The organism is Pseudophaeobacter sp. C1-32P7 (assembly GCF_041008775.1).
GTDB lineage: Bacteria > Pseudomonadota > Alphaproteobacteria > Rhodobacterales > Rhodobacteraceae > Phycobacter > Phycobacter gallaeciensis_A.
Window position 1 is genome coordinate 167,455 of record NZ_JAXGFR010000008.1, and the last position, 55,998, is coordinate 223,452.

The window sequence follows — 55,998 nt, forward strand, 5'->3', positions numbered from 1 at the left end:
GTCGTCAATGAGACCGCTCAGATCAATCTGGCCGCTGCCGCTGCTGCGGATCAGCTTACCCCTGAACAGCGCACCGCCTATGTGGCGGGGTTGGACTGGATCATGCAGATGCGCGCCGCATGGCCTGCTTTGGCGGCGTCCGGCGCGGATCTCACTGATGATGCAAACTGGCCTGTCGTTCCTGCAGGCGCTGCCGCGCTGGCGGGGGACTTCTGATGGATGAAACCGGCCTGGTGGACTGGCTGTCCAATCTGATCGGCGGCGCGGCAACAACGCTGGTGGGCGCTTCCTTGGGGCGCCTGATGTGGCATTCCGGCGAGGTGCGCAAAGGGCAGCGGCGCTTCTTCGGCCCGGAGCTTCTCTGGGAAATCCCGGTGGCCTTCGGCATGGCCATCATCGGGGAAGCGATCGCCAGCTACCTTGGCGCCAGCGCTACGGTCAGCACCGGCATCGTCGCCCTTGCGGCTTACATCGGCCCGCGTGGCGCTGAGGTACTGCTGGCAAAATGGCTGACCCGCGCCAAACCCTGAGCTGATCCCCCGAACCCTGAAACCGCCCCGCCAAGGAAGCCCTTGCGCGGGGCTTTTGCATTGGAGGCTTTCCATGCCTGACATTCTCACCTTTGAAACCCTGCAGAAGATCACCGGCCCGATCGTGCCGGGCAGCAACCAGGCGCGCAATGCGCAGTCCTTCCTGTTGGCGCTGAACCGCTATGGATACGATCTGGGCCTGAACCAACCGCACCGGCTGGCCTACCTGCTGGGGCAGGTGCTGCTGGAATGTGGCGCCTTCCGCTATGACCGGGAAATCTGGGGCCCGACCCCGGCGCAGGCGGGCTATGACACCCGCACAGATCTCGGCAACACGCAGGAACGGGATGGTGATGGCTACAGGTTCCGGGGCCGCACCGGCATGCAGATTACCGGGCGGGCCAATTACCGCGCCTTCACTGCCTGGGTGCGCCGCCTCGATCCCACCGCGCCGGATTTTGAGGCGGATCCGGATGCCGTGAACCTGGATCCATGGGAAGGGCTAGGGCCGCTCTGGTACTGGTCCGAGCGTGGTCTGAACCGGCTGGCCGACCGGGGCGATATCCGGGCCGTAACGCGGCGCATCAATGGCGGCTACAATCACCTGTCCGAGCGCAAGCGCTGGACCCTGCGCGCGCAGCTGGTGCTGCTGGGTTATGGCGCAGAGGATCTGCGCACCTTCCAGCGCGCCGCCGGTCTTGTGGTGGATGGTCTGCCCGGCCCGAAGTCCCATGCGGCGCTGCACGCGGCCCTGCTGGCCCTACCGCCCATCGCGCCTCCGAAACCCAAACCCAAAATCGAAACCACCGGGATCCGCGCCTTCCTTGCGCAGTTCTTGCCCTGGCTGGCGGACTAATCCGCCAGCCGCTTCCTTCCCACTCCAAAACAGAGGACACACCCATGAACTGGAATGACATTCTGCAACAGCTTCAGCCCGCGCTGATCAGTGGCCTGAGCTTGCTCCTGACCGTTCTGATCGGCGGTGCTGCCCAGGTGGCCAAGCAACGCTTCGGAATTGAAATTGAGGCTCGCCACCGCGAGGCACTGCACAGCGCCCTTATGAGCGGCGCCCGCGCCGCGATCGAGGACGGCCCCGGCGCCGGAAAGGATGTGCTAGTTGAGCAGGCCGTCACCTATGCCCGCGAGTCGGTGCCCGATGCAATCGCGCGGCTGCGGCCCAGTGAGGCCGTCTTGCGCCGCCTCGTGGTTGGTAAGCTGAAGGAACTCGGCGTAAAGTAGCCTGGTCATGAAAAAGGGCCCCGCGAAATAGCGGGGTTTCCACCGCCCTTTCGCGGCGTCATCGGGTCTTGATGGCGCCTCGTGAGCGCGGCCCCCTATGTTGGTTTGGTCCATTGGCGTGTATTTTTCCAATCGGGCCGTAGCTCAACTCTCCCAAATCCATCAAGTATTGATGCCCAGACCCGCCAGCACCCGCTGGGGGCATGCCCGGAGTAGGTGGCTACTGCATCGGCGCTCTGCGCTCTACGCCTATAAAACGAAACAACCGCCCGAAAGGGGCGGGGCATGGAGGAGCTGGCATTCGTGCGGGTAAAGGGCCAAGATGACAATTGGGCGGAATTGAAGCCAGACGGTGTGACATCACCCGTTGAAATTTCTTAGGAGGCTGCGCATTGACCGATCAGGAATTGACCGAAAGGGCAAATAAGAACTTCAATTTGCAACTGACTATAGCGCGGAAGAACTTCGAGTTGCTACAAGAGCTTGTTTCAGAAGAGGTTGTTGCAGTCCGGGAATGAAGCGTCGACAGGATTTCCCAACTGCATCTTTCTAGTTCGTTGGCATTCTCGTTTATATTCTCTGCTAACCGGGCCTACCGGATACTAGATAAAGCTGGTGGCTCCAGAATTATGATGCCCCGGGAGCATCGCAAGAGCTTTCAAAAAGCGATTAAGCCATTGGTTGATAGCCGGGATGCCGCTGAGCATGGGTTTGACTATAAGCCCAAAGAAAAGAGCCGACTATCCGGTTCCGAGCACGAGAGCGGGGCTATTTCTGTGGACCAGTCCAACGTGATTATCCGAGGTAAGGATAGAATTCTTGTTGGTCCTCACAACTTGGCTGACTTGTACGTTGCCGTCTGCGAAGCTCTTGTCGCTCACACTTGGGTGCCCGAGGAAATGTCCAGATGAGGAGACGAAAATGTTGAAAATCAAGCTGCTGGCTATCGGGGGGCAGTGGTATTTGGATCTTCAGTGACTGCCGAAATGGAACTTGATTGTGATGCTTTTCGATCTGAAAGTGAGTTGGTCGTTGAGATCTGTGCGTGTGGCAAGATCACTGACGATGCTGTGGAGAGGCTGCAGTGTTTCGACACTGCAGCCAAGAGGCAGACCCTGATGCTTCTCCAGGCAAGGGCAAGGGCGGAAATGCTAAGGCGCTCGCCGGGTGGTATTGAGGCAATGCGGCAGGCGATCGAACGCGGCCCATATTCAGAAACCAAATAAGAGAGAGATTTGAAACGATACCTTTGGGCCTTAGCCTATTTGGCGACTGGAGGCGTTGCATTCGCCCAAGACACGGGTGTGTACACTCTTTATCGATCCTCCGTGGTGAACCCAACTTTTCGAATTCATGTAGCCACTTTTGACGCAAGTGACGGCCAGGAATACAACGCGGAAAACTGTCGGATCGCGGCTAAATTGTTCTCACAGCAGCCGGGAACCAAGACGCTGTTTTGGTGTGAGCCTGGTCGATACCGAAAATCTAGATAGAGAGCGCCTGCGCATGGCAGACTGGCCGCACACAATTCCGCATGATCTGAAGGCTAAGCTGGAAACCTTAGATGGCTTCCGCAATCCTCCAGGCAATCAAGATCGCTGGGGAGCGATCCGGGAATGGCTGGTCGGTCATGGTGTCGATGCCCCGGAACAGCTGCCTGCTGCTCCGGAGCGGTCCGCGCGTGATCTCGGCCACAGTACACGGCCGCGCCGGTAGGTTTCCTGAAGCGCTAGGCGGGACGATTCATTTTCAGTCCAGCCTTTTGAGCCATTCCCATCCCAGATATTTATCCCCGGTCTGTTTGATGTGGGTGTACCGCTGCAGCGAAGCCCATGATCGATGACCGGATACGGCTGCGGCCTGTGGAATCGAAAGCCCGGTTTCGAAAAGCCGCGTGACACCTTCATGCCGCAGATCGTGAAAGCGCAGGTCTTCTATCTCCAGAACTTTGCAGGCGCGCGTAAAGGCGGCGCTGATGGTGTCAGGGTGGAAAGGGAATATCCTGGCCTCTTTGCGCGGCATAGAACGCGCGATTCTGAGAGCTGGTTCCGGCAGGTCGCACCAAACATCGTTGCCGATCTTGTCGCCAGGGTGCTTCATGTCCGTGATGAAAACCCGGCTGTGTTCCGCGTCCAGGCCCTTCCATGTGATCCGAGTGATCTCTTCCTGGCGGCGTGTAGAGAATAGGGCAAAGGCCACGATCTTGTGCATGGGGAGGGTGCTAGGCCGGTGAGTGTGCTTTTTCTCAAATAGAGATAAGAGCGCATCCAACTCGGCCAGCGTGGGGCGCCGGTCGCGCTTGCGCGCTTTTCCAGTGATGCCTAGCCTATTGCAGACAACAAAGGCGTCTTTCATGGCCTGCTGATCCAGGGGGATGCCCCATGCGGGTCTTGCCAGGGCAAAGACTGCGCTAAGGTGTGACATGTAGTTCCCTACGGTCGCGGGGGTGCGGGTGGCGCCGAGGTCTTTTGCAAACTGAACTATGTCGTGACTTCGGATCTCGTTGCAGGGCATGTCCGCAATATCATACTCGCGGATCGATCGCAGAACTTGCGCCTTGGTTCGTCCAATCTCTTTGACGCTTTCGGTGATGTAGCGATCGATGGCGGCGCTTAATGTTCTGTCCTTGCTCTTGATCAATGATAGATCCTCGCCTGCGGCGTCGATCTCTTTCATCCGTTTTTTACACCAGGCCGCTGCGGATGCCCGCTTGTCAAATGTTCGGGATTCGCGGTGTGCCCATTTGCCATTTCGTCTTATGTTGATCTGTGCGACATAGGCGACAGATCCGTCTTTGCGTTTTCGTTCTCGTATCTGGGCCATATCTGAACAACATTTTTGGTCAATCTGAACAACATGTGTTGTTCAAACAGCAAAAAACGGGCCAAAACAAGCAAAAAACGGCAAGAAACGCCGCGCCAAAATAGGTGATGATTTGATCGATAGTGTAGAAAAATCAAATATTTGCAGGGCTTCTCGCCTATCCGTTGCACCTATGATGGATTGGACCTACAGGCACTGTCGTTACCTGCATCGCCTGTTGAGCCGTGAGACACTCCTATACACAGAAATGGTCACCGCACCTGCGCTGGTGCGGGGTGGGGCCTTGCATCTGCTGGCCTTCAATCCCGAGGAGCACCCGGTGGCGCTGCAGCTGGGCGGGTCCGAGCCGCAGGAACTGGCCGAGGCCGCGCGGCTTGGCGAAGAGGCGGGCTATGATGAGGTGAACCTCAATTGCGGTTGTCCCAGCGATAGGGTGCAATCCGGTGCCTTCGGGGCGGTTCTGATGCAGACGCCGGATCTGGTGGCGGAGTGCGTGGCGGCCATGCGCGGTAAGGTGCAGGTCGATGTCACCGTGAAATGCCGCATCGGCGTTGATGAGCAGGAACCGCAGGACATCCTGCCGGTGTTTCTGGAGAAAATTCGCGCTGCGGGTTGCCGACGCGTGACGATCCACGCGCGCAAGGCCTGGCTGCAAGGGCTGTCACCCAAGGAAAACAGGGATATCCCGCCGCTGGATTACGATCTGGTGCATCAGATGAAGGCGGCGTTTCCCGATCTGCATATATCACTGAACGGTGGCATTGCCTCCCTGGACGCGGCGCGGGAACATCTGGTCCGGGGTCTTGATGGCGTCATGGTCGGACGCGCGGCCTATCACCAGCCCGCCGATATTCTGTCGGCTGCCGACCCGGTGATCTATGGCACCGGCGAGCCGCGCGACGCATCCGCCGTGGTGCATGAGATGCTGCCCTATATCGAGCGGCAGTTGAGCGATGGCGCGCGGCTGCATCAGATTACCCGACATATGCTGGGTCTTTTTGCCGGTAAACCCGGCGCGCGTGCATGGCGGCGGATCCTCTCCGAGGGCGCGAACCGTCCGGGGGCCGGTCCTGATTTGGTGTTGGAAGCGCTGTCACAGGTGGCAGAGCGCTCTGCCGCCTGAGGTATCCGTCAGCCGGAGGCCGGTGAACCATCAATCCTGTGCTGACTGTCCGCTGTACGCGGGCGGCGTTATTTGCGCTCCAGCCGGGCAGCGCGCCCGCCACGGCGTTTGGTCAGCCCGGCGGCACGCCCCGGCAGTTCTTCCATCACCGCAGCGCGTTCATCATTGCTCATCCGAGACCACTGGGTAATTTCGTCAATCGAGCGGTAGCAGCCGGTACAGATCCGCTCTGCGGGGTGAACCACACAGATCTTGATGCAAGGCGACTGAATTTCGTCGCGTTTCCAGACCTTGTCGCTCATGCCGTCATCCATTGCCCAAATGCCTCATCCGATCCAGCGCTCCCTGCAGGATATAGGAGGCGGCGACATGGTCGATCACCTCGGAGCGGCGTTTGCGGGACGTATCCGCCTCCAGCAGGGCTTTTTCGGCGGCAACTGTGCTCAGCCTTTCGTCCCAGAAGCCGATCGGCAGTTCCGTCAGTCGCGTCAGGTTGCGGGCAAAGGCGCGGGTGGATTGGCAGCGTGGTCCTTCGCTGCCATCCATATTGCGCGGCAGGCCGAGCAGGATGCCGCCTACCTCGCGTTCCTTGATGATCTCTAGCAGGCGCGCGCTGTCGAGGGTGAACTTCTTGCGCCGGATGGTCTCCAGCGGCGTGGCCACCGCGCCGATCCGGTCCGAGACGGCAACCCCGATGGTTTTCTCGCCCAGATCCAGCCCGACCAGAGCGGTATAGGAGGGCAGGGCGGCGGCGAACTCTTCGAAGGTATCAAGGATCATTCTGCCACCCCTGCCTGACGGGCGGCGTCGTTGATCATGTCAAGCGCGGCGGCGTCCCCGGCAAAGGTCTGGCGGGCTTCGTCATAGATGACGCGGGCCTGATCCAGATCGCCAAGCACTCCCAGCGCCCCGATCAGACGGGACCATTCCTGGACCGTGCCACCTTCGGTCGCGAGCCTGTCCGACAGGCGAGCCACCATGCCGCGGATCATCTCGGCCCGGTCGGCTTCGCTCATCTCGGCGGCGTTCTCCACGTCCGCCGCATCGGGGCCGGGCATGGCGCCAGCAAAGGGCGGGGTCGGCGCGCCTTTGGGCTGGATCGGCTGATAATCGACCCCGGCACGCACGGCCATCTCTTCGATCTGGCTTTGAATGCCGCGGACCCAGGGATCATCGGCATTGCCCTTGCGCAGGGTTTCCGCCCAGATCTGGTAGGAGAGGTCAGGCCGTCCCACCTGTCCCAGCATCAACCCGTAGTAATAGCGTGCCGGTCCGTTTTCCGGGTCCAGCCGCAGCGTCTGGCTCAGCGCCTTTTCCGCTTCGGGAGAGACATAGCCACCGGCTGCCATGATCATCAGCTCGGCCAGCTCGCCGAAATCGGCGGCTTCCACATCGCCGGACATGATGTCGATATACTTTTCCTTGGCCTGATAGGCCGCGATGAAATTGCCGAGGTTCGCCTCGTGCTGTACCAGCAGGGCCTGACCCTGAGCGTCGTCTTCACGCTTGGCCACGGTCTGGCGCAGTTGATCGACGAGCTGACGGTAGCTGTCTTCGACTTCGGGCGCCGGGAAAGGCGGCACCTGGGCTTCAGCTTCGCCCTGGCTGGGGCGGCTGTCGGCGCGCTCCTGCGCCATGGCGATGCGGCTCTTGAGGCTGAGGTCACCATAGCCTGGTGCGCCCAGGGTCGCGTATATCCCCAGTGTTCCGCCACAGATCCCCAGAACGATGACCGCCGCCACCGCGCGGGTCGCCATCCGGGGTTGCCGCGCGCCTTCGGTCTGTTCCTGCAGCTGCGCATCGGCGGCCAGAATGCGGCGGGAGACCTCGGTGCGGATACGGCCGGCGTCGGCTTCGTTGATCACGCCACGCGCCAGATCCTTGTCCACGTCGCGCAATTGCTGGCGATAGACGCGCAGGTCATAGGCCGCAGGCGGCTCTCCCGTTGCGCGGCTGCGCAACAGAACCAATGCCATCAATCCGGCGATGGCCAGGGCCATGAATGCGATGAGGATCCAGAAAACCATGCTTACTCCGATGTTTGATCCCCATCTATATCTCCGCAGGCGCGGAAAAAAGACCTAACTGCTGCGTCACCCTGTCGTGCCCGGTAAGTGGGGCGGCCCGCGGGCTGGGCAGACCCCGTGCGGCAAGGTCGCAGACGTGGTAGAAAGGTGATGTCGCAACTATGCACAAATGCGACGATAAACGGCACGGCCCGGAACCGCCCCTCGGGCATACCCAAGAACAGACACGCATCATCGGATTCGCTCATGAAACGCTATTCAGCCTTTGCAGTCGCGCGGGAGGCCCTGCGCTACCACACCGGATGGGAACGCGCCTGGCGCGCCCCCGAGCCCAAACGCCACTATGATGTGATCATCGTCGGCGCGGGCGGGCACGGCCTTGCCACGGCCTATTACCTTGGCAAGAATTTCGGCATCACCAATGTGGCGGTGCTGGAAAAGGGCTGGCTGGGCGGCGGCAACACCGGGCGCAATACCACCATCATCCGCTCGAACTACCTGCAGGATCCGTCGGCGGCGATCTATGAAAAGGCGCGTTCCGTATACGAGGATATGAGCCAGGATCTGAACTATAACGTGATGTTCTCTCCGCGCGGCGTCATCATGCTGGCCCAGACCGAGCATGAGGTGCGCGGCTACAAGCGCACGGCCCATGCCAACGCGCTGCAGGGCGTGTCGACCGAGTGGATCGAACCCGCGCGCGTCAAGGAACTGGTGCCGATCATCAACCTTGAAGGGCCGCGTTACCCTGTGCTGGGTGGCCTGTGGCAGGAGCGCGGCGGCACCGCGCGCCACGATGCGGTGGCCTGGGGCTATGCCCGGGCGTGTTCGGCCATGGGCATGGACATCATCCAGCAATGTGAAGTCACCGGCGTGCGCACTGAAGGTGGTCGGGTCATCGGTGTCGACACCAGCAAGGGCGCGATCGATTGCGATAAGCTGGCCATGGTAGTTGCAGGCAACTGTTCGCACCTGTCCCAGATGGCGGGCTTCCGCCTGCCGGTCGAAAGCGTGGCGCTGCAGGCGCTTGTGTCTGAGCCAATCAAACCCTGCATGGATGTGGTCGTCATGGCCAACACCGTACACGGTTACATGAGCCAGTCCGACAAGGGCGAGATGGTGATTGGTGGCGGTACGGATGGCTACAACAACTACACCCAGCGCGGGTCCTTCCACCATATCGAGGAAACCGTGCGTGCGCTGAACGAAACCTTCCCGATGGTGTCGCGCCTGAAGATGCTGCGCCAGTGGGGCGGTATCGTGGATGTCACCGGCGACCGCTCGCCCATCATCTCGAAAACGCCGGTACAGAACTGTTTCGTCAACGCAGGCTGGGGCACCGGCGGCTTCAAGGCCATCCCGGGATCTGGCTGGGCCATGGCCGAGCTGATGGCAACCGGCCATTCGCCGCTGGCCGAGGAATTTTCCATGATGCGCTTCAAGGAAGGCAAATTCATCGACGAGAGCGTCGCGGCAGGGGTGGCGCACTGATGGTTGCTTCCCTTCGTTCATCCAATGTGACGCCCTGCGTCGCATCGTGCCCGATCCCCGCCCTCGGTTCGGGGGCAGTAGACCAGACCAAACCGGAGCATGGCCCATGCTGATCCTTGAATGCCCCTATTGCGGCGTCAAAGCCGAAGAAACCGAACTGCACGGTGGCGGTGAGGCGCATCTGACGCGCTTTGGTCCCGGCTCCTCGGATGATGAGTTCCATGACTATCTGTTCATGCGGGAAAATCCCAAAGGCGTGCATTTCGAACGCTGGCGGCACGTCAATGGCTGCGGCAAGTGGTTCCACGCGGCCCGCTGCACCATGACGCTTGAGGTTTTTGGCACCTATTCGGCGCAAACCACCGAGCCGCCGCAGGAAATCCGCGACGCGATCACCGCCAAACGCCCCGGCTGGAGCTGGCGCGAGTTTTCGGATGCCAAGTCATGACAGACGCACTTCGTCGCACAGACCGACCGCAGCCGGGCATGGCCCGTTTCGTGGAACACACACCGAATACCACCGCCTTTTATCGTGAAAGGTTCGCAGCATGAGCACGCGTCTTGCCAATCAGGGCCGGTTGATCGACCGCTCCAAACCCATCGAGTTCACCTTTAACGGCACGCGGATGACAGGCTATGCCGGGGATACGCTGGCCTCGGCGCTGCTGGCCAATGATCAGCTGCTGGTGGGCCGGTCCTTCAAATACCACCGCCCGCGCGGGCTGGTTGCCTCGGGCGCGGAAGAGCCCAACGCGCTGGTTGGCCTCGGCTCCGGTGCGCGGTTCGAACCGAACCAGCGCGCCACCACGACCGAGCTGTTCTCGGGCCTCAGCGCCCAGTCGCAGAACCACTGGCCTGGCCTTGAGTTCGACGTGGGCGTGGTGAACAACAAGCTGGCGCGTTTCCTGCCTGCTGGTTTCTATTACAAGACGTTCATCCACCCCAAACCCTTCTGGAAACACGTCTATGAGCCGATCATCCGCAAATCCGCAGGTCTGGGCCAGGCGCCGGACCGCGAACTGAAGGATGCGGACACCTACGAACACTTCTATTTCTTTGCCGATGTTCTGGTGGTTGGCGGCGGTGTTGCCGGCCTTCAGGCGGCGCTGACGGCGGCTCGTTCGGGCGCCAAGGTGCTGGCGATGGAACAGAACGCCCATTGGGGCGGTCGGGCGCCGGTCGATGGTGGGACCATCGATGGCGACGATCCCGAAGCCTGGGTGGAACAGGCGCTGGCGGAACTCACCGCGATGGAGAACGTCACCCTGCGCAACCGCTGCATGGGATCGGGCGTCTATGATCACGGCTATGCTCTGGGATACGAGCGGCTGACCGATCACACACCGGGGCAGGGTGGTCCGCGCCACCGCCTGTGGCGGATCCGAGCAAAACAGATCGTCACCGCAACCGGCGCCATTGAACGGCCGCTGTCCTTTGCTGGCAACGATGTGCCCGGCGTGATGCTGGCCGCAGCGATGCGCGACTATGTGGTGAACTGGGGCGCGACCCCGGGGCAGCGCGTGGTGGTAGCGACCAACAACGACGATGCCTATCGTACCGCGCTGGCGCTCCATGGTGCAGGCGTCGAGGTGGTACGGGTGCTCGACACCCGCGAAGCCGGTGGCGGCGCCCTGATGGATGAGGTCCGCGCGCTTGGTATCCGTGTCGAATGCGGCCGCGGCATCGCCAAGGTCAAGGACGGCAAGCATGTGACCAAGGTCGCGATCTGCGCCCAGAACGGTCAGGGCGGCGCCCAGGAAGAGGTCGAAGCCGATGCGGTCGCCATGTCCGGCGGCTGGTCTCCGGTGGTGCACCTGTGGTCCCACTGCGGCGGCAAGCTGCTCTGGAATGATGCGCAGGCGCATTTCCGTCCCGATCCCTCCCGTCCGCCGCTCGGCGCAGATGGTGCAGGTTTCGTGGTGACCGCTGGTGCCGCCAGCGGCCCGCTGACACTGGATGCGGTTCTGGCCGATGGTGCCGAGGCCGGGGCCAAGGCCGCCGCTGCGGCCGGGTTCAAAGCCGATGCCACTGCCGCCAAGGGCGCAGCGCAGGAAGAGGCGCCGATGCAGCCGGTCTGGCTGATGCCCGCCCGCGCGGAAATCAACCTGCGCATGAAGGCCTGGCTCGACTTCCAGAACGACGTCAAGGTTTCCGACGTGCAACTGGCGGCGCGCGAAGGCTACGAAAGCGTCGAGCACACCAAGCGTTACACCACGCTCGGCATGGCGACGGATCAGGGGAAACTCAGCAACATCAACGGTCTGGCGGTCCTTGCTGATAGCCTCGGGTCGGAAATCCCGCAGGTGGGCACCACCACCTTCCGCCCGCCCTATCACCCCATTTCCATGGGCGCGATCGGCGGTGAGGCGCGCGGCGAGATCTTCCAGCCCCTGCGCAAGACGCCGATGTACGACTGGCACGATGGCAATGGCGCCGACTGGGAACCGGTGGGCTACTGGCGCCGCCCCTACGCCTATGTGCGCAGCGGCGAAAGCGTGAAGGAGGCGGTCAACCGCGAGATCACCAACACCCGTGAGAACGTCGGGATGTTGGATGCCTCGACCCTGGGTAAGCTGATCGTCAAAGGCCCCGACGCCGGACGGTTCCTCGACATGATGTACACCAACATGATGTCGACCCTGAAAGTCGGCAAATGTCGCTATGGTCTGATGTGCTCCGAGAACGGCTTCCTGTCGGATGACGGCGTGGTTGCCCGCATCGACGAGGACACTTGGCTGTGCCACACCACCACCGGCGGCGCCGACCGCATCCATGCCCATATGGAAGAATGGCTGCAGACTGAATGGTGGGACTGGAAAGTCTATGTTGCCAATGTGACCGAGCAATACGCTCAGATCGCGGTGGTCGGTCCCAAGGCGCGCAAGGTGTTGGAAAAGCTGAACGGCGAGGCCGGTGGCGGACTGGATGTCTCCAAGGAAGCGCTGCCCTTCATGGAATGGCAGGACGGAGAGATCGGCGGCTTCAAATGCCGGGTCTACCGGATCTCCTTCTCGGGCGAATTGTCCTACGAGATCGCTGTTGCTGCCTCTGACGGTCAGGCCTTCTGGGACGCGCTGATGGCGGCGGGACAGGAATTCGGGGTGATGCCCTATGGCACCGAATGCCTGCACGTGCTGCGCGCGGAGAAGGGCTTTATCATGATCGGGGATGAAACCGACGGTACGGTCATTCCGCAGGATCTGGGTCTCAACTGGGCGATTTCCAAGAAGAAGGAAGACTTCATTGGCAAGCGCGCGCAGCTGCGCAGCCATATGGCGGATCCGGAACGCTGGAAACTGGTGGGGCTTGAGACAACCGACGGGTCGGTGCTGCCGGACGGCGCCTATGCGGTCGGCAATGGCGTCAATGCCAACGGCCAGAAAAACACCATCGGCCGGGTCACCTCGACCTACTACTCTCCGACACTTGGCAAGGGGATCGCGATGGGACTGGTGAAACACGGCCCCGACCGCATGGGAGAGGTTCTCGACTTCCCCGGCACCGATGGCACCATCTTCAAGGCGCGGATCGTCGATCCGGTCTTCTACGACAAGGAAGGGGAAAAGCAGAATGTCTAATCCTGTGAGCGCCCTGGGCGGCGCCAGCTACGCCGGAATAGCCACGCTGGAAGAGGCCGGTCTGCAGGGGATGATCACCCTGCGCGGCGATTTGTCCTCCAAGACCCTGCAACAGGCGGTGAAGGTGGCCACCGGCGCAGATGTGCCGGAACCCCGCCGGATCACCACCACCGAGAGCGGCGCCGTGGCCTGGATGTCCCCGGATGAGTTGCTGTTGCTGCTGCCATATGCCGACGCCGAAGCCAAGACCGTGGCGCTGGCAGAAGCTCTGTCGGGCGAGCACGCTCTGGCGGTGAATGTCTCTGATGCGCGGGCCTTTTTCCACCTCTCGGGCGCAGGTGCGCGCGAGGTTCTGGGCAAGGTCTGTCCGGTTGATTTCGATGCGGCAGCCTTCGCCCCCGGCGATTTCCGCCGCACCCGCATGGCGCAGGTGGCTGCGGCCTTCTGGCTGGATGAAGAGGAGACCTTCCACATCGTCTGTTTCCGCTCGGTCGCGGGGTATGTCTTCAACCTGCTGAAGGCGGCAGCGCACCCGCAATCGAAGGTTGGCGTCTACTGACATCGGCCCTTCTGGGTTGTGCGAGATCGATCCATTCAATAACGTGCCCCGAACCCTCGGGGCGCGTTTTTTGTTTTTGATCAGGTGTTTGTTCTACTGTCTTGAGGTGCTGAATTTTAAAGCAAGGATTGGACATGTTTAAAGTGACTATAGCAGCGGCTCTGTCGCTTTGCGCGCTGCCATTGGCCGCCGCAGGCGCGCCCGTTGTATATGAATGCGATTATACCGCGCATACAAGTTATGGCTGGATCCCGGATAAGGCCGCCTATGTTGTGGATGACGCCGCCGGAACCGCGATGGCCTATGATGCTTATATTCACCACGTCAATAAGGCCCCGTTGCCTGTGACATTCAGCGTGGTGAAGGAGCGGAAATACCTCATGAAATGGACCCTGACGGGCTTGCCTGTTCGGGGGAATAGAACGGCCACTGCGACCTACACCGTGCGGCTTGATGCAGCGCGGTCCAGGGCAACGATCAGCGCGCGCGTTCATGGCGGAGACGGAAGCCACCGCGGCACCGGCGCGTGTAAACGGGTCAAATAATCTGCCCCGCAGGACGCTTCACTTGAACAGAAACGTGGGGAACTGCGTCAGGGCGCGGGTGGTGGTGAGAGCCTCAAACCCGGCCTGCGCCCCATTGTCAGGGTGGCATTCGCCGTAAAAGGACAGAAGATCGGCCAGCTCTGCCATCCGCGCCTTGCGGGTCTCTTCCGGCAGGAAAGGCGCGTGGGTCGAAAGGTAGAGGGCCGGGCGCTGCTCTTTCAGCCAGGGGATCATCTGCGGTAGAACGTCGAATTCGGCGCCTTCAATATCGAGCTTGACCAGCGACACGCGCGACAGATCCGCCTTTGCTGCGAAATCCTGCCAGCCGATCGTCATCACGTCGGATCCGTGATCGCCATCGTTCAGAAGGCTGCTCATGCTGTCTCCGGCCTCACCACCAAAAGATGCCATACGGGCAAGACCAAAACCGCTGCTGATGGCGACTGAGAAGGCCGAGACATTGTCGACGCGGTTCAGTTCCAGGTTCCAGGCCAGATGGCGGAAGGCAACCGGGTCAGGTTCAAAACACATCACGCGCCGCGCCCTATGCGCTCCGTATAGGACGGTGGGACCGATCCAGGCACCAATGTCGAGATAGTCGTGATCCTTGTCGAGATGGGCATCCAGCACCTGAAAGGTCTCCGGCTCCCACTTGCCTGCCGCGGCCTTGCGCCAGAACTTGGAATGGTAGGGATCCAGCCGAAAGGGAACACCGTTCAGCTGACCCGTATAGTGGCCCCGCATGCGGTAGAGCGCTTTGCGGGCGCGGATCCAGGCCTCGGCGATCATGGTGGTCTCTCCCATTTGCGCACATAGACGTCGCAGTCAGATGGCGCGGATTTCTTGTCTAGGCCCTTGACCTGCCGAATGCTGCGCCGCATGTATCTGCATAGGAACGCAACAAAATTGACAGGGGTCCGATATGGCTTTTGAACTTCCCGATCTTCCTTATGCACATGATGCGCTGGCTTCCAAGGGCATGTCCGCCGAAACCCTGGAATACCACCACGATCTGCACCACAAGGCCTATGTCGACAACGGCAACAAGCTGATCGCCGGAACCGAGTGGGACGGCAAGACGCTGGAAGAGATCATTGTCGGCACCTACGACAAATCCGCCGTCGCCCAGAACGGCATCTTCAACAACATCTCTCAGCTGTGGAACCACAACCAGTTCTGGGAAATGATGGGTCCGGGCGCTTCCGCGATGCCGGGTGAGCTGGAAAAGGCACTGGTCGAAAGCTTCGGCTCCGTCGACAAGTTCAAGGAAGAATTCTCCGCCGCAGGCGCGGGTCAGTTCGGCTCCGGCTGGGCTTGGCTGGTGAAAGACACCGATGGCGCCCTGAAAGTCACCAAGACCGAGAATGGCGTGAACCCGCTGTGCTTTGGCCAGACCGCGCTGCTGGGTTGTGACGTGTGGGAACACTCCTACTACATCGATTTCCGCAACAAGCGTCCCGCCTACCTGACCAACTTCCTGGACAACCTGGTCAACTGGGAAAACGTCGCTTCGCGCATGTAATCCGCGACAGGATACGAGATACGAAAACCCGCGCCGGACCGGCGCGGGTTTTTTCGTGGCAGTTTGATACGCGTCAAGGTTCCCTGCCATGTTTTCCGGTTGGCTGGCGGCACAGAGGAAGCGGAACGGAGGAAAGGGAACACGTATGATTAAATTGCCCAAAGGACTATGGATCATCGTTGCCGACGGCCAGAAGGCGCTGTTTCTGGAGAACGTCAGCGATACGGTGGATGCGGATCTGCGCGTGATGCGGGCCGATGAGATCGCCAACCCGTCGAACGAAGCGCAAGGATCAGAGGCGCCCGGTCGGCTTAGCGGGGCGGCAGGAGCTGCGCTCGGCGCGGTTGAACCTGCGGACTGGCATCAGATGGCCGAAGATGACTTCGCTGCCGGGGTAGCATCGCTGGTCAACAAATGGGTGGCCGCCGGGGCCTGCTCCGGGCTGGTTTTGATTGCACCGCCGCGCAGCCTTGGCGCGCTGCGCCCCGAGTTGAGCGGGGATGCCGCCAAACTGCTGGTTGCAGAGCTGCCCAAGGATCTGACCAATCACCCAGTGCCCGAGATTGCCGAGGCCGTGAAATCCGCGCTGGCGAGCGTCTGATCGCCTGCTGTCCGGGGGCGGCGGGCTAGCAGCGGGAGGGAGGCTGAACTGGAGGCCTGAACCGGAGTATCTCCGGGTCAGGGGTTCAGTCTGGCTAGCGCTTCTTCGGCGCTGTCGACCCAGGTCAGGTAATCCTGCATCTCGGCTCCTGCAAATTCCTGCGCCACCACGTGCTCCAGAAGGTCGCGCAGCTTGTCCCAGTAGCCATCGGTGTTGACCACGATGATCGGTTTGTCGTGCAGGCCCAGCTGGCGCCAGGTCAGCACTTCGAACAACTCGTCCAGCGATCCCGGGCCGCCGGGCAGCACCACCACCGCGTCGGCGTTATAGAGCATGACCTTCTTACGCTCATGCATGGTTTCGGTCACCACATAGGTTGTGAGATCCGATTTGCCGACCTCGCGCCGCTCCAGATGCACCGGGATCACCCCAAAGGTTTCCCCGCCTGCAGCCTGCGCCGCCCGAGCAACGGTGCCCATCAGGCCGACGTCTCCGGCTCCGTACACGAGCCGCTGACCTTGTGCGGCGAGCCCTTTTCCAAGGGTCTCGGCGGCTGCGGCATAGCTGGCCATTGCTCCAAAACGTGATCCGCAATACACACAGACGGATTTTATGCCCATGAGATAGCCTTTCGACAGGGTTTGGCAGCGAAACAGGTATGCTGTTTTGACCCCAGATACCCCCATTGGTAGGCTGGCTCAACCAAGCGAGGGAAAACATCTCGCACAAGGAAGGAACAAGATGGCGCAAACATCTGGAAGTGGGGGGCTCAGCCCCCTGGCGATGGGAGGTATTGCTTCTGTCGTCGTGATCGTGGGCGGCGTCGTGCTGATGCAGCTGGGGGTGTTTGACCGGGGCGAGGGGCCTGAAGAGGCCGCATCGCGCACGGTGGCGCAGCCCGAGGTGACGGTGTCTCCGGCGGCCAAAGAGCCGGTTGGCGTGACCACCACGGTTGAGACCGCCAACTCCGCGGCTGAACCTGAAACTGCGACCGCTCCGGAAAGCGCGCCTGAACCTGCGACCGATGCGCCGCAGAAGACAGCCGCAGAGGATGCGGCCCCTGCGGCAGTTGAGGAGACGGCAGAGGCCGAAGTCGAGACGGTCGCGCCGACTGAGGCGCCCGAGGCATCGGCAGAGACCGCGGCCGTTGTCGAAACCGCCGAGCCAACAGAGACAGTTGAGAGCGAAACGGCGGTAGCCCAGGCACCTGAGGCAGAGGTTCCCGCGGCGGATGACAGCGACACCGTTGCAGATACGCCAAAGGCGGATGTTGCTGATACCGCGACCGAGGAGACAGCGGTTTCTGAAGATCCCGCCACCACCGCAGAGGCGCCTGTGGAAGAGGCGGCGCCGCTGTTGGAAGCGCCAATGCTGGATCTGGTGCGGGTCGACCCCGACGGTGCCCTTGTGATTGCAGGTCGTGCTCAGGCCGGAGCCGCGGTCGAGGTGCTGCTGGATGGTACGGTTCTGGAACAGACCGAGGTTCAGGGCAGCGGCGATTTCGTGATTTTCTCCAGCATCCTGCCCAGCGACCAGCCGCGGGTGATTTCGCTTCTGGCGCGGTTCGAGGATCAGAAACAACCCTCTGAGGATCAGTTCATTTTGGCACCGATCTCAGCGGCGCCAGAGCCGAAGGTGGCGGATGCCGAGGATGCCGCGAAGCCCGAGGCCGAGCCTGCGGCTGTATCCAAGGACACCGCAGCCCCGCAGAGCGAAGAGGCAGTGGAGGTTGCGCAGGCTGAAACATCTGAGGCCACTTCACAGGAACAACCAACTGAGCAGGGCGGAGCGCCCGCTCCGGTCGCAGCCGAGGGAGAAGTACAGCCCGTCGTAGCCGAAACCACCACGCCGCAGGTCGAGGCGGAAACGGCGGCACCGGAGCAACCGGTGGAGGCTGAGGCCGCACAGGTCGAGGTGGCAACCGCGGAGGGCGAGACCGGCACTGCTGGCCCCGACAATACCACACCGCCCCAAGGCGAGCCGGTGGCCGAGGAAACACTCGCCAGCGCGGAAACCGTTCCTGCGCCGAAGCCGGAGCCAACGGCGGTTGCCGTGCTGAGGGCCGGTGCAGATGGTGTAGAGCTGGTGCAGCCAGCCACGCCGGTTCTGAATGGTAAGGTCGCGCTTGATACCATCAGCTATTCCGACAGCGGCGAGGTGCTCCTGGCCGGGCGTGGCCGCGCGGGTGCCTTGGTGCGGGTCTACGTGGACAATGCGCTCAAGACCGAATTCCTCGTGGCCGAGGATGGCCGCTGGGGCGGCGCGCTGGCTGCCGTGGAACCGGGCATCTACACTCTGCGTCTGGATGAAATTTCCGCTAGCGGCGAAGAAGTCCTGAGTCGTCTTGAAACCCCCTTCAAACGCGAGGCGCCCGAGGTGCTGCAACCGCAGACGCAGCAGCCGGGACAGGCGCCGGATCAGCCGGTTCCGCTGGTACGAGCCATCACGGTGCAAAAGGGCGATACCCTTTGGGCGATCTCGCAGGAACGCTATGGCAGCGGGTTCCTTTATGTCCGGGTGTTCCAGGCCAACCAGGATGCGATCCGCGATCCCGACCTGATCTATCCCGGGCAGGTGTTCAACCTGCCGGACTGATCTGTTCGGTGTACCAGAAACGCGCCGTGTCCCCAGCCACAGGGGGCGCGGCGTATCCTTTCCCAGCTTCGTGCTAGGGATATGTAGTCGGCGATACGCATCAGACATCGCCAACCCGCCGGAAGGCCCAGCCGTAGGAACGCCATGAGACGATCCCCCACTACCATCGATTCCATCTCGGCCGAGGAACGCCGCTCAAGCCTGCGCACCCTGCGCAAGGTGGTTCCTTACCTTTGGCCCGCAGACCAGAAGAGCGTGAAATACCGGGTCGTTCTGGCCATGGTGGTGTTGATCCTGGCCAAGCTAATCGCCGTTTATACGCCGGTTCTGTACAAGGGCGCAGTGGATGCGTTGGCGGGTGAAGGCGTGCCGCCGCTGGCGCTCGGCGCGGTGGGGCTGACCGTCGCCTATGGTGTGGCGCGGGTGCTGACGAACGGATTCCAACAGCTGCGGGATGCGGTGTTTGCGCCTGTCACCCAGCGGGCGCTACGCGGTCTGGCGCTGGAGACATTTCAGCACATTCACCGACTGTCGATGCGCTATCATATCACGCGCAAGACCGGCGGATTGTCCCGGATCATCGAACGCGGGGTCAAGGGCGTCGAATTCCTGCTGCGGTTCCTCTTGTTCTCCATAGGTCCGCTGGTGCTGGAACTGGTGCTGGTGGCCATCATTCTGACGGTGCTGTTCGACGCGCGCTATCTGCTGGCAGTTGGGGTCACCATTGCGCTTTATGTCTGGTTCACGCTGGCGATCACCGAATGGCGGGTGAAACTGCGCCGCGAGATGAACAAGCAGGACACTGACGCCAACCAAAAGGCGGTCGACAGCCTGCTGAATTTCGAAACGGTCAAATATTTTGGCGCTGAAGAGCGCGAGGCGGCCCGCTATGACGGGGCCATGCGTGCCTATGCGCAGGCGGCGCTGAAGACTGCCTATTCGCTGGCCTTCCTGAACTTTGGCCAGAGCGTGATCATCACCGGCGGTTTGATAACGGTAATGGTGATGGCGGCCATCGGCGTGCAGGACGGCAGCCTCAGCGTTGGTGATTTCGTGATGGTGAACGCCTATATGGTCCAGATCACAGTGCCCCTGAACTTCCTCGGCTCGGTCTATCGGGAAATCCGCCAGAGCCTCGTCGATATGGGCGAAATGTTCGACCTGCTGGAACAGCCGCCAGATGTCACGGACCGTCCGAATGCCGCGGAACTGAAGGTCAGCAGGGGGCATATCCGGTTGGAGGACCTGCATTTCGGTTATGACCCGGAGCGCGAGATCCTGAAGGGCATCACCATGGAGGCCAAACCGGGTGAGACGGTGGCCATCGTCGGCTCCACCGGGTCCGGCAAATCCACCATCGGGCGGCTGTTGTTCCGGTTTTACGATGTCACCGGCGGCGCCCTAACGATCGACGGGCAGGATGTGCGCAACGTCAGCCAGAAAAGCCTGCATGCCGCAATTGGCGTTGTGCCGCAGGACACGGTGCTGTTCAACGACACCATCCGCTACAACATCGCCTATGGCCGCGATGGCGCCACCCAGCAAGAGATCGAAGACGCCGCTCGGGCGGCGCAGATCCATGATTTCATCGCCGGTCTTCCGCAGGGCTATGACACTCAGGTGGGCGAACGCGGGCTCAAGCTGTCGGGCGGTGAAAAACAGCGCGTCGGCATTGCCCGTACCCTACTGAAGGACCCGCCGATCCTGCTGCTGGACGAGGCAACTTCGGCGCTGGATACCGATACCGAGCGCGAGATCAAGGAAGCGCTGGCGCGGGCCGGGCAGGGGCGCACGGTGATCACCATCGCGCACCGCCTGTCCACCGTCGCCGAGGCGGATCAGATCGTGGTGCTGGAGCAGGGAGAGATCGCGGAAGCAGGCTCTCACGAGGATCTACTTGCGCGCGGTGGCCGTTATGCCCATCTGTGGCAGCGCCAGCAAGCGGATCAGGATGTCGCCTGAGCCTGTCAGCGCGGGTGGCGTTCCAAAGGCGCGCGGTAGGGTAAGCGGGATAAAGAGTGTAAGATGAACGTGATACTGGACTGGGCTCTTTTTCTGTTCATCTGCGCAGTGCCGCTTTTGACCCTGCTGCCGCTGCTGCGGCACGAAGGCTGGTGGGTGCGGGGCTTTGAATTCCCGGCCTTGCAGATCACCACGGTCACCGTTGCTGCCTTGCTGGCCTATGTCTGGGTCTACGGCTGGCAGGGGCAGGGCGATAAAGCGCTGATCGTTCTGTTGTTGCTTTGCTCGGCGCTGCAGTGCGTGCGGATCATCCGCTATACGCGGCTTTTTCCCTATCAGATCCAGTCGGCGCGGCAGATGCGCCCTGACGATCAGTTGAACCTTCTGGTGGCCAACGTCCTGATGACCAACCGCAACGCGCAGCCGCTGCTGGACCTGATCCGTGAGACCAAGCCGGATCTGGTCCTGACAGTGGAGACGGACGCGTGGTGGGAAGAACAACTGGAGCAGATCGAGGCGGGTTATCCTTACCGGGTCAAGCAGCCGCTCGATAACCTTTACGGGATGCATCTTTATTCCCGGCTCGAGTTGATCGACCCGCAGGTCCACTTTTTGGTGGAGGAGGGCGTGCCCTCGATGCATGGCTCCGTGGTTCTTGCCTCGGGACAGCGGGTTGCCTTGCATTGCCTGCACCCGGCGCCGCCCAGCCCGACGGAGAACCCGACCTCTGCCGAGCGGGATGGAGAGCTGTTGCTGGTGGCCAAGACCATTGACGCCAGCGCGGGCCCGGTGGTGGTCATGGGGGATCTCAACGATGTTGCCTGGTCGGCATCGACCCGGCTGTTCCAAAAGTTGAGTGGTCTTTTGGATCCGCGCATTGGGCGGGGGATCTTCAGCACTTTTCACGCAGGCTACCCGCTGCTGCGCTGGCCGCTGGATCACGTCTTCTGCTCGGGCGATTTCACGCTGGTTTCGATGAAACGGCACCGCAATATCGGCTCGGATCACTTTCCCATTCAGGTGGTTCTGCAGCACACGCCGCGGGCGCGTCAGCTGCACCCGGAACCCGCGCCCGGCCCAGGCGATGAAGAGCTGGCGCAGAAGAAGATTGAAAACGTATCCGCGGATGAAACCGCCTTGCTGTAAGCCGTGCGGGCGCCAGAGGCGCAATGCTGCGCAGAGAAAAGAAAGGCCCCGCATCTGCGAGGCCTTTTTTCATCTGGTTGTCTGCGCAGACGCTACGTTTACTCTGCCGCGCGCAGAGCGGGGCCTGTGCCCGGTCCTGCGTCGGGCTCGCTGTCGTCTGCCGGGCTCCTGTCGATCTCTTCCCAGAGCAGCTCGGTCGTGGGCAGTTTGCGCGCCTTTTTGGCCAGACGCATGTCCTGCGCGATCCGGCTGGACCGGCCACCGGTGATGCGCGCCATCAGGCGACCCATCCACGACAGGTAGGTCGACAGCCACACCCGGATCGACAACAGCGATGGCGTCACCACCAGCGTCAGCACGGTCGCAATGCCAAGGCCAAAGACCACGGCGGTCGCCAGCTGCTTCCACCACAGCGCGGTGGGGCTGTTGATGGAGTAGCCACCGTCGATGAAGTCCAGGCTGATGCCGAACATCATCGGTGCCAGACCGGCCATGGTAGTGACGGTGGTCAGCAGCACGGGACGGATGCGTGCCTCGGCGGTGCGGATGATCGCCTCGATCCGGGGCATGTGCCGGCTGAACTCCTGATAAGTGTCGATCAGAACAATGTTGTTGTTCACCACGATCCCCGCCAGCGCCACGATACCCGTGCCCGTCATGATGATCGAGAACGGCTGCTGCATGACCATCATGCCGATCAGTACCCCGGTGGTGGAGAGCACCACCGCCAGCAGCACCAGCGCCGAATTGTAGAAGCTGTTGAACTGGGCCAGAAGGATCACGAACATCAGCCCCAGCGCCCCGGCAAAGGCCTTAGACAAGAAGGCGCCGCTTTCCTCTTGCTCCTCCTGATCGCCGGTCCATTCCCATGTGATTGATTTGGGGAACGGATCGGTGTCCAGCCATGTGGTGATGGCGGCCAGCCGTTCATTGGCGTTGACCGGCAGGATTCGGGCGTCCTCTGCGACGGCGGTGCCGAGCTCTTCAGCCGTATCGGCCTGATCAAGGGCGAAAATCGTATAGCGGTTGCCATTGGCAGCGGTGATTTGCCCCTCGGCCGCCGTCACGGTGTCGGGGACCGCTTTTAGCAGGCCCAGGACCCTGTCCGCGCCAGTCTCGGGATCGGCTGTGACGACTTTGCTGAGACCCGGCTCCACATCCGCCTTCACATCATAATACCGCTGCTGCTGCACGCGGCTGATCTGGGCCAGTTTCGGAACCGGCTGGCGGGTGATGAAGTTGCTGAGTGGAACCAGGCCATCGGTGGTGCGGACCTTGAGGTTGTCCAGCGTCGACAGCACCCGGTCTTCATCGGGCAGGCGCACGCGGATCTCGATTTCCTCATCCGAGCTGTCCACCCGCATGGTGTCGAGCAGGATACCACGTGTCACCAGCTGCACCATGGCGCCCACCGTGGCCACATCGGCGCCATAGCGGCCCGCCTTTTCCACATCCACGTCGATCTGCCAGTCGATACCGGGCAGGGGCAGGGTGTCCTCAACCAGCGTCAGCCCCGGCATTTCGTCGAAATAGGCGCGCGCGGTTTCGGTGGCGGATGTCAGATCCTCCCAGCCGTCGCCCTTGATCCGCAGATGGATGGGTTTGCCCGACCCGGGGCCCTGTTCCAGCGCCTTCAGCTCGGCGACAAAGCCCGGCAGTTTTTCCAGCTCGGCGTTCAGTTCGTCGATCACTGTATGTCCGTCATAGGCCGAAGCGGTCACCTCGCGGGTCAGCAGATCGAAGAACCATGTTTCCGTTTGCGTCGGGCGATCTTCCCAGGGGATGATTTCGAACTGGACCTGACCAACGGTATCCTGCGGCGATTGCCCGCCGCCGGGGCCACCGGTATCAAGACCACCTTCACCCGCAAAAGAGAAGACGTTGATCACCGCCGGATGCGCTTTGATCACCTCTTCGGCCTGGCGCACCATTTCGTCCTTTTCATGCAGCGAGATATTGCCACGTGCCCTCACAAATGCCGTGGCTTGCTCCGGTTCGGATTCCACGAAGAACTCGACGCCATAGTTGTTCTCGCTGAACATCTGGAACACCGTCATGATGCTGAAGGCAACCGCTGCAATCGTGACCAGAGGCATGATTGGATTGCCCGCGATGAACTTGATGAAATAGCCAAACGGCGTATGGCGGTAGCCTGCAGAGACCACCTTTGGTTTGCGCTCGATCCGGGCTGCACCCAGCGCGGTGGAGGCGGCAAATGCCGACAGCACAAAGACCAGCGCGCCAAAGAGCGGCGGGATGGCACCGGGCATGGCGGCAGCAGCGGCGTCGGGCAGTAGGTAGCCCGGATTCAGCATCTGCATCAGACCGGCGAACATGCCCCAGATCGGCGGCGGCACCAGCAGCGCCCGTGCCCACCATGGCAGCACAGCGCGCAGGCCTTGCGAGGTGCCTTCGAACACCCGGCTAATACGACCGGAGACGCCGCCCATGACCGGCAGGTAGACCAGCGCCACCACCAGCGATGCGGAGAGCACGAAGATCAGCGTCACCGGCAGCATGCCCATGAACTCACCCGGCACACCGGGCCAGAACAGCATTGGCAAGAAGGCACAGAGCGTTGTCGCGGTCGAGGAGACAACTGGCCAGAACATGCGCTGCGCCGCCTCCACATAGGCGTGCATCGGGCCCGTGCCTTCGCTGATGCGTTTGTCGGCGTATTCCACCACCACGATGGCGCCATCGACCAGCATGCCCACGGCAAGGATCAGACCGAACATCACGATGTTGGAGACAGAGATCCCCATCAGCGCCAGCAGGGCAAAGCACAGAAGGAAAGAGGTCGGAATGGCAAAGCCCACCAGCAGCGCCGCTCGGCTACCCAGCGAGGACAGAACCACGATCATCACCAGCGCAATCGCGGTCAGAACCGAGCCTTCGAGCTGGCTGACCATGGAACCGACCACGCGGCTCTGATCGTTGGAGGTGCCAAGAGAGATCGCCGCGCGCAGCTCTGCGGGCCACTTCTCCTCGGATTTGGCAATGGTTTCCTTCACCAGATCCACGGTGTCGATCAGGTTGAACCCCTTGCGTTTGACCACTTGCAGGGCAACGGTGTCTTCACCATCAAACCGTGCGGTGCCTTCGCGATCTTCGAATGTATAGTTGATCTGCGCCAGTTCCCCCAGCTTCACCACCCGGTCGCCGTTGGTCTTGATCGGCAGGGCATAGATGTCGCGCACATCGTCAAAGGACGACGGGATCTTGATCGAGAAGGTGCCTTGCGCGGTTTCAACTTCACCCGCCGCGATCAACTGGTTGTTGTTCTGCACCACGTTGATCAGTTCAAGCGCGGTCACGTTGTAGGATTCCAGCCGCAGCGGGTCGATCACCACCTCGACCATCTCATCGCGGTTGCCCGCGATGGGGGCCTCCAGCACCGCATCCAGCGATTCCAGATCGTCCTGCAGATCCTTGGCGATGCGCGCCATGGTCCGTTCCGGCACATCGCCGGTCAGGTTGACGATGACGATGGGGAATTCGGAAAAGTTGATTTCCTTGATGACGTATTGCTCAGCCGCCGACGGGAAATCCGCCTGCGCTGTGTTCATCGCATCGCGCACATCGGCGATTGTGGCGCTCTTGTCCCAGCCAAAGTCGAACTCCAGCAGGACACCGGCGTAATTCTCCGCCGCGGTGGAGGTCATTTCCTTCAGGCCGTCCAGATCGACAAGCTCCGATTCCATCGGCTTGACCAGCAGGCTTTCGCTGTCTTCGGCGGAAATGCCGGGAAACTGCACCGAGACGTGCAGCATCGGAATGTCGATGTCCGGCTCGCCTTCTTTTGGAAGGCTGACATAGGCAAACCCGCCCACCAGGAGCGAGATCACGATGAAGGCCAGAACCATACGGGCCCGGTCTGCGGCCCAGGAGACTATGCCGGTCATTGCATCGCCTCCTGATAGGTGGGCGCAACGGGCACCCCTTCGGTGACGAAGTCCTGACCGACGACGATCACGTCAGCCTTTTCCGGCAGGCCGCTGACCCAGACGCCATCGGCCGTGTCGCGCAGAAGGGATACCAGAACGAAACCGGCAGTTTGATCCTCGCGCACGATCCGCACGCCGAGCCGCCCATCGTTGTTAAGGGTCAGCGCCGATTGCGGCAGAAGATGCGCCTTGGTGCCCTCTGCGGAGATCACGATATCGGCGGTCTGCCCGTCGCGGATCTTCAGGTCGGGATTGTCGACGGTGATTTCGACCTCAAAGGTACGTGTGGTCGGATCAGCCGAACGGCTGACGAATGTAACCTCGCCCTGAACCTGCGCGCCATTGGCCAGTTCGGCCCCGGCCAGTGCGCCAAGATGCACCCGGTTGACTTCGGTTTCCGGCACAAAGCCCACCACCTTGATGGTGTCCAGCTGGATGACGGTTGCACAAAGGCTGCCCGGCTGCATCAGGCTGCCGATTTCTGCGGTGTCGCTTTCCAGGAGGCCGTCAAAAGGCGCTGTAATACGCAACCTGTCGATTTCCTTGCTGGTGGAGGCGACCAGCGCCAGCGCGGATTCGATGCCTGCGCGCGAGGTTTCCAGACCACCCTGCGCCGCCGCGATCCCGGCAACCGCCGTGCGTTCGGCCGCCCGCGCCGCCGCCAGCCGTGTTTCCGAGGCATAGCCTTCCTGCGACAGTTTTTCAGCCGCCGTCAGGTTGATGGTCGCTTCTTTCAGGCGGGCGTTGGCTTCTTCCAGCTTGGCTTCGGCTTCGGGGGTACGGGCGCGCGCTTCGAGCAGACGGGCCTGCGCCTCCTGGTGCGCGGCCAGCCGGGTGCCCGGATCCAGCTCGCACAACAGATCGCCCGCCTTGACCTGCGTGCCCTTGCGCAGCGGCTCTGACAGCACGGTGGATGTTGTTTCGGCCTTGACCTCGACCTGACGTGCGGCCTGTGTCTGGCCGCGCAGGATCACAGCGCTGTCGAGCGGCCGCGCTTCGCTGCGTTTGACGACGACGCCGACGCGTTTTTCTGCAGTGACCGTGACACTGGCCGCGCCTTCGGCAGAGGGTTCGCTTTCAACGGTCTCTGTTGCTTCGGCAGCAGTCTCGCCCCGGGCGAAGGCAAACAGAGCCTCCCGCTGCAGGACCAGGAAATACAGTCCGGCGGTGACGGCAATCGCGGTCAGAAGGGGTATCAAACGCATTCCGGGCCTTTCTCAAATAACACTGAGCAAGCCACAACCATTGGCTGGGCTCTCCAAGAGGGTTCCGCCAGACACCCGGGAAAAAGTCATAGTAAGCATGTAGGCATTGTCCATACTAAACAAAGCAGTTCACTTCATATTTTTACCCATTGTTTCAGGCTTGCGCCCGGATTGCCGGATATTGCGGCTCTTGGCTTGTACCCGAAGGCGCGTTAAGAGAGGCGTCACGTGAGACAATTTTCCGGCACAGACCGGGCATATCGGGGACATTTTCATGAGCGATACCGACAGCTTTATCGAAGAGGTGACCGAAGAGGTGCGCCGGGACCGCCTGTTCCTGATGCTGAAACGCTATGGCTGGATCGGTGGTCTGGCCGTGGTGGTCATCGTGGGCGGTGCCGCCTATCGCGAGTATTCCAAGGCGCAGGAACTCGCCGCAGCGCAGGCGCTTGGCGATGGCATAATTGCCGCGCTGGCAGCTGATGAACCCGCAGACCGCGCCGAGGCACTGGCGCAGGTGGCCGCTGGCTCTGAAACCGGCGCTGCCGTGGCCAAGATGATGCGCGCAGGCGCCCTGGCCGAAGCCGACGATACCGAGACCGCCGTTGCGGTCCTCAGTGAAGTCGCCACCGATGGCGAATTGCCGCTGGTTTACCGTCACATCGCCAGCTTCAAGGCGCTGGCCCTGCAGGCAGAGACGCTGAGCCTTGAAGAGCGCCGCCTGCAATACGAGGCCTTGGCACAGCCCGGTGCACCTTTGTCGCTGCTGGCGTCCGAGCAACTTGCACTGCTGGACATCGAAGCCGGTGAGGCCGAGGCCGCAATTGCGCGTCTGCAGGCGATTACGGCGGATGCGACTGTCAGCCGGGACTTGCAAGACCGCGCAACTCAAGTGATTGTAGCACTTGGTGGAAAACCGGACGCGGCAGACGCGCCGGAAGGTTAAAAGGCGCCGCGCGGAATGTGCGCGGAGAGGGAAACGAATTGCGGGGCAGGGCAATGACGGCAGCTAAATCCATTTCTCGCGCGCGGGCGCTTTTTTGCGGTAGCGCGATGGCTCTGGTTCTGGCCGCCTGCGCCGAACCAGAGGTGATCCTGCAAGGGCAGCGCGAAGACATCCGTCCCGATGCCAATATCGAGGTGGTCAACCAGTCGCGGCCAATTTCCCTGCCCAGCCAGACCGTCAACGCTTCCTGGGCGCAGACGCACGGGCTTCCGGCGCAGCGCACCGCGCACCCGGCGCTGTCGACGGCGCCGCAATTGCGGTGGGCCGTTTCCATTGGCGAGGGCGACAGCCGCCGCCAGCGCATCACGGCCCGCCCCGTTGTGGCTGATGGGCGTATCTACACGCTGGACAGCGCAGCCCGCGTCAGCGCGGTTTCTCCCTCCGGTCAGCTTCTGTGGCAAAGCGATCTGATTCCCGCCCGCGAAAGCGAAGGTCAGGCAACCGGTGGCGGCATGGCCTATGACAAGGGTGTTCTTTACATCTCCTCTGGCTATGGCGTTCTGACCGCGCTGGAGGCCAGCACCGGCAAACAGATCTGGCGTCAAAAACTGGAAGCCACCGGTTCGGGCGAACCGATGGTGCGCGACGGGCTGGTTTATCTGGTGGCCGGGGATGATACCGGCTGGGCCGTCAACACCTCTGATGGCCGCATCGCATGGCAGGTCGAAGGCGTTCCGAGCCCCTCGAACGTGCTAGGCGCCCCGTCGCCAGTGATTGCCGGGGATTACGTCATCTTTGCCTTTGGTTCCGGCGATTTGGTCGCCAGCTTCCGCCGTGGCGGTGTGCGCCGCTGGAACGCCTCGGTGGCGGGGCAGCGCGTCGGCACCACGCTGGCGCGGATCAGCGATGTCACCGGTGCGCCGGTGGTGGTCGGAAACCGTGCCTTCGTGGGGAACCATTCGGGCCGCACCGTGGCGATCGACACCAACAATGGCGATCGCATCTGGACGGCACAGGAAGGGGCCGTCGGTCCGGTCTGGCCTGCGGGAGGCAGCCTGTTCCAGATTAGCGATCGTAACCAGCTCCTGCGTCTGGATGCCTCCAGCGGCGAGGTGATCTGGGCTGTGGACCTGCCGGGGTATCTGAAGGACAAGCCTTCTAAACGCGGCGCAGTGGTGGCCCATTATGGTCCGGTTCTGGCAGGTGGTCAGGTGATCATCACCTCCAACGATGGTCAGATTCGCATGTTCGATCCCCGTGACGGCAGCCTGACGCGCAGCATCGAGGCCCCCGGCGGCGCAACGACCGCGCCGGTTGTTGCGGGCAAGACCCTTTATGTGGTTTCCTCGAAAGGGGAGCTTCTCGCCTTCCGTTAAAGCGTCGATCGGCTCTGGCCGTAAGACAGCAGATGCGCTATGGGGCGCGTCTGAATCGCAAAAAGTTGGGTCCGATGTCTTTTACCCTCGCTATCGTGGGCCGTCCGAATGTGGGCAAGTCCACCCTGTTCAACCGCCTTGTCGGCAAAAAACTGGCCTTGGTCGATGACCAGCCGGGGGTCACCCGTGACCTGCGCGAGGGAGAGGCCCGCCTTGGCGATCTGCGGTTTACCGTCATCGACACCGCCGGCCTTGAGGATGCCACCGACAACTCGCTCGAAGGGCGCATGCGCCGCCTGACCGAACGGGCGGTGGATATGGCGGATGTCTGCTTGTTCATGATTGATGCGCGCACGGGTGTGACCCCGGTGGACGAGATGTTTGCCGATATCCTGCGCAAGAAATCCGCGCATGTCATTCTGGCGGCAAACAAATCCGAAGGCTCCGCAGCCGATGCCGGGGTTTTGGAAGCCTATGGCCTAGGCCTCGGTGAGCCGATCCGCCTGTCCGGCGAACATGGCGAGGGTCTGAATGATCTCTATTCCCAGCTGCTGCCGATTTCGGAACGTTTTGAAAAAACCGCGCAGGACAATGCTCCGCTGACGGACGTGTCTGTGGACGAGGATCTGGACGACGAGGACGCCGAATACACGGTGCCGCAGCCAACGATGGACAAGCCGCTGCAGGTGGCTGTCGTCGGCCGTCCCAACGCGGGCAAATCGACCCTGATCAACAAGATCCTTGGTGAGGATCGCCTGCTGACCGGCCCCGAGGCGGGGATTACCCGCGATGCGATCTCGCTGAAGATCGACTGGGCAGGCACGCCGATGCGGGTCTTTGACACCGCTGGTATGCGCAAAAAAGCCAAGGTTCAGGAAAAGCTGGAAAAACTGTCCGTATCGGACGGGCTGCGCGCGGTGAAATTCGCCGAGGTCGTGGTGGTGCTTCTCGATGCGGACATTCCCTTTGAGCAGCAGGACTTGCGGATCGCCGATCTGGCCGAGCGGGAAGGGCGTGCGGTTGTCGTCGCGGTCAACAAATGGGACATTGAGGACAACAAGCAGGAAAAGCTGAAAAACCTGAAAGAGGCCTTTGCTCGGTTGCTGCCGCAGCTGCGCGGTGCGCCGCTCGTCACGGTATCGGCCAAGACCGGCAAGGGGCTGGACCGGCTGCACGCTGCCATTATGCGCGCTTATGACGTCTGGAACCGCCGGGTGCCCACCGCAGCGCTGAACCGCTGGCTGACTGGCATGCTGGAGCAGCACCCGCCGCCTGCGCCGCAGGGTAAGCGGATCAAGCTGCGCTATATGACCCAAGCTAAGACGCGCCCGCCGGGGTTCGTGGTGATGTGTTCCCATCCGGACAAGATCCCGGCCAGCTATACCCGTTATCTGGTGAATGGTCTGCGCGAGGATTTCGACATGCCCGGCACGCCGATCCGGCTTTATATGCGCGGGCAGGCGGACAAGAACCCCTACAAGGGCCGCAAGAAAGCCGCGCCGTCAAAGCTGCGCAAACACCTGGAAGGGCGCAGGGACTGATTCCAGGCGCTGCCTTCCAGGGGCTTGCGCGCCCTAGGCCAAAGACCAAAATTTTTGCTGGACCGGTTCGCATCTGCGGGCCGGTCCTTTTCACACGTTGAAATCCGTTGCCAAGCCATTAACATTAAATGGCATTGGCAGGGCGTCAGCCGATTTTCTGATCTTCCCAGCCAATGGAGTTTTTAAACGTCAAGCGCCCGGAGATTTTACACCGGCGTCACAGAGCGTATTTAAGGGAAGTCTCATGGACCTGAGAACTTACACGCGTGAATATACTAAGAAAGATAACCGCCTGGCGGCATTGAGTTATTTCGGCACCTTCGCGGTCTACTTTCTATCCCTCTACTTGGCCATCGCCTATGTCGAGCGGTGGTATATCCTGATTCCAGCAGGGGTGATCTTTGCCTTTGCGGCGGTGCGGCTTTATGTGCTGCAGCATGATACCGGGCACCATTCGCTGTTCGAAACCCGCAGGCAAAACGAAATCGCGGGCCACGTCCTGTCGCCTTTCACCTTTGCGCCGTTCGAGGTGATGAAGCAGAACCACAACCTGCACCATGCCAATATCGGCAATCTGGAACACCGGGAAACCGGCGAAATACACACGATGACTCTTCGCGAATGGAAAGAGGCGGGGTTCTGGGAGCGGCTGACCTATCGGCTTTACCGCAACCCCTTGGTGCTGGTGCCGGTGGGATCGGCCTTTACCTATTTCATTCGCTACCGCTGGCCCAAGAACACCACCAAGTTCGGCATTCTGGGGGTGCTGCTGCATAATATGGTGATCATTGCGCTGATTTCCCTGCTTTATTACGTGGCAGGCCCGACGGGTCTGTGGGTGTGGCTGGCGTTTTCCTTCCTTGGCGGCATGATCGGGGTATTTCTGGTCTATCTGCAGCATAACTTTGAAGACACCTACTGGGATCGTCGCCCGGATCTGAACCCGCAGGAGGCAGCGTTGCAGGGGTCCTCCTGCCTGGATTTTGGCTGGTTCTTCGATTTTGCCGTCGCCAATATCACACTTCACGACATCCATCACTTCAACGCCCGCATCCCCAGCTATCGCCTGCGCAAGTGCCATTATAATCTGCCGCCTGAATTTGCGCTGCGGCGGATCTCATTTGGTGAAGCTTTGCGCGCTTTGTCTCTGAAACTATGGGATGAAGAGCAAAAACGCCTGGTGCCCTTTCCGGCCTGAAACGCGCATTGCATACTAAGGGCACGCCAGGTACGGCAGCCCATTCCGGCAGCCCGTGTAGCTGCCGGGAAAAGAAAAGGAAGATTGAAATGACGGCTCTCAAGGATCTCAAAGGGGTTGGTCCCGCGCTGGAAAAGGCGCTGAAGGATCAGGGGATCACGTCGGTCGAGGCGCTGGCAGCGATCAGCGAAAAAGATCTGAGCAAGGTGCCCGGCATTGGGGCCGCGCGCGCCGCGCGCCTGAAGCAGGCCGCCGTTGCACCGCAGGCCGGGGCTGCGCCCGCACAGCAGCGTCCAGCGGCGCCGGTGCGCACGGGGCGTCCCTCCGCAAGACCGGCGAAGGTGACCCGTGAGGTCCCGCCTGAGGATGCAACCCAGCTGAACGCTGCGCTCGCCGCCGCCGAGGCGGCCCGGCTCGCGGCCGAGGAAAAAGCTGCCAAGGCCAAGATCAAGGCGCGCAAGGCCGCCAAGAAGGCCGAGGCGCTGGCGCTGGAAATGGCCGAAGCGCGCGTGAAGGCCAAGGAAAAGGCCAAACGCGTGAAGGCCAAGGCGCGTAAGGCGATCGAGCGGGAAAAGGCCAAGGCTGAAGCCATCCTGGCCCGCAAGAAGAGCGGCGGAAAACTGGATGCCAGCGATAAGGCCACCAAGGAGAAACCCAGCAAGGAAAAACCGGGCAAGGCAAAAGCCGAAAAGGCCAAACCAGCCAAGGACAAAACGGCAAAGGCGTAGAAATCCAAGAAGACAAAGGGTTGAAGCCAACGCCTGCGACGCGCCTGTAGCACGACAAAGAAAAACCGGCCCGCATTCTCGGGGCCGGTTTTCTTGTTTTCAGGTCTGGGGAGCTGGGCTCAGGCCAGTGCGCCCTCTGCCGTCAGGGTCAGCTTACCGCCCAGATAGGGCGCCAGCGCCTCGGGCAGTTTGACCGATCCATCCGCCTGCTGGCCATTTTCCAGAACCGCGATCAGGCAGCGGCCCACGGCCAGCCCCGATCCGTTCAGGGTGTGCACGAACTCGGGCTTGCCACCGCCTTCGGGGCGGAAACGCGCGTTCATGCGGCGGGCCTGGAAATCGCCGGTGGTCGAGACCGAGGAAATCTCGCGATAGGCATTCTGGCCGGGCAGCCAGGCTTCGATGTCATAGGTGCGGCGCGCGCCAAAGCCCATGTCGCCGGTGCACAGAATCACAGTGCGATAGGGCACGCCCAGCTTCTCCAGCAACCCTTCGGCGCAGCGCAGCATGCGTTTCTGCTCGGCGTCGGACTCGTCAGGGTGGGTGACCGAAACCATTTCGACCTTTTCGAATTGGTGCTGGCGCAGCATGCCCGAGGTGTCGCGGCCCGCGGAGCCCGCTTCGGAGCGGAAGCACAGGGTATGCGAGGTCATGCGGATCGGCAGCGCGCTGGCATCGAGCACATCCTCTGCGACGGAATAGGTCAGCGGCACCTCGGAGGTCGGCACCAGCCACCAGCCATTGGTGGTCTGATAGCTGTCCTCGCCGAATTTCGGTAGCTTGTCGGTGCCATACATTGCCTCGTCGCGCACCAGAACAGGGGAGTTCACCTCGGTCAGGCCATTCTCATCGACGTGGGTGTCGATCATGAACTGTGCCAGCGCCCGGTGAATGCGTGCCACTGCGCCTTTCAGGAAGACAAAGCGCGAGCCAGAGACCTTGGCGGCGGTCTCAAAGTCCATGGCTGTTGCGACGCCGGTGATCTCAAAATGTTCCTTGGCGGTGAAATCGAACTCCGCGGGCGTGCCCCAGCGGTTGACCTCGACGTTGTCGTCCTCGTCAGCCCCATCCGGCACATCCTCGGCGGGGTTGTTGGGCAGGCGGGCCAGCATGTCGGTCAGCTTGGCGTCGAGCTCCTTGGCTTCGGTCTGCAGTGCGGCAACCTCGGCCTTCTTGCCGGCAACTTCGCTGCGCAGGCGTTCGAACTCTTCCTCGTCGCCCTTGGCCTTGGCCGCGCCGATGGCCTTGGCGGCCTTGTTCTGGGCGGCCTGTGCTTCTTCGGCTGCCTGGATCTTGGCCCGGCGCGCCTCGTCCAGGGCCAGCACCTCAGAGGACACAGCCGCATCCCCACGCCGCGCCAGAGCGGCGTCAAAAGCGGCAGGATTTTCGCGGATCGCGCGGATGTCGTGCATGGGGTGGCTCCTGTATAAGAGACGACGTTGAATCAGTGCCAAACCTATGCCCGAGCCGCAGCCAAAGAGGAAGAGGGCACAACGGGGTTTGTATAAGGGTGTTGCAAGGCGGAATCTGCACATCGTCGCACCGCCTTTGCCTTGCAACTGTCCAGACCAGCGCATAGGTTCGCCTGCAAAATAAGGCAGCCCCGCATGGGCTCTCCAGACAGAAGGAATATCCCCTTGGACGCAAATACGATTGGCCAGTTTCTCCCGCTCATTCTGATCTTTGCGATCATGTACTTCCTGCTGATCCGCCCGCAGCAGAAGAAGATGAAGGAACACCAGAAAATGGTCGAGAACCTGCGCCGCGGCGATCAGGTGGTGACCCAGGGTGGTCTGATCGGCAAGGTTGCCAAGATCAAGGAAGAGAACGAGGTCGAAGTCGAAGTCGCCGAGGGCGTCAAGGTCCGCGTTGTGCGCTCGACCATCGCTCAGGTGCTGTCCAAGACCGAGCCGGCAGCGTAAGATTCTGATCTTAAATATCTGAAAAGGCAGGGCAATGCTGCAAATCGATCTCTGGAAGAGGGTGCTGATCTGGCTGGTCTGTGTGGCCGGCCTTTTGCTAGCCCTGCCAAATGCGTTCTACACCCGTGTCGAACAGGCCAATGATGCCGTCGCCGCGATCGAGATGAAGGGGGAGACTCCAGAGCGGCTCGAACAGGCGGGGCAATGGCCCGAATGGATGCCTTCGGGGCTGGTCAACCTGGGCCTTGATCTGCGCGGCGGTGCGCATCTGCTGGCCGAGGTCAAGGTCGCCGATGTCTATGCTGCGCGCATGGATGCGCTCTGGCCCGAGGTGCGCGATGCACTGCGCCCCGAGCGGGCCACCATCGGCACCTTCCGGCTGCAACCGGCACCGGACGGGCAGATTCGCGTCAAGATCTCCCAGCCTGAGGGCATGGCCCGGGCGCTGGAAGTGGTGCGTGGGCTGGCAAGTCCGGTCACCAGCCTCACCGGCGGCGGGGCAACGGATATTGTCGTTTCTGCCGAGGGTGATGTGATCATCATCGAACTGAGCGAGGCCGAGCGCCTTGCCTCGGATGACCGCACGGTGCGCCAGTCGCTGGAAATCGTGCGCCGCCGGATCGATGAGGTCGGCACCCGTGAGCCCACCATTCAGCGTCAGGGCGCCGACCGGATCCTGATCCAGGTGCCGGGTATCGGCAGTGCCTCTGAGCTGAAAGAGATCATCGGCACCACCGCGCAGCTAACGTTCAACCCAGTTGTGGGACGCGGCAATGACGCCGACGCCCGCGCTGGTGTCGGCAACAAGGTGATCCCGTCGCTGGATGAAGAGGGAGTGTTCTATACCGTCGAAGCCGCGCCGGTGGTGACCGGCGAGGAGCTGGTGGATGCGCAGCCGTCCTTTGACCAGAACGGCCGCCCGGCGGTGACCTTCCGCTTCAATACATCGGGCGCGCGCAAGTTCGGCGACTATACGGCGGAAAACATCGGCTCGCCCTTTGCGATCGTATTGGATGACGAGGTTGTCTCGGCTCCGGTCATTCAGGCGCATATTCCCGGTGGCTCTGGTATCATCACCGGTAACTTCACCATCGAGGAAAGCACCAACCTTGCCATCCTGCTGCGGGCAGGTGCCCTACCGGCCGGGTTGGAGTTCCTCGAAGAACGCACCATCGGCCCGGAACTGGGGCAGGACAGTATCGACGCGGGCAAGATCGCGACCATTGTTGCCTTTGTCGCGGTGCTCGTCTTCATGACGCTGTCCTACGGTCTCTTCGGGATCTTCGCCAATCTGGCGCTGATGCTGAACGTGGCGCTGATCTTTGGCGCACTCAGCCTGATTGGCGGTACGCTGACGTTGCCGGGCATTGCCGGGATCGTGCTGACCGTCGGTATGGCGGTGGATGCCAACGTGCTGGTGTTCGAACGGATCCGCGAAGAGTTGAAAGCGGGCCGGGGTCCGGCGCGCGCCATCGACGAAGGCTACTCCAAGGCGCTGAGCGCCATTCTTGACGCCAATGTCACCACCTTCATCACCGCTGTGATCCTGTTCGCCATGGGATCCGGACCGGTACGCGGATTTGCGATCACGCTGGGCCTTGGCATCATGACCTCGGTGTTCACGGCGATCTTCGTGACGCGGGTGATGATCGTGATGTGGTTTGAACGGCGTCGTCCGAAAACGATTGAGGTATAAGATGCGGCTGAAACTTGTTCCCGAAGGAACCTCTTTCGATTTCTTCAAACGCTGGAAGATCTGGCTGGGCGTCTCGGCGCTGATGATGGTGGTGGGCTTTGCCTCCTTCATGCTTCAGGGGTTGAACTTTGGCATCGACTTCCGCGGCGGTACCACGATCCGCACCGAAAGCACCGAAGCCATCGACGTTGGTGTCTACCGCGATGCTATGTCGCCGCTGGAGCTGGGCGATATTTCGATCACCGAAGTGTTCGACCCCACCTTTGACGAAGACCAGCACGTTGCGATGATCCGCATCCAGTCCCAGGCGGATGGCGAGGCGATTTCGGGCGATGTGATCGAGGCGCTGAACACAGCGTTGGATGCGGTGGCGCCGGGTATCAAGTTCGTTTCGGTCGAATCCGTGGGTCCCAAGGTGTCCGGAGAGCTGGTGCAGACAGCCGTCATCGCCGTGGTTCTGGCGATTGGTGCGGTGCTGGTCTACATCTGGCTGCGGTTCGAATGGCAGTTCGCGCTGGGGGCCGTTGCGGCGCTGGTGCACGACGTGGTGCTGACCATCGGCATCTTCTCGGAATTGCAGATCAAGTTCGACCTGGCGATCATCGCGGCGCTGCTGACCATCGTCGGCTATTCGCTGAACGATACCGTCGTTGTCTTCGACCGGGTTCGGGAGAATCTGCGCCGATACAAGAAGAAGTCGCTGGCCGAGGTGCTGAACCTGTCGATCAACGAAACGCTGAGCCGCACCATGATGACCTCGGTCACCACGCTGATCGCTCTGATCTCGCTTTATGTGCTGGGCGGCGATGTGATCCGCGGCTTTGTCTTTGCGATGATCTGGGGCGTCATTGTCGGCACCTATTCGTCGGTCTTCGTGGCCTCGACCATCCTGCTCTGGCTGGGGGTCAAACGCGACTGGTCGAAACCCTCGACACCGACCGGCAATCAGTTCGCCAATATCGACGCCTGATCCGGGGCAGCAAATGACTACCAAAGGCCGCAGGCATCGCTTGCGGCCTTTTGCTTTTGCCCCATCCTGCCCCGTGGTAGGAGAGTGGCAAATCAGTTTTCCGGGAGATGCCTCATGCGCCTGAATGAAGTGACCTATTCCGATGCCGTGCCAGTGGATGGCTATGGCGAGGGGTTCTTTCGCATCGGCGGAGAGGTGCATCACGGCGCCGTATTGACCGGCACCCGTGGCACGGTGGCCTGGGGGGGCTATGATGATCAGGAGGCGCTTCTGGCGCTGGCGGACGAGGTTGACGTTCTGTTCATCGGCACCGGCGCCGAAGTGGCGCATATCCCGGCAGATCTGCGCCGCGCGCTGGAAGGCGCCGGGATCGGGGTGGAGACGATGAATTCCCCCGCCGCCTGCCGCACCTATAACGTTCTGCTGTCCGAAGGGCGCCGCATCGCCCTGGCCGTATTGCCGGTGTGAACCGGACCGGGCGGAATACGGCTTTTGCGCCGGGCCGCAATGGGATAGTTAGTTATTCATGACATTGAATGTAACCGATCTCAGCATTGCCCGTGGCGGGTTGCCGGTTCTGGAAGGGCTGAGTTTTCAGCTTATGCCCGGCCGTGCCCTGATCCTGCGGGGGCCGAATGGGATCGGCAAGACAACGCTGTTGCGCACCATCGCCGGGCTGCAACCGCCGCTCTCAGGGCAGATCGATGGCGCCGAGGATCAGATCGCCTATGCGGCCCATTCAGACGGGTTGAAACCGGCGCTGACGGTCACGGAGAACCTGACATTCTGGGCGCGGGTCTTTGGCTCTGCCTCCATCACGCCCGCGCTTGAGGCCTTTGACCTCACCGCCTTGCAGGACCGGCCCGCCGGGGCGCTGTCTGCCGGGCAGAAACGCCGTCTGGGCCTGTCGCGGATGCTGGTGACAGGGCGCCCGATCTGGGTGATGGACGAGCCGACCGTCAGCCTCGATACCCGCTCGGTCACCATGTTCGCGGATGCGGTTCGGGCGCATCTGGAGCGGGGCGGTTCGGCATTGATCGCCACCCATATCGACCTAGGCCTAGCCGAGGCTGAGGTGCTGGATGTCGGCCCCTTCAAGGCGCGCCTGCCTGCGCTTGATGATTTTGACGAGGGCTTTTTATGATCGCTCTTCTGATGCGGGATCTGCGGCTGGCGGTGCGGGCCGGGGGCGGCTTTGGCCTTGGGCTGGCGTTTTTCTTGATCGTGACGGTCATGGTGCCCTTTTCGGTGGGGCCGAATTCCGAGCTGTTGACCCGGATCGCGCCAGGCGTGTTGTGGCTGGGGGCGCTGCTCTCGTGCCTGTTGTCGCTGGACCGGCTGCTCGCGCTGGATTGGGAGGATGGCTCGCTGGATCTTCTGGCCACCGCGCCGCTGCCGCTGGAATCTGTTGTCACCATCAAGGCGCTGGCGCATTGGATCACCACGGGCCTGCCGCTGGTGCTGGCGGCGCCGGTGCTGGGCGTGCTGCTGAACCTGCCGGTGCCGGGGTTTTCATGGCTGGTAATTTCGCTGTTTCTGGGCACGCCGGCCCTGTCGGTGATCGGCACCTTCGGCGCGGCGCTGACCGTGGGGCTGAAACGCGGTGGGCTGCTGTTGTCGCTGTTGGTGATGCCGCTTTACGTGCCGACGCTGATCTTTGGCGCCGAAGTGGCCCGCCGCGGTGCCGAAGGCATGGCCGTGCAGACGCCGCTATTGATGCTGGCTGGGATTTCCGCGGCGGTGATCGCGCTTCTACCCTTTGCCAGCGCCGCGGTCTTGCGTATCAATCTGCGCTGACCGGGATGCTGCGAAAGAGCTGCGACGAAAGAGCAGGGAACAGAGACTTGAAACTTTGGGAGCGGGGAACAAGATAGCCACCATGTCGATTTGGGAATACGCCAATCCGAAGAAATTCCTGACCACCACCGAGCGGGTGATGCCTGCGCTGTGGATGATCTCGGGCCTGCTGATGGCCGTGGGGCTGATCTGGGGTTTCTTCTTCACACCGGACGATTATCGTCAGGGCTCCACTGTCAAGATTATCTTCCTGCATGTGCCCTCGGCGCTGATGGCAATCAACGCCTGGTTCATGATGCTTGTCGCCTCGCTGATCTGGCTGGTGCGCCGTCACCACGTCAGCGCCCTTGCGGCCCGTGCCGCCGCGCCGGTAGGCATCGTGATGACGCTGATCGCGCTGGTGACCGGCGCGATCTGGGGGCAGCCGATGTGGGGCACCTGGTGGGCCTGGGATCCGCGCCTGACCTCCTTCCTTGTCCTGTTCCTGTTCTACCTTGGCTATATCGCCCTTTGGGAGGCGATTGAGGATCCGGACACGGCTGCGGATCTCACCTCGATCCTGTGTCTTGTCGGCTCGGTCTTCGCGGTGCTCAGCCGCTATGCGGTGAACTTCTGGAACCAGGGTCTGCATCAGGGCGCCTCGCTCAGCCTTGATAAGAAAGAAAACGTCGCGGACGCTTTCTCCAACCCGCTTTATGTCTGCATGCTGGGCTTCGGGGTTTTCTTTCTCGCAATGGTGTTCTACCGCACCGGAACTGAAATTCGCGCCCGCCGTATCCGGGCGCTGATGGCACGGGAAAAACTGGACACATGATGCCTGATCTGGGGAAATATTCGGAGACTGTCTTGTCGTCCTACGCGGCGTCGATCTTGCTGCTGGTCGTTCTGGTGGCTGTCACCCTGTGGCGTGGCCGCCGGGTGCGCGCCGAGATGGAGCGGCTGGAGCAGAACCGGGTGAAGCGCAATGGCTAAGATCTCTCCTTTGATGGCGGTGCCCGTGGTGGTGTTCGCCGGTTTTGTCGGTCTGGCGCTGGTGGGCATGTTTCGTGAGGACCCCGAAAGCCTGCCATCTGCCCGCGAAGGGCAGACAGCACCGCCGGTGGTGCTGGAGCAATTTACTGGCAAGCCGTCGTTCGACGATGCGACCCTGCGCGATGGCACGGTCAAGCTGGTGAACTACTGGGCCAGCTGGTGCGCGCCCTGCCGCGCCGAACACCCGACGCTGGAGGCGCTTTCGGCCGAAGGCGTGCCGATCTACGGCGTTAACTACAAGGACCAGCAGGACAACGCCGAGGCCTTCCTCAACGAGCTGGGCGATCCCTATACCGCCATTGGCCGGGACGAAAAGGGCCGCATGGCGATCGACTGGGGCCTTTATGGCGTGCCCGAGACCTATGTGATCGATGGTGAGGGCAAGATTGTGCTGCGCTTTGCAGGGCCGCTGACCAGCTCAGTCGTTGAAAAGACGCTGCGCCCAGCGATGGAAAAGGCGGCTGGTCAGTAGATTTTCGGATCTGTCCCCAAAAGCCGGGTATCGCTGATGCGCGCGGGGGCGAACCGCATGTTTCTGATTGGCAGTTTATCTTTGCCACATCCGTAGAAGGCACCCGGGGAGCTGTGCCGTAGCCAAATCGCCGCCGCATGAGGGCGCGTCGGCGATGTGCGGCGGCCTTGCGGCCTTGTCCCGCGCCATCGCGTTCTGATTTTAGGCAAACAGGGACAGATCCAGCTCCAGCCCGGTGCCGAGCCAGATGCCGTGATCACGGTGATCGGCCAGCTCATCGCCGGTTTCGGGGTGGGCAAACACAATCAGCCCGTCCCGGTTCAGCGCCAGCCAGGGCAGCAGCTGCGCAAACTGTTCCGGATCGGCGGCTAGCTGACAGGACCACATCGGGTGCGGGCCGACCAGCTTGTCATGGACGCGGCCCATCTTGACGCCAAAGATCTCTGCCGCGCGCTGGCACAGGACCAGTGCCTGCTCCACCGTGTCGGCATCGAAATAGACATGGGCGTGATAGCCGGTGATGCAGCCAGTCTCCTTCAGACCTATCTTCGTCGTGTCAGTCATGCTCTGATACTCCTCCCTTATTCTTTTGCTATTCTCGGTAAGGCCTCTAACAGAAAAGGCGACCCCGGGGGGGCCGCCTTTTGCAATTCCATGTGGCGCGGGCCTTACGACTTCGCGAGGTTACGCAGCACGTAGTGCAGCACGCCGCCGTGTTCGATGTACTCGATCTCGGGCGCAGTATCGATGCGGCACTTCAGCGTGATGGTCTTGGTGGTGCCATCTGCGTAGGTGATGTCGCAGGGCACTTCCTGCTGCGGCTCGATGGTGTCGAGGCCACGGATCGAGACGGTTTCGTCACCAGTCAGGTTCAGCGACTTGCGGGTATCGCCAGCGGTGAACTCGAACGGGATAACGCCCATGCCAACCAGATTGGACCGGTGGATACGCTCAAAGCTTTCGGCGATCACGGCCTTGACGCCCAGCAGCGCGGTGCCTTTTGCAGCCCAGTCACGCGAGGAGCCCGCGCCGTACTGTTCACCGCCAAAGACGACCAGCGGAGTGCCCGCTTCCTGATAGGCCATCGAGGCTTCGTAGATCGAGGTCTGCTCGCCATCGGGGCCTTTGGTGTAGCCGCCTTCAACGCCGTCCAGCATCTCGTTCTTGATGCGGATGTTGGCAAAGGTGCCGCGCATCATGATCTCGTGGTTGCCGCGACGCGAACCGTAGGAGTTGAACTCACGCGGGGCCACCTGACGTTCGATCAGGTACTGACCTGCCGGTGTGGTGGTCGCAAAAGAGCCCGCCGGGGAGATGTGGTCTGTGGTGACCATGTCGCCCAGGATCAAGAGCGGCTTGGCGCCCTCGATGTTGGAGATGGTGCCCGGCTCGGTACCCATGCCCTGGAAGTAGGGCGGGTTCTGGATGTAGGTCGAGGTCGCGGGCCAGTCATAGGTCTCCGCATCGGTGGTTTCGACCGCCTGCCATTTTTCGTCGCCTTTGAACACATCGGCGTATTTCGAAAGGAAGGCCTCGCGGGTTACGGTTTCCTGCACGAGGTCCGCGACTTCCTGTGTCGAGGGCCAGATGTCTTTCAGGTAGACGTCCTTGCCATCGGCAGTTTGGGCGATCGGGTCGTTGGCCAGGTCGATATCCATGGTGCCTGCCAGCGCATAGGCGACAACCAGCGGCGGCGAGGCCAGGTAGTTGGCGCGCACATCGGGGCTGATGCGGCCTTCGAAGTTGCGGTTGCCCGACAGGACCGAGGTTGCCACCAGATCGCCTTCGGCGATGGCGTCGGAGAGTTCCTGCTGGATCGGACCGGAGTTACCGATACAGGTGGTGCAGCCATAGCCAACGAGGTTGAAGCCGACAGCGTCCAGATGCTCTTGCAGGCCTGCGGCCTCAAGGTACTCGGACACCACCTGCGAACCCGGCGCCAGCGAGGTTTTCACCCAGGGCTTGCGGTTCAGGCCCAGCTCATGCGCCTTTTTCGCAACCAGACCCGCGCCGATCATCACGTAGGGGTTGGAGGTGTTGGTGCAGGAGGTGATCGAGGCGATCACGACCTTGCCGGATTCCATGGTGTAATCTTCGCCTTTGACGGCCACTTCCTTGCCCATCGGGCGTTTGAAGGTGTTTTCCATCTCCTGACGGAAGGCGGCTTGGGCGTTGGTCAGCGGCACGTAATCCTGCGGACGCTTGGGGCCGGAGATTGCCGGAACGATGCTGCTCATGTCGAGGGACAGCGTGTCGGTGTAGACCGGTGCGTAATCCGCATCGCGCCAGAAACCGTTTTCCTTGGCGTAGGCTTCGACCAGCGCGATACGGTCTTCGTCGCGGCCGGTGTTGCGCAGGTAACGGATGGTTTCCGCGTCGATCGGGAAGAAGCCGCAGGTCGCGCCATATTCCGGTGCCATGTTGGCGATGGTGGCGCGGTCCGCCAGCGGCAGACGGTCCAGACCTTCGCCGTAGAATTCGACGAATTTGCCCACAACGCCTTTTTGGCGCAGCATTTCCACGACTTTCAGAACCAGGTCGGTGCCGGTGGTGCCTTCGACCATGTCGCCGGTCAGTTCAAACCCGATGACTTCGGGGATCAGCATCGAGATCGGCTGACCCAGCATCGCGGCTTCGGCTTCGATGCCGCCAACACCCCAGCCCAGAACGGCCGCGCCGTTGACCATGGTGGTGTGGCTGTCGGTGCCGACCAGTGTGTCAGGGTAGGCGACTTCATTGCCGTCCTGATCGGTGTCGGTCCAGATGGTCTGGGCCAGGTATTCCAGGTTCACCTGGTGGCAGATGCCGGTTCCCGGAGGCACAACGCGGAAGTTGTTGAAGGCGCCCTGACCCCATTTCAGAAACTGGTAGCGCTCCATGTTGCGCTCATACTCGCGGTCCACGTTCATCTGGAACGCGCGCGGGTTGCCGAATTCGTCGATCATGACCGAGTGGTCGATGACCAGATCAACCGGGTTTAGCGGGTTGATCTTCTGGGCGTCGCCACCCAGCGCCTTGATGCCGTCGCGCATGGCGGCAAGGTCCACAACGGCGGGAACGCCGGTGAAATCCTGCATCAGCACGCGGGCCGGGCGATAGGCGATTTCGCGCGGGTTCTGGCCGCCGTTGGCGCCCCATTCCGCAAAGGCCTTGATGTCTTCGAGCGAGACCGAGAAACCGCCGTCTTCAAAGCGCAGGATGTTTTCCAGAACGACCTTCAGCGCCGCCGGCAGTTTCGAGAAATCGCCGAGGCCGGCTTCGGTGGCTGCGGGGATCGAGTAATAGGAAATCGACTTGCCACCGGCGCTGAGCGTGCGGCGCGTCTTGGCATTGTCCTGTCCGACGGTGATAGGCATGTTGGCCTCCCTATGGATGTGATAATGGGGAATTCGCTGCAGGCTATCTGCAACAGGTTCGGCCTTCTTTCAATAGGGGAAACGCCTTCTGGTGCATTTTTTGTATGCAATAGTACACAAGTGCGTATGCAAAGGGTAAACCAAGTCTCAAGAATGATTGATTGGTGTTCAGAATTGGGTTGGGGTACACCGGGGGGCCAGCGAGAGTTGGCCTGCGGATCACGACCAAAGGGGTACTCCGAACAATGATGCGTTTTGCCGCTCTTGCCAGTGTGTTGTGCCTTGCGATGCCTGCCGCGATCCGTGCGGAAGAGGTGGATCAGCCGGTGGTGGTAGAGCTCTTTACCTCGCAGGGCTGTGCGTCCTGCCCGCCGGCCGATGCCTTGATGCACAAACTGGTAGAACGTGAGGACGTTCTGGCGCTGGCGTTCCATGTCGACTACTGGGATTACATCGGCTGGAAGGACGTCTTTGCCGATCCAGCCTATACTCAGCGGCAAAAGGATTATGCCCGGGCGATGGGCCGTAACATGGTTCATACTCCGCAGATGATCGTGATGGGGCAGGAGGATGTTCATGCCGCCGACCCGCTGAAAGTAGGTGATGCGATCAAACGGCACCAGACCGGCGCGCAGCCGGTGGCGCTGGATCTGACGGCAACGGCGGCCGGTGTCGAAATCTCGGTGCAGGCTCGCAGCGCGCTGCCCAAAGGGGCGATGAGGGTTGATGTGGTGCGGTTCACGCCGCTGCGCCGGGTGTCGATCAGCCGCGGAGAATTGGCGGGGCGGACCATGGCCTATGCCAATATCGTCGAGGACTGGCAGCAGATCGCAGAATGGGACGGGCAGGAAGACCTGAACCTGACCGTGCCGCTGCCCGGGGATCAGTCGCTGGCCGTGCTGGTGCAAGAGGCCGGCAGCGGCCCCATCATAGCCGCCGCGCAGCTGAAGTAATCAGCGCCAATTCCTGGGGGCGCCTGCTCCTGCCGTGGTCGGCATTATCCCACGGGATCTGTATTGGGCTTTTTCGGCGGCGTGTATGTTTTCCAGCGCCGGTGGATCCAGAACCATTGCCCCATATGCTTGCGGATGACGCTTTCCAGATCGTCGCAGATCGCGCGGGTCATGGTGATGGGATCTGACGCCGGAATTTCCGGGTTGAGGCGGATTTCGAAATCAACGCCATTGGGTTGCCGGATGCCGTAGACCGGGATCAGTGCCGCGCCGTATTTCAGCGCCAGTTCCGCAGGAACGGTCGAGGTGACGGCAGGCTTGCCGAAGAATGGGATCTCCTCGCCACCATGCACGTGCAGGTCGGCGACGATGGCGATATTGCCACCCTTTTTCAGATGGCGGACCATTTCGACCATGCCGCGTTTGCCCTGCTCGAACATCGGTTTGCCGTTGCCTTCGATCGCACGGACATAGTGATCATTGAAATAGGGGTTGGCCATCCGCCGGTAGAGAGACCCCATCGGGAAACCGTGTGCGATCAACCCGGCCCGGGCAGCGTCATAATTTCCGAAATGACCGGTGACCAGAATCACAGGGCGCCCGTCAACGCGTGCTTTCTCGAGCGCGGTCAGACCCTCACCGGTGATTGGCGCAGCCTTGGCGCGGGCAAGGAAGGGTGCGCCTGCATAGAGCTCGGCAAAGGTGCGCCCGGCGTTGTCAGGGACTTCGCGGCAGAGCCGGTCCACTTCCTCGGGCGGCAGGTCGGGGCAGACAAGGGCCAGATTGTCACGGATCCGCCGGTCAAAGCCCGCCAGCGGCGCGGCGGCGCGCACCAGACGACCCATGGCCGCCAGCCGCGTGCGATAGGGGATCAGCCCCATGGCGCCGATCACGCCACGCAAAAAAAGATTGCTGGCAAAATACTTTGCTTTTTGGGCCGGAGAAAGCTCGGAGGCGGCGACGGGCATTGTGGGTATGGGCCTGCTGGGCTGGGATCACATAGAGCATGTCTACTTAATCCCGGCCGCCATTGTGTACAAGCCGTCAGCCGGGTATCCGAAGCGTATCGGTAGAGACAGCGGGAGAGATCAGGACTTACTCGTCCTCTTCGCCGTCCTCGGACCTCAGTTCGATTTCCCCGTTGTTCACCAGATCGCGCATGGCGTTGACGATCAGGCTGAAGGCGATTTCGCCATCGGCGCGTTTGACCTTGCCGCGTTCGGTGACTTCTTCACGGATGTTGTTGGCCATGCGGTTCGACATGTTTTCCAGCAGGAATTCGCTAGAGGCAACGTCCTCTTCCGCGCTGGCAAAGGCGATGGCGGTGACCACATCGGGCTGTGACAGCACGCGCATCAGTTTGGGTACATCCAGGGGGTGCATGCGCTCTGCGATCAGGCCGTATGTGAAGATCGCCTTTCGCACGTCGCCGGCGAATTCCTCGTCTTCTTCTTCCAGTGCGGTCAGAACCTCGTCCCGTTTGGCTGCGGCGGCTTCGGTCAGGATGGCGCCGACGCGCTGGCCCGGGGTGGTGTCAAAGGCTAGATCCGGGCGGGCCTCCACCTGCGCGGCCAGGGACAGGCCGATCCGGTCGACGGTGTCCGGGGTCACGTTTTTGGTATGGCTGACGGCATAGGCGATTTTCCGGGCCACGGGGCCGGGCAGGGCAGCCAGCATCTGTGCCGCCTTGGCGGTGTCGAGTTTCGACAGCAGCACGGCCGCAACTTCGGTGCTTTCTGCTTCGGCGAGCGAGGCGAGATCTTCGGGTGCAAGCTGTTTCAGACGGTCCCAGGGATTGCCGAATTGGCGCACGCCGGCCTCTTTGCGCAGGCGGCTGGCGGTATGGCGGCTGATCTTGCCATCCATGGCGGTCAGCGCGCCAGCCAGCCCGTTGGGGAAGGTCAGGCCAACGTTGTCGAGCATTTCGGCAAACTCGCTGGCAACGGCATAGAGCGTTTCGCGGTCGACGATGCGCATCTTCCCCATCTGCTGGGTCAGTTCCATCTGCAACTCATCGGGCAGTTCTTCAATCGGGATGTCAGCGCCTTCGTTCAGCAGCAGGCGCACGACGATCGCCGCCTTTGCCTTGCCGCTCAGATGGGAAGCGGAGCCGCCGAGCGATCCACCCATGGGACTATCCATTCCTCCCCCCATTCCACCAAGCGGAGCCGGAGCCGAAAAATCTCCCAATCCATCACCGCCTGTCGCCATGGGGAGCGCCAACATCTGGTCGTCTTGCATCTATAGGACCCTTGCCAAAAAGATTCTCTTTCTGTTGGGATCAAGATAGGCCATTAGCGGTAAAGAAAGGCTAAAGCTCAATAGCTTGAGGTTTGTCCGCTCTGCAGCGCCTTGTAGAGCGAGACCTCAGGCCAGCTGCCAGTGCCGCCACGCGCACGGATTTCCTTCCATTGGGCCAGGGCCAGCCCCAGTTTTCCTTCCTCGACAAAGCCTTGCCCCATATAAGAGCGGGCCAGAAGGTTGTCGGGATCGGTAGCAATGGCGCGCTGGTAATAGGCGTTGGCCTCATCTGGCTGGCCGAGCTTACGGGCGGTGAAGCCCCAGTATGTCAGGACCCGACCTTCGCTTTGATCCGGCATCGCGGCCAGAACCATTTGCGCGTCTTTCAGTCGGCCCGCATAGGCCAGTTCACGCACCGCGTCATACAGCGTATCGGCATCCAGCGCCGAATCCTTGGCATCGACGCATTTGCCTTTTTTTTCGTCCCAGACCTGCGCTCCGGTGCATTCCTTGGTGGTTTGCGTGGTGGTCGGAGCCGTGAAGGTATTGTCGCCAGCGGCAAAGGCTGCCCCGGAAAGTGACATCGCGGGCAGGGACATCACGGTTGCAAGAACGATGGCACGCATTGGGGATCCTCATTACGGGTTATGGAGGGAATCTAGCCTGATTTACTGGCTCAGGGGAGGGGAATTCCCAGGATAAGGGAGCTTCCGGTACTCTCTGGCGAATATTTGCCCAGTGGTGGGTGCGTAAATGAAAAACGCCCCGCCATTTTGGCAGGGCGTCGTCATCAGGAAGACGGGAAGGCGGTTCAGGCGCCGAACACCCGTTTGAAGATCGTGTCGACATGTTTGGTGTGATAACCCATGTCGAATTTTTCCTTGATGCCATCTTCGCCGAGGGCAGCAACAACCTCGGGGTCGGCCAGCAGCAGTTCCTGGAAATCAAGGCGCTCTTCCCAGACCTTCAGCGCGTTGCGCTGCACCATGGAATAGGCGTCTTCGCGGGACACGCCCGCTTGCGTCAGCGCCAGCAGCACCCGCTGCGACATCACCAGGCCCGGGAACTTGTTCATGTTTTCCAGCATGTTCTCGGGGAAGATCAACATCTTGTCGATGACGCCGGTCAGACGGTTCAGGGCAAAGTCCAGCGTCACGGTGGCGTCCGGGCCAATGCCGCGTTCGACCGAGGAGTGCGAAATATCGCGCTCGTGCCACAGCGCCACGTTCTCCATCGCCGGGATCACGGTCATGCGCACAAGACGGGCCAGACCTGTCAGGTTCTCGGTCAGCACCGGGTTCTTCTTGTGTGGCATCGCCGAGGAGCCCTTTTGGCCCATCGAGAAGAATTCCGCGCCTTCCAGAACTTCGGTCCGCTGCATGTGGCGGATCTCGATGGCGACATTCTCGATCGAGGATGCGATGACGCCCAGAGTGGCAAAGAACATCGCGTGACGGTCGCGCGGGATGACCTGGGTCGAAATCGGTTCGGGCTTGAGGCCCAGTTTCTCGCAGACGTGCTCTTCCACCGCGGGGTCGATATTGGCAAAGGTGCCGACCGCGCCGGAAATCGCGCCGGTGGCGATCTCTTCGCGGGCCTGCTGCAGGCGCGCCTTGTTGCGGTCCATCTCGGCATAAAAACGGGCAAAGGTCAGCCCCATGGTGGTGGGTTCGGCGTGGATGCCGTGGCTGCGGCCGACGCGCACGGTGTTCTTGTGCTCCATCGCGCGTTTCTTCAGCGCCGCCAGCAGGTTGTCCATATCGGCCAGCAGGATGTCGGCGGCGCGCACCAGTTGCACGTTGAGGCAGGTGTCCAGCACGTCGGAGGAGGTCATGCCCTGATGCACGAAACGCGCTTCTTCGCTGCCCACGTGCTCTGCAAGGTGGGTCAGGAAGGCGATGACGTCGTGTTTGGTGACGGCTTCGATCTCGTCGATACGGGCGACGTCGAATTCCACGTCCTTGGCCTTCCAGACGGCGTCGGCGTTTTCACGCGGGATCACGCCCAGATCGGCCATCGCGTCACAGGCGTGCGCCTCGATCTCGTACCAGATGCGGAATTTGGTCTCGGGGGACCAGATGGCGACCATGTCGGGGCGGGCATAACGGGGGATCATCGGCGGAAACACCTTTCGCAATTGCGGGAACACTTGCGCCGCGTCATAGACCGCTCTGCTCAAAGGAACAAGCCGCCACGGCGGGGGCGGGACGTATTGTCCGCCCGCCGCGGAGCCTAGCTGATCGGGTCAGCCCTGGCTGATACGGTCAAAGACGTCCTTGTTGCGGCAATAGGCCGGGGCCGTGTCCAGATGGTCCTGATCCGCTTGCAACTGGGTGCAGCCTGCCTGATCGTCGCAATGGCTGCAGCGCATGATAGCGCGCATCAGCTTGGGGCCTTCGTGCTCGGGGTCACGGGCGATGATCTCGCCCATGTCGATACCAAGGCGGTCGGCCATGCCGTTCACAAGGTCCGAGCTTTGCTCCAGTTTCTTCACCAGTCCCATGTTGCGTCTCCTGTCGTGCCAATAAGGGTGCGAATGCATTGCAGGCGATCATGGCTAAGAACGAAGGGCGGGCCTTGATATCGATCAATCGGCGCAGGAATCGCGCGGACGGGCGGCGAAAAAGCCGCCTGTCCGTATCGTATATGGATTACGCTCAGCAGCGCTGAACTTAGTGAGGCGAAATGTCTACAGTGATCACCCGGGCACCGCTTTCCAATGTGCGATGCACCGGGCATTTGTCGGCGATCTCCAGCAGCCTTGCGCGCTGATCCGGTGTCAGGGTGCCGCAGAGGCTGATTTTCCGGGTGAATTGGTCGATCTTGGCCGGACCCGCCGGGGCAGCATCCTGCGCGTGCACCTTGTCGTGGCACACATCAACCGAAACGCTGTCAAGCGGCCATTCCTTGCGCCGGGCATACATCCGGATGGTCATCGAGGTGCAGGCGCCAAGCCCCGCTGCGACGAAACCATAGGGGGACATCCCCCGATTGGTGCCGCCATAGGCCAGCGGTTCATCGGCCAGCGCGTGGTGATGGGGGCCGGACTGAATGTCCTGCAGGAAGCCTTCGGGATCGGCTTCGGCAACCCGCACGATCCCCTCGGGTGCGCCGGGGGGCGGGGCGGGCGGTGTCATCTCCACATAGCGCCCGGCCCAGGCGGCAATCACCTCGGCGGCGTATTCGGCATCTTGCGCGCGGGAAATCAGATGGTCCGCGTCATCCAGCGTGACAAAGCTCTTGGGGTGTTTGGCGGCGGCAAAAATCTCGGCCGCGTTGTCGATCCCGACGGTTTCATCGCGCGGGGCATGCATCACCAGAAGGGCCGCATCCAGACCTGCAATGCAGGGGCCCAAGGCGCTGGCGCGGATATCGTCAAGAAACTGGCGGCGAATGGTGAAGGGACGCCCGCCAAGGCAGACTTCGGCGGCGCCGACCGCTTCGATCTCGGTCAGTTGGGAGCCAAAGTTGTGGGCCACATGTTCGGGATCATAAGGCGCGCCAAGGGTCACCACACCGCGCACCGAGGGAATGCCCGCGCGGGCACGCAGAACCGCGGCGCCGCCCAGCGAATGCCCGATCAGCAGCTGCGGCGCCATATCGCGCCCCGCCAGATACTGCGCGGCGGCAATCAGGTCCGAGACATTGGAGGAGAAGCTGGTGTTCTCGAACTCCCCATCCGAATGCCCAAGACCGGTAAAGTCAAAGCGCAGAACCGCAATACCCATCGAGGCCAGACGCCCCGCGATGCGCCGGGCGGCCGGGATGTCCTTGGAGCAGGTAAAGCAATGTGCGAACAGGGCGGTGGCAAGGACAGGCCCCTCGGGCAGGTCGAGGCGCGCCGCTAGCGCGGTCCCGGCGTGTCCGGGAAACGTGATGCGTTCTGTGGGCATGGAAGATTGGCCTTTGGTTTTCTCGATCCTAAGGTGCGGCAGCAGGCGGGGTTCGGCAAGGCGCGGGCCGAAAATAACACGTGAAGGTGAAGGGGCGAGACCATGGAGCACATCATCGGCATCGGAGGGTACAGCCCTGAAACAGCACGCGACCATGACATGTGGTCCCGTCTTGGCCGGTTCTGCGCGTCAGAACCCCACGCCTTTGATCGCGATCCGGCCACCGGGCATGTTACCGCTTCGGCCTTTGTTCTCTCTGCGGATATGTCCTCTGTCCTGTTGACCCACCACGCAAAACTGGACCGCTGGCTGCAGCTCGGAGGCCATTGCGACGGGATCGCCGATGCGCCCTTTGTGGCCCAAAAGGAAGCCTATGAGGAAAGTGGCCTTTCCCGGCTTGAGATGTTGTCGCCGCAGGTGTTTGACGTCGATATTCATGAAATTCCGGCATCGCCCAAAGAGTGCGCACATCTGCACTATGACGTGCGTTTCCTGTTTCGCGCTGCGGCGGGGAAAATTCAGGTCAGCCACGAATCCCACGCGCTTGAGTGGGTACCTGTGGACCGGCTGGAAGGGCGCACGACAGCGCCAAGCGTTCTGGTGTTGCGTGAGAAACTGCCGGGGTTTCTGCGCGGGGCCAGTGCCTGCTGACGGCAGTGCGCCTAGACCTGCCTCTGCGACGGTGGGTCGCGTGACTTTTTACTGGTTTTTGGCTGAACGGGACACAGGGCCTCCTCCTTTTGATCAAATTTATGCTAGCACCATAACATGACAGCGATTCTACAGACCCAGATCCCGTACAACCCGCTTGCCTCGCAACGTCTGCCGGGGATCAAACCCTTGCCGGTGGCCAATTGGCTGCGTTCGGATGATGCCTTTGGCGACCAGATGGCGGAGCGTGAGCGCCTGCTGGACACGGCCCGGGACAAGGTCCTGATGCTGGATGAGGGCGGCCGTCCCGCTGCTGAAGAATTGCTGGAACGGGTACTGGCCCATCTGTACCCCGGTGCAAAGGGTCACGTGCAACGCCCCGATGGGGTGACGGTAGAGATCGATTGGCAGGATCCTTTGGGGACCCTTGGCCGGATCACCCAGCAGGATTTCTGCATTCTGGAGAAACCCGAAGGCGCGGCGGAGCACGTGCTGACCGGCGCGGTTCTGTGTTTCCCGGCCAGCTGGACATTGTCTGAAAAATTCATGCGTCCGTTGATTGCCATTCACGTGCCGGTCGACAGCTATGACGCCAATATTGCGGCCCGGGTGCAGCGGCTGTTTGACGGCGTGCAGGTGGATCGCCCGCTGTGGCGGTTCAATGCGCTGTGGTATCACGATCCGATGCTGCACCAGCCCCGCAGCGCCGATGCGCCGCGCGAACAGCCGCGCAGCGAAGAAGCCGGGTTCATGCGCAGCGAAACGCAGAGCATTCTGCGTCTGCCTCGCACCCGCGCGGTTGTCTTTTCGATCCACACCTTCGTGCTGAGCCGCGCCGACGTCCTGCGCCAATGGCAGCAGGACGAGCAGGATATCGAGACCGTATAGGCTGCATCCGGCAAGGCGCCCTCTGGTCCGGAGGATCCGGAGTTCAGGGGGTTGGCAGCTTCAGGACCTTTGCTGCGGCTTGAACCATTTCCGTACTTTGCAACAGGGCCAGAAAGACACCAAGGCTCAGGGCTTGCCTGCGCGGGGTCAGCTGGGAGCCCCTGAGCAATTCAACCAGCAAAAGCAGCAGGGCAGCGGGCGCCGATAGCATCGCAACCAGTCCGGTTGCAGCCCATGTCACGATGCCTTGCGCCCGCGCACCGCCTTGAGCGGGTTTTAGGCCCGACAGATCCACGACCTGATCGGCGTGTGCTGGATCGGTGCGCACGTGGCGGGCGCATTGCTGGTCCAGATCATCTGCCATTGCCTCCACCGGCGCGAAACAGGAACGTCCGCGCGGCTTCCCGGCCACGGGCGCCGGGTTTGCGCCGCTGCGGGCGGCAAACAGTTTTGCCGAGGTCCGCGATTTTCCGGTCGGTTTGAACGGGGAGGGCGCGGGCAGGGCAGTCCGGGCGGAACGGCGCCGGGGTAAGGCACTACGTGGGTGGATATGGTCGGACGCCGGGCGGCTGAGCAGGGAGCCCGGCGTCCTTTCGGCCGTGGCCTGCGCCTCTGCCGTATCTGCCATGTCTCCCGCGTGATGCAGGTTGAAGACGCCGAGAAAAGCGTCGCAGGTCATCGCCTTTGGCGCGTCCTGCCAGAACACCACCGTGGGCGATAGCGTTTCGGCCAGACGGCGCAGGAGTACCGCGAGCAGGATCTCGGTGATCTCGCTATCGCTGCCGCTGGGGTAGAGGCGCTCCATGGTGACCTCAAGGAAGATTGCCGGAGCAGAAAGGCCCGCCGGGACATGCATGCCAAGCCGCAGCGGTAGGCGCCGCAGCCGCAGGATAACCCGGTACTGATCGCCTTCCATCTCGACCCGGTTTGCCGCCCGAGTGTTGATCTGCGCCATCGGGTGACCGTATTCCTCAAGCATGTCGACCGCCTGGATCAGCCCCTTGTTGAGGAGCCGGTTGCTGCGGGTCTTGAAACCGAGTCTGCCTTTGAACTGTTCTACCTGTGTCATTCTCAAGCCTCCTTCGTTCGGGGTGCCGTTAACCCAAGATTACAAAGGGAAAAGGCACAAAGTGAGGCATCAAAACAGGTTCTGAGGGGCGCTGTGAAAAATCCCGCCAGTGCAGGTTGGTAAATTTTTATTCAATTAAAAACAATGTGATGTCAGTCGTGTTTAGCGCAAGACCCAGCCGAATGTGGCTGAAACCGGGCGCCCTGCGGCCATGTTGATGCCATAGTGATTACAATGCACGGCAAATGGACGGACTGTTCGCAGTATGGGGGAATGGACTCAGTCGGCTCCCGTGCCAGCAATCCGCGGTCGCGCGCCAAGCCCGAGGTTCAGCCGTCGATCTGCTGCCCCATGATGGCCAGCGATTGCTGATAAACGGTTGCCGCATTCCATTGTTTCAGGACTTTGTAATTCGGCTGCCCCGGCTGGTAGCCCTTGCCCCGTTTCCAGCCTTTCTTGCGCAGGTAATTCGCGGTCGAAGCCAACGCATCCTGTTGATCATAGAAGTCGACGCGCCCGTCGCGGGTCCAGTCCACGCCATAGGTCAGCGCATTTCCGGGCAGGAATTGCGTATGGCCGAGCTCGCCATGTTTGGCGCCGAGTGTCGCGGGGGTGATCGCGCCCTGATCCACCAGCTTCAGCGCGCCGATAGCATGGGGCCGGAAGAAATCAGAGCGGCGGCAATCGTAGGTCAGGGTCACGATGGCCGAAACCACCTGACTGTCCCCCATGAAGTGGCCAAAGGCGGTTTCCATGCCGTGAATGGCGATCAGAACACCTGCGGGCACGCCGTATTTCTTTTCCAGCGCCGCGTAGAATTGTGGGTTGCGGGCTTTGCGTTTGCGCCCCTGCGCAACAATCGTGGCTGAGCCGCGCAGCTGCATGAATTTCTCAAGGCTGTAGCGAAAGCTTTTCTGATTGCGGTCGGCGGCGATGGTGCGGCTGGCGTATTGTGCCTGTGCCAGGGCCTTGAGCCCCTTGCCCTTGACGCCCGCGCGCTTGGCCTCGGTCGCGAACTCTGCCTTCCAGCTGGCAAAGCCCGCAGAGGTATTGCCACAGGAGGCGGCCACAGAGGCGACCGGCAGCAAAGAGGTCAGGGTCAGGCAAAGAACTGGCAAAATACGCATGGCGGAAACCTTCGGAAACTGGAACTGGGTGTCTCCAGCCTACCGCTCCCGCGCAGGAAATATAGCGTGATGTGGCGCGTTTCAGCGCTGGTGTTGCTCTCAGGCAAAGGCCTCGGCGGCGGCAATGGCTAATCCGTCAGCCACGGCTGTCAGCGCATGACGGTTTTCCACCTCCGCTTTCGGGCAAAGACGCTGAATTTCCTGCTGCAGACAGCCCAGCAGCGCCGAGCCGCCAACCAGAACGATGCGGTTAACCTCTTCCGGGGCAGTGCCTGCCAGTTTCAGTGTCTCTGCGGCGGCCTCGGCCAGTTCCTGCATCTGTGCCTCCAGTAGGGCCGAGATGTCATCGCCAGATAGAGAGGCCTGCAGGCCGCGCTCCAGAACCTTGAGATCGATCTGTGCGCCGGCGTCCTGCGGGTGGTTGGCTGCGATCTTGCCACGCTCCACCGCAAAGGCGATGTCGTGGCCCAGTTCATCCTCCAGCGTGCTGACGAGGCGCGCCAGCCTGTCCGGCTCGGTCGCCTGTTGCTGGAGGTCACGTGCGGCGCGGCGGTGCTCGGGCGTATAAAGAAACGGGATCATCTGCCAGCTGGACAGATCGTTGTAGATCCGGTTCGGCGCGGGCAGGGTGCCGCTGCCGAAACTGTTGCGGATGCTGCTGCCTCGCCCCAGAAGCGGCATAACACGGGCCAGGCTGATCTGCTGGTCGAAATCGGTACCGCCCAGACGAATCCCGTAGGAGGCCAGAATATCAGTGGTGCCGTCAGCGTCCTGCCGGAAGGCGGTAAAGTCCGAAGTGCCCCCACCGATATCGACAATCAGCCCCAGCCCCGAGCGGGCCTCGGTTGCGCGCAGCGCCGCTTCGGGCTCCAGCATGAAGCGCACGTCCTGAAATCCGGCAGCCAGGTAGCAGGCACGGAGGTCTTCCTCGGCCAGGGCGTTGCGGGCCTCATCGCGGCTGTGAAACCGCACCGGACGGCCCGACAGGGCATGGGTGAATGTCATGTGGGTCTGCGCCTCGGCGCGGGCTTTGACCTCGGCCAGAAACTGGGTGACTACCGCCGCAAGGGTCATTCGCTGCCCGCCAAGGCGACGTTCCTCGTGCAGTAGGGGCGTTCCAAGGAGGCTTTTGAGCGCGCGCATGAAGCGGCCTTCGTCGCCGGAAATCAGCGCCCGGGTGGCGCTGCGTCCGATGCGCATCTTGCCGCTGTCGGGATCAAAGAAAACCGCAGTGGGAAGGGTCTGTTCG

54 protein-coding genes (2 of these 54 cut by a window edge) are annotated in these 55,998 nt (G+C 61.7%); 34 read left to right on the forward strand and 20 right to left on the reverse strand.

The window, feature by feature from the left end:
- The 6 genes from SM763_RS13485 to SM763_RS13510 all read left to right on the forward strand — a co-directional run.
- On the forward strand, positions 1-216 hold the 3' portion of the coding sequence (locus tag SM763_RS13485) for a hypothetical protein (RefSeq protein ID WP_368998836.1). It extends 105 nt beyond the left edge of the window; only the last 216 of its 321 coding nucleotides appear in the window; its start codon lies beyond the left edge, outside the window; it ends in the stop codon at positions 214-216.
- On the forward strand, positions 216-530 hold the full coding sequence (locus SM763_RS13490; protein WP_065270983.1) for a phage holin family protein: 315 nt from the start codon (positions 216-218) through the stop codon (positions 528-530). Before SM763_RS13485 ends, SM763_RS13490 begins: the two co-directional genes overlap by 1 nt.
- Positions 531-603: 73 nt before the next feature.
- On the forward strand, positions 604-1,386 hold the full coding sequence (locus SM763_RS13495; RefSeq protein WP_368998837.1) for a glycoside hydrolase family 19 protein: 783 nt from the start codon (positions 604-606) through the stop codon (positions 1,384-1,386).
- A 44-nt stretch (positions 1,387-1,430) separates the two neighbouring features.
- Complete coding sequence (locus SM763_RS13500; RefSeq protein WP_274834434.1) at positions 1,431-1,769, forward strand: hypothetical protein; 339 nt, start codon at positions 1,431-1,433, stop codon at positions 1,767-1,769.
- Between the two features lie 392 nt (positions 1,770-2,161).
- Entirely contained in the window at positions 2,162-2,287 is a 126-nt protein-coding gene (locus tag SM763_RS13505; protein ID WP_368998838.1) for a hypothetical protein, read from the forward strand.
- 943 nt (positions 2,288-3,230) lie between these two features.
- Positions 3,231-3,485 carry a hypothetical protein gene (locus SM763_RS13510; protein WP_368998839.1) on the forward strand — a complete coding sequence of 85 codons (255 nt, stop codon included), beginning with the start codon at positions 3,231-3,233 and terminating at the stop codon, positions 3,483-3,485.
- Between the two features lie 33 nt (positions 3,486-3,518).
- On the opposite strand, the gene SM763_RS13515 is transcribed toward SM763_RS13510, so the two are convergent.
- Complete coding sequence (locus tag SM763_RS13515) at positions 3,519-4,445, reverse strand: site-specific integrase (protein WP_368998840.1); 927 nt, start codon at positions 4,443-4,445, stop codon at positions 3,519-3,521.
- A gap of 259 nt (positions 4,446-4,704) precedes the next feature.
- Here SM763_RS13515 and dusA point away from each other — a divergent pair, with 259 nt between their 5' ends.
- Positions 4,705-5,715: a tRNA dihydrouridine(20/20a) synthase DusA gene (gene dusA / locus SM763_RS13520; protein WP_368998841.1), complete on the forward strand. Its 1,011-nt coding sequence runs from the start codon at positions 4,705-4,707 to the stop codon at positions 5,713-5,715.
- A gap of 68 nt (positions 5,716-5,783) precedes the next feature.
- Here dusA and SM763_RS13525 read toward each other — a convergent pair whose 3' ends face one another.
- Genes SM763_RS13525 through ccmI form a run of 3 tightly spaced genes read right to left on the reverse strand, consistent with a single transcriptional unit; the run spans position 5,784 to position 7,742 of the window.
- Entirely contained in the window at positions 5,784-6,017 is a 234-nt protein-coding gene (locus tag SM763_RS13525; RefSeq protein WP_065273486.1) for a DUF1289 domain-containing protein, read from the reverse strand.
- 4 nt (positions 6,018-6,021) lie between these two features.
- On the reverse strand, positions 6,022-6,495 hold the full coding sequence (ruvX, locus tag SM763_RS13530) for a Holliday junction resolvase RuvX (protein ID WP_368998842.1): 474 nt from the start codon (positions 6,493-6,495) through the stop codon (positions 6,022-6,024).
- On the reverse strand, positions 6,492-7,742 hold the full coding sequence (gene ccmI, locus SM763_RS13535) for a c-type cytochrome biogenesis protein CcmI (protein ID WP_368998843.1): 1,251 nt from the start codon (positions 7,740-7,742) through the stop codon (positions 6,492-6,494). Before ccmI ends, ruvX begins: the two co-directional genes overlap by 4 nt.
- Positions 7,743-7,988: 246 nt before the next feature.
- Here ccmI and SM763_RS13540 point away from each other — a divergent pair, with 246 nt between their 5' ends.
- The 5 genes from SM763_RS13540 to SM763_RS13560 all read left to right on the forward strand — a co-directional run bounded on the left by SM763_RS13540 (position 7,989) and on the right by SM763_RS13560 (position 13,915).
- Positions 7,989-9,233 carry a sarcosine oxidase subunit beta family protein gene (locus SM763_RS13540; protein WP_368998844.1) on the forward strand — a complete coding sequence of 415 codons (1,245 nt, stop codon included), beginning with the start codon at positions 7,989-7,991 and terminating at the stop codon, positions 9,231-9,233.
- Between the two features lie 106 nt (positions 9,234-9,339).
- Complete coding sequence (locus SM763_RS13545; RefSeq protein WP_274829103.1) at positions 9,340-9,681, forward strand: sarcosine oxidase subunit delta; 342 nt, start codon at positions 9,340-9,342, stop codon at positions 9,679-9,681.
- A gap of 100 nt (positions 9,682-9,781) precedes the next feature.
- Positions 9,782-12,811, forward strand: a complete 3,030-nt coding sequence (locus SM763_RS13550) for a sarcosine oxidase subunit alpha family protein (RefSeq protein ID WP_368998845.1) — start codon at positions 9,782-9,784, stop codon at positions 12,809-12,811.
- A complete protein-coding gene (locus tag SM763_RS13555; RefSeq protein ID WP_368998846.1) occupies positions 12,804-13,370 on the forward strand; it encodes a sarcosine oxidase subunit gamma in 567 nt (188 codons plus the stop codon). The genes SM763_RS13550 and SM763_RS13555 overlap by 8 nt, the downstream gene beginning before the upstream one ends.
- A 134-nt stretch (positions 13,371-13,504) precedes the next feature.
- Positions 13,505-13,915: a hypothetical protein gene (locus tag SM763_RS13560; RefSeq protein WP_368998847.1), complete on the forward strand. Its 411-nt coding sequence runs from the start codon at positions 13,505-13,507 to the stop codon at positions 13,913-13,915.
- Between the two features lie 18 nt (positions 13,916-13,933).
- Here SM763_RS13560 and SM763_RS13565 read toward each other — a convergent pair whose 3' ends face one another.
- The gene (locus SM763_RS13565; RefSeq protein WP_368998848.1) at positions 13,934-14,719 is read right to left on the reverse strand and encodes an FkbM family methyltransferase; all 786 of its coding nucleotides are present in this window, start codon (positions 14,717-14,719) and stop codon (positions 13,934-13,936) included.
- A gap of 118 nt (positions 14,720-14,837) precedes the next feature.
- On the opposite strand from SM763_RS13565, the gene SM763_RS13570 reads away from it, so the two are divergent.
- Positions 14,838-15,437 carry a superoxide dismutase gene (locus SM763_RS13570; RefSeq protein ID WP_065270482.1) on the forward strand — a complete coding sequence of 200 codons (600 nt, stop codon included), beginning with the start codon at positions 14,838-14,840 and terminating at the stop codon, positions 15,435-15,437.
- Between the two features lie 145 nt (positions 15,438-15,582).
- Positions 15,583-16,038, forward strand: a complete 456-nt coding sequence (locus SM763_RS13575) for a host attachment family protein (protein ID WP_368998849.1) — start codon at positions 15,583-15,585, stop codon at positions 16,036-16,038.
- 77 nt (positions 16,039-16,115) lie between these two features.
- Here SM763_RS13575 and SM763_RS13580 read toward each other — a convergent pair whose 3' ends face one another.
- A complete protein-coding gene (locus tag SM763_RS13580; protein WP_368998850.1) occupies positions 16,116-16,658 on the reverse strand; it encodes an LOG family protein in 543 nt (180 codons plus the stop codon).
- Positions 16,659-16,779: 121 nt separating this feature from the next.
- Between SM763_RS13580 and SM763_RS13585 the strand changes: the two genes are divergently transcribed.
- The 3 genes from SM763_RS13585 to SM763_RS13595 all read left to right on the forward strand — a co-directional run bounded on the left by SM763_RS13585 (position 16,780) and on the right by SM763_RS13595 (position 21,741).
- Complete coding sequence (locus SM763_RS13585; protein ID WP_368998851.1) at positions 16,780-18,633, forward strand: LysM peptidoglycan-binding domain-containing protein; 1,854 nt, start codon at positions 16,780-16,782, stop codon at positions 18,631-18,633.
- 144 nt (positions 18,634-18,777) lie between these two features.
- Positions 18,778-20,595, forward strand: coding sequence for an ABCB family ABC transporter ATP-binding protein/permease (locus tag SM763_RS13590; RefSeq protein ID WP_368998852.1), 1,818 nt, complete (start codon positions 18,778-18,780; stop codon positions 20,593-20,595).
- A 63-nt stretch (positions 20,596-20,658) separates the two neighbouring features.
- On the forward strand, positions 20,659-21,741 hold the full coding sequence (locus tag SM763_RS13595) for an endonuclease/exonuclease/phosphatase family protein (protein WP_368998853.1): 1,083 nt from the start codon (positions 20,659-20,661) through the stop codon (positions 21,739-21,741).
- A gap of 98 nt (positions 21,742-21,839) precedes the next feature.
- Here the strand turns inward: SM763_RS13595 and SM763_RS13600 are convergent, their stop codons facing one another.
- Positions 21,840-25,646, reverse strand: coding sequence for an efflux RND transporter permease subunit (locus SM763_RS13600; RefSeq protein WP_368998854.1), 3,807 nt, complete (start codon positions 25,644-25,646; stop codon positions 21,840-21,842).
- Positions 25,643-26,893: an efflux RND transporter periplasmic adaptor subunit gene (locus SM763_RS13605; protein WP_368998855.1), complete on the reverse strand. Its 1,251-nt coding sequence runs from the start codon at positions 26,891-26,893 to the stop codon at positions 25,643-25,645. The genes SM763_RS13600 and SM763_RS13605 overlap by 4 nt, the downstream gene beginning before the upstream one ends.
- A 274-nt stretch (positions 26,894-27,167) precedes the next feature.
- Between SM763_RS13605 and SM763_RS13610 the strand changes: the two genes are divergently transcribed.
- The 5 genes from SM763_RS13610 to SM763_RS13630 all read left to right on the forward strand — a co-directional run bounded on the left by SM763_RS13610 (position 27,168) and on the right by SM763_RS13630 (position 32,682).
- On the forward strand, positions 27,168-27,839 hold the full coding sequence (locus SM763_RS13610) for a hypothetical protein (RefSeq protein WP_368998856.1): 672 nt from the start codon (positions 27,168-27,170) through the stop codon (positions 27,837-27,839).
- A gap of 53 nt (positions 27,840-27,892) precedes the next feature.
- Complete coding sequence (locus SM763_RS13615; protein WP_490363283.1) at positions 27,893-29,215, forward strand: PQQ-like beta-propeller repeat protein; 1,323 nt, start codon at positions 27,893-27,895, stop codon at positions 29,213-29,215.
- Between the two features lie 74 nt (positions 29,216-29,289).
- The gene (der, locus tag SM763_RS13620; protein WP_368998858.1) at positions 29,290-30,756 is read left to right on the forward strand and encodes a ribosome biogenesis GTPase Der; all 1,467 of its coding nucleotides are present in this window, start codon (positions 29,290-29,292) and stop codon (positions 30,754-30,756) included.
- A gap of 244 nt (positions 30,757-31,000) precedes the next feature.
- Positions 31,001-31,954, forward strand: a complete 954-nt coding sequence (locus SM763_RS13625; protein ID WP_274866424.1) for a fatty acid desaturase — start codon at positions 31,001-31,003, stop codon at positions 31,952-31,954.
- An 89-nt stretch (positions 31,955-32,043) separates the two neighbouring features.
- Complete coding sequence (locus SM763_RS13630; protein WP_368998859.1) at positions 32,044-32,682, forward strand: helix-hairpin-helix domain-containing protein; 639 nt, start codon at positions 32,044-32,046, stop codon at positions 32,680-32,682.
- A gap of 119 nt (positions 32,683-32,801) precedes the next feature.
- Here the strand turns inward: SM763_RS13630 and serS are convergent, their stop codons facing one another.
- Positions 32,802-34,094: a serine--tRNA ligase gene (gene serS / locus SM763_RS13635; protein WP_065270473.1), complete on the reverse strand. Its 1,293-nt coding sequence runs from the start codon at positions 34,092-34,094 to the stop codon at positions 32,802-32,804.
- Between the two features lie 195 nt (positions 34,095-34,289).
- Here serS and yajC point away from each other — a divergent pair, with 195 nt between their 5' ends.
- The 9 genes from yajC to SM763_RS13680 all read left to right on the forward strand — a co-directional run bounded on the left by yajC (position 34,290) and on the right by SM763_RS13680 (position 40,571).
- A complete protein-coding gene (gene yajC / locus SM763_RS13640) occupies positions 34,290-34,604 on the forward strand; it encodes a preprotein translocase subunit YajC (RefSeq protein WP_116560284.1) in 315 nt (104 codons plus the stop codon).
- 34 nt (positions 34,605-34,638) lie between these two features.
- Positions 34,639-36,300 (forward strand): protein translocase subunit SecD, encoded by a 1,662-nt coding sequence (gene secD, locus SM763_RS13645; RefSeq protein WP_274829125.1) that lies wholly within the window; start codon positions 34,639-34,641, stop codon positions 36,298-36,300.
- 1 nt (position 36,301) lies between these two features.
- Positions 36,302-37,270 carry a protein translocase subunit SecF gene (gene secF, locus SM763_RS13650; protein ID WP_065270470.1) on the forward strand — a complete coding sequence of 323 codons (969 nt, stop codon included), beginning with the start codon at positions 36,302-36,304 and terminating at the stop codon, positions 37,268-37,270.
- Positions 37,271-37,384: 114 nt separating this feature from the next.
- The gene (locus SM763_RS13655) at positions 37,385-37,738 is read left to right on the forward strand and encodes an Mth938-like domain-containing protein (protein WP_065270469.1); all 354 of its coding nucleotides are present in this window, start codon (positions 37,385-37,387) and stop codon (positions 37,736-37,738) included.
- 58 nt (positions 37,739-37,796) lie between these two features.
- Positions 37,797-38,414, forward strand: coding sequence for a heme ABC exporter ATP-binding protein CcmA (gene ccmA / locus SM763_RS13660; protein WP_368998860.1), 618 nt, complete (start codon positions 37,797-37,799; stop codon positions 38,412-38,414).
- The gene (gene ccmB / locus SM763_RS13665) at positions 38,411-39,067 is read left to right on the forward strand and encodes a heme exporter protein CcmB (protein WP_274833484.1); all 657 of its coding nucleotides are present in this window, start codon (positions 38,411-38,413) and stop codon (positions 39,065-39,067) included. Before ccmA ends, ccmB begins: the two co-directional genes overlap by 4 nt.
- A gap of 82 nt (positions 39,068-39,149) precedes the next feature.
- Positions 39,150-39,881 carry a heme ABC transporter permease gene (locus SM763_RS13670; RefSeq protein WP_065270466.1) on the forward strand — a complete coding sequence of 244 codons (732 nt, stop codon included), beginning with the start codon at positions 39,150-39,152 and terminating at the stop codon, positions 39,879-39,881.
- Positions 39,878-40,039 (forward strand): heme exporter protein CcmD, encoded by a 162-nt coding sequence (ccmD, locus tag SM763_RS13675; protein ID WP_274834397.1) that lies wholly within the window; start codon positions 39,878-39,880, stop codon positions 40,037-40,039. The genes SM763_RS13670 and ccmD overlap by 4 nt, the downstream gene beginning before the upstream one ends.
- Complete coding sequence (locus tag SM763_RS13680; RefSeq protein ID WP_368998861.1) at positions 40,032-40,571, forward strand: DsbE family thiol:disulfide interchange protein; 540 nt, start codon at positions 40,032-40,034, stop codon at positions 40,569-40,571. Before ccmD ends, SM763_RS13680 begins: the two co-directional genes overlap by 8 nt.
- A 201-nt stretch (positions 40,572-40,772) precedes the next feature.
- Here the strand turns inward: SM763_RS13680 and SM763_RS13685 are convergent, their stop codons facing one another.
- Positions 40,773-41,135 carry a DOPA 4,5-dioxygenase family protein gene (locus tag SM763_RS13685; RefSeq protein ID WP_274833487.1) on the reverse strand — a complete coding sequence of 121 codons (363 nt, stop codon included), beginning with the start codon at positions 41,133-41,135 and terminating at the stop codon, positions 40,773-40,775.
- Positions 41,136-41,239: 104 nt separating this feature from the next.
- Positions 41,240-43,927 (reverse strand): aconitate hydratase AcnA, encoded by a 2,688-nt coding sequence (acnA, locus tag SM763_RS13690; RefSeq protein ID WP_368998862.1) that lies wholly within the window; start codon positions 43,925-43,927, stop codon positions 41,240-41,242.
- Between the two features lie 245 nt (positions 43,928-44,172).
- On the opposite strand from acnA, the gene SM763_RS13695 reads away from it, so the two are divergent.
- The gene (locus tag SM763_RS13695; RefSeq protein ID WP_368998863.1) at positions 44,173-44,880 is read left to right on the forward strand and encodes a DUF1223 domain-containing protein; all 708 of its coding nucleotides are present in this window, start codon (positions 44,173-44,175) and stop codon (positions 44,878-44,880) included.
- 44 nt (positions 44,881-44,924) lie between these two features.
- Here SM763_RS13695 and SM763_RS13700 read toward each other — a convergent pair whose 3' ends face one another.
- The 6 genes from SM763_RS13700 to SM763_RS13725 all read right to left on the reverse strand — a co-directional run bounded on the left by SM763_RS13700 (position 44,925) and on the right by SM763_RS13725 (position 51,014).
- Positions 44,925-45,848, reverse strand: coding sequence for a lysophospholipid acyltransferase family protein (locus tag SM763_RS13700; RefSeq protein ID WP_368998864.1), 924 nt, complete (start codon positions 45,846-45,848; stop codon positions 44,925-44,927).
- Between the two features lie 127 nt (positions 45,849-45,975).
- The gene (locus SM763_RS13705; RefSeq protein WP_274833494.1) at positions 45,976-47,121 is read right to left on the reverse strand and encodes a flagellar motor switch protein FliG; all 1,146 of its coding nucleotides are present in this window, start codon (positions 47,119-47,121) and stop codon (positions 45,976-45,978) included.
- A 77-nt stretch (positions 47,122-47,198) separates the two neighbouring features.
- On the reverse strand, positions 47,199-47,747 hold the full coding sequence (locus SM763_RS13710; RefSeq protein WP_065270459.1) for a tetratricopeptide repeat protein: 549 nt from the start codon (positions 47,745-47,747) through the stop codon (positions 47,199-47,201).
- Positions 47,748-47,932: 185 nt separating this feature from the next.
- The gene (gene purB / locus SM763_RS13715; protein WP_065270458.1) at positions 47,933-49,237 is read right to left on the reverse strand and encodes an adenylosuccinate lyase; all 1,305 of its coding nucleotides are present in this window, start codon (positions 49,235-49,237) and stop codon (positions 47,933-47,935) included.
- A 129-nt stretch (positions 49,238-49,366) separates the two neighbouring features.
- Positions 49,367-49,624, reverse strand: coding sequence for a DUF6455 family protein (locus SM763_RS13720; protein WP_368998865.1), 258 nt, complete (start codon positions 49,622-49,624; stop codon positions 49,367-49,369).
- A gap of 169 nt (positions 49,625-49,793) precedes the next feature.
- A complete protein-coding gene (locus tag SM763_RS13725; RefSeq protein ID WP_065270456.1) occupies positions 49,794-51,014 on the reverse strand; it encodes a bifunctional alpha/beta hydrolase/OsmC family protein in 1,221 nt (406 codons plus the stop codon).
- Positions 51,015-51,116: 102 nt separating this feature from the next.
- Between SM763_RS13725 and SM763_RS13730 the strand changes: the two genes are divergently transcribed.
- Together SM763_RS13730 and SM763_RS13735 are read left to right on the forward strand one after the other, a co-directional pair.
- Positions 51,117-51,665, forward strand: coding sequence for an NUDIX hydrolase (locus tag SM763_RS13730; RefSeq protein ID WP_368998866.1), 549 nt, complete (start codon positions 51,117-51,119; stop codon positions 51,663-51,665).
- Between the two features lie 117 nt (positions 51,666-51,782).
- Complete coding sequence (locus SM763_RS13735; RefSeq protein ID WP_368998867.1) at positions 51,783-52,553, forward strand: heme-dependent oxidative N-demethylase family protein; 771 nt, start codon at positions 51,783-51,785, stop codon at positions 52,551-52,553.
- 43 nt (positions 52,554-52,596) lie between these two features.
- Here the strand turns inward: SM763_RS13735 and SM763_RS13740 are convergent, their stop codons facing one another.
- The 3 genes from SM763_RS13740 to SM763_RS13750 all read right to left on the reverse strand — a co-directional run.
- Positions 52,597-53,622, reverse strand: coding sequence for a hypothetical protein (locus tag SM763_RS13740; protein ID WP_368998868.1), 1,026 nt, complete (start codon positions 53,620-53,622; stop codon positions 52,597-52,599).
- A gap of 329 nt (positions 53,623-53,951) precedes the next feature.
- Positions 53,952-54,749 (reverse strand): lytic murein transglycosylase, encoded by a 798-nt coding sequence (locus SM763_RS13745; protein ID WP_368998869.1) that lies wholly within the window; start codon positions 54,747-54,749, stop codon positions 53,952-53,954.
- Positions 54,750-54,848: 99 nt separating this feature from the next.
- Positions 54,849-55,998, reverse strand: the 3' portion of a protein-coding gene (locus SM763_RS13750) for an Hsp70 family protein (protein ID WP_368998870.1). It continues 101 nt past the right edge of the window; 1,150 of the gene's 1,251 nt are visible here — the last part of the coding sequence; its start codon lies off the right edge, out of view; the stop codon is at positions 54,849-54,851.

What these genes read in the sequence shown, in the direction of transcription:
- SM763_RS13490 (WP_065270983.1), top strand. Translation starts at nt 216, where the DNA reads ATGGATGAAACCGGCCTGGTGGACTGGCTGTCCAATCTGATCGGCGGC.
- SM763_RS13495 (WP_368998837.1), top strand. Translation starts at nt 604, where the DNA reads ATGCCTGACATTCTCACCTTTGAAACCCTGCAGAAGATCACCGGCCCG.
- SM763_RS13500 (WP_274834434.1), top strand. Translation starts at nt 1,431, where the DNA reads ATGAACTGGAATGACATTCTGCAACAGCTTCAGCCCGCGCTGATCAGT.
- SM763_RS13515 (WP_368998840.1), bottom strand. Translation starts at nt 4,445, where the DNA reads ATGAAAGAGATCGACGCCGCAGGCGAGGATCTATCATTGATCAAGAGC.
- SM763_RS13525 (WP_065273486.1), bottom strand. Translation starts at nt 6,017, where the DNA reads ATGAGCGACAAGGTCTGGAAACGCGACGAAATTCAGTCGCCTTGCATC.
- ruvX (WP_368998842.1), bottom strand. Translation starts at nt 6,495, where the DNA reads ATGATCCTTGATACCTTCGAAGAGTTCGCCGCCGCCCTGCCCTCCTAT.
- ccmI (WP_368998843.1), bottom strand. Translation starts at nt 7,742, where the DNA reads ATGGTTTTCTGGATCCTCATCGCATTCATGGCCCTGGCCATCGCCGGA.
- SM763_RS13540 (WP_368998844.1), top strand. Translation starts at nt 7,989, where the DNA reads ATGAAACGCTATTCAGCCTTTGCAGTCGCGCGGGAGGCCCTGCGCTAC.
- SM763_RS13545 (WP_274829103.1), top strand. Translation starts at nt 9,340, where the DNA reads ATGCTGATCCTTGAATGCCCCTATTGCGGCGTCAAAGCCGAAGAAACC.
- SM763_RS13550 (WP_368998845.1), top strand. Translation starts at nt 9,782, where the DNA reads ATGAGCACGCGTCTTGCCAATCAGGGCCGGTTGATCGACCGCTCCAAA.
- SM763_RS13555 (WP_368998846.1), top strand. Translation starts at nt 12,804, where the DNA reads ATGTCTAATCCTGTGAGCGCCCTGGGCGGCGCCAGCTACGCCGGAATA.
- SM763_RS13560 (WP_368998847.1), top strand. Translation starts at nt 13,505, where the DNA reads ATGTTTAAAGTGACTATAGCAGCGGCTCTGTCGCTTTGCGCGCTGCCA.
- SM763_RS13565 (WP_368998848.1), bottom strand. Translation starts at nt 14,719, where the DNA reads ATGGGAGAGACCACCATGATCGCCGAGGCCTGGATCCGCGCCCGCAAA.
- SM763_RS13570 (WP_065270482.1), top strand. Translation starts at nt 14,838, where the DNA reads ATGGCTTTTGAACTTCCCGATCTTCCTTATGCACATGATGCGCTGGCT.
- SM763_RS13575 (WP_368998849.1), top strand. Translation starts at nt 15,583, where the DNA reads ATGATTAAATTGCCCAAAGGACTATGGATCATCGTTGCCGACGGCCAG.
- SM763_RS13580 (WP_368998850.1), bottom strand. Translation starts at nt 16,658, where the DNA reads ATGGGCATAAAATCCGTCTGTGTGTATTGCGGATCACGTTTTGGAGCA.
- SM763_RS13585 (WP_368998851.1), top strand. Translation starts at nt 16,780, where the DNA reads ATGGCGCAAACATCTGGAAGTGGGGGGCTCAGCCCCCTGGCGATGGGA.
- SM763_RS13590 (WP_368998852.1), top strand. Translation starts at nt 18,778, where the DNA reads ATGAGACGATCCCCCACTACCATCGATTCCATCTCGGCCGAGGAACGC.
- SM763_RS13595 (WP_368998853.1), top strand. Translation starts at nt 20,659, where the DNA reads ATGAACGTGATACTGGACTGGGCTCTTTTTCTGTTCATCTGCGCAGTG.
- SM763_RS13600 (WP_368998854.1), bottom strand. Translation starts at nt 25,646, where the DNA reads ATGACCGGCATAGTCTCCTGGGCCGCAGACCGGGCCCGTATGGTTCTG.
- SM763_RS13605 (WP_368998855.1), bottom strand. Translation starts at nt 26,893, where the DNA reads ATGCGTTTGATACCCCTTCTGACCGCGATTGCCGTCACCGCCGGACTG.
- SM763_RS13610 (WP_368998856.1), top strand. Translation starts at nt 27,168, where the DNA reads ATGAGCGATACCGACAGCTTTATCGAAGAGGTGACCGAAGAGGTGCGC.
- SM763_RS13615 (WP_490363283.1), top strand. Translation starts at nt 27,893, where the DNA reads ATGACGGCAGCTAAATCCATTTCTCGCGCGCGGGCGCTTTTTTGCGGT.
- der (WP_368998858.1), top strand. Translation starts at nt 29,290, where the DNA reads ATGTCTTTTACCCTCGCTATCGTGGGCCGTCCGAATGTGGGCAAGTCC.
- SM763_RS13625 (WP_274866424.1), top strand. Translation starts at nt 31,001, where the DNA reads ATGGACCTGAGAACTTACACGCGTGAATATACTAAGAAAGATAACCGC.
- SM763_RS13630 (WP_368998859.1), top strand. Translation starts at nt 32,044, where the DNA reads ATGACGGCTCTCAAGGATCTCAAAGGGGTTGGTCCCGCGCTGGAAAAG.
- serS (WP_065270473.1), bottom strand. Translation starts at nt 34,094, where the DNA reads ATGCACGACATCCGCGCGATCCGCGAAAATCCTGCCGCTTTTGACGCC.
- yajC (WP_116560284.1), top strand. Translation starts at nt 34,290, where the DNA reads ATGGGCTCTCCAGACAGAAGGAATATCCCCTTGGACGCAAATACGATT.
- secD (WP_274829125.1), top strand. Translation starts at nt 34,639, where the DNA reads ATGCTGCAAATCGATCTCTGGAAGAGGGTGCTGATCTGGCTGGTCTGT.
- secF (WP_065270470.1), top strand. Translation starts at nt 36,302, where the DNA reads ATGCGGCTGAAACTTGTTCCCGAAGGAACCTCTTTCGATTTCTTCAAA.
- SM763_RS13655 (WP_065270469.1), top strand. Translation starts at nt 37,385, where the DNA reads ATGCGCCTGAATGAAGTGACCTATTCCGATGCCGTGCCAGTGGATGGC.
- ccmA (WP_368998860.1), top strand. Translation starts at nt 37,797, where the DNA reads ATGACATTGAATGTAACCGATCTCAGCATTGCCCGTGGCGGGTTGCCG.
- ccmB (WP_274833484.1), top strand. Translation starts at nt 38,411, where the DNA reads ATGATCGCTCTTCTGATGCGGGATCTGCGGCTGGCGGTGCGGGCCGGG.
- SM763_RS13670 (WP_065270466.1), top strand. Translation starts at nt 39,150, where the DNA reads ATGTCGATTTGGGAATACGCCAATCCGAAGAAATTCCTGACCACCACC.
- ccmD (WP_274834397.1), top strand. Translation starts at nt 39,878, where the DNA reads ATGATGCCTGATCTGGGGAAATATTCGGAGACTGTCTTGTCGTCCTAC.
- SM763_RS13680 (WP_368998861.1), top strand. Translation starts at nt 40,032, where the DNA reads ATGGCTAAGATCTCTCCTTTGATGGCGGTGCCCGTGGTGGTGTTCGCC.
- SM763_RS13685 (WP_274833487.1), bottom strand. Translation starts at nt 41,135, where the DNA reads ATGACTGACACGACGAAGATAGGTCTGAAGGAGACTGGCTGCATCACC.
- acnA (WP_368998862.1), bottom strand. Translation starts at nt 43,927, where the DNA reads ATGCCTATCACCGTCGGACAGGACAATGCCAAGACGCGCCGCACGCTC.
- SM763_RS13695 (WP_368998863.1), top strand. Translation starts at nt 44,173, where the DNA reads ATGATGCGTTTTGCCGCTCTTGCCAGTGTGTTGTGCCTTGCGATGCCT.
- SM763_RS13700 (WP_368998864.1), bottom strand. Translation starts at nt 45,848, where the DNA reads ATGCCCGTCGCCGCCTCCGAGCTTTCTCCGGCCCAAAAAGCAAAGTAT.
- SM763_RS13705 (WP_274833494.1), bottom strand. Translation starts at nt 47,121, where the DNA reads ATGCAAGACGACCAGATGTTGGCGCTCCCCATGGCGACAGGCGGTGAT.
- SM763_RS13710 (WP_065270459.1), bottom strand. Translation starts at nt 47,747, where the DNA reads ATGCGTGCCATCGTTCTTGCAACCGTGATGTCCCTGCCCGCGATGTCA.
- purB (WP_065270458.1), bottom strand. Translation starts at nt 49,237, where the DNA reads ATGATCCCCCGTTATGCCCGCCCCGACATGGTCGCCATCTGGTCCCCC.
- SM763_RS13720 (WP_368998865.1), bottom strand. Translation starts at nt 49,624, where the DNA reads ATGGGACTGGTGAAGAAACTGGAGCAAAGCTCGGACCTTGTGAACGGC.
- SM763_RS13725 (WP_065270456.1), bottom strand. Translation starts at nt 51,014, where the DNA reads ATGCCCACAGAACGCATCACGTTTCCCGGACACGCCGGGACCGCGCTA.
- SM763_RS13730 (WP_368998866.1), top strand. Translation starts at nt 51,117, where the DNA reads ATGGAGCACATCATCGGCATCGGAGGGTACAGCCCTGAAACAGCACGC.
- SM763_RS13735 (WP_368998867.1), top strand. Translation starts at nt 51,783, where the DNA reads ATGACAGCGATTCTACAGACCCAGATCCCGTACAACCCGCTTGCCTCG.
- SM763_RS13740 (WP_368998868.1), bottom strand. Translation starts at nt 53,622, where the DNA reads ATGACACAGGTAGAACAGTTCAAAGGCAGACTCGGTTTCAAGACCCGC.
- SM763_RS13745 (WP_368998869.1), bottom strand. Translation starts at nt 54,749, where the DNA reads ATGCGTATTTTGCCAGTTCTTTGCCTGACCCTGACCTCTTTGCTGCCG.